55 protein-coding genes and 3 pseudogenes (1 of these 58 cut by a window edge) are annotated in these 54,053 nt (G+C 64.1%); 30 read left to right on the top strand and 28 right to left on the bottom strand.

The window, feature by feature from the left end:
* The first annotated feature begins 2 nt into the window (after nucleotides 1-2).
* The 6 genes and pseudogenes from ACP7AD_RS03865 (at nucleotide 3) to ACP7AD_RS03840 (ending at nucleotide 8,142) form a co-directional block, all read left to right on the top strand.
* Complete coding sequence (locus ACP7AD_RS03865) at nucleotides 3-2,210, top strand: PepSY domain-containing protein (RefSeq protein ID WP_426144434.1); 2,208 nt, start codon at nucleotides 3-5, stop codon at nucleotides 2,208-2,210.
* Nucleotides 2,191-3,192, top strand: a complete 1,002-nt coding sequence (locus ACP7AD_RS03860; RefSeq protein ID WP_426144435.1) for an FAD:protein FMN transferase — start codon at nucleotides 2,191-2,193, stop codon at nucleotides 3,190-3,192. Before ACP7AD_RS03865 ends, ACP7AD_RS03860 begins: the two co-directional genes overlap by 20 nt.
* Nucleotides 3,193-3,675: 483 nt before the next feature.
* Nucleotides 3,676-3,812 (top strand): annotated as a pseudogene (locus tag ACP7AD_RS03855) (integrase); the annotation flags it as partial.
* Between the two features lie 735 nt (nucleotides 3,813-4,547).
* Nucleotides 4,548-5,717, top strand: a complete 1,170-nt coding sequence (locus tag ACP7AD_RS03850) for an AAA family ATPase (protein WP_426144436.1) — start codon at nucleotides 4,548-4,550, stop codon at nucleotides 5,715-5,717.
* A gap of 33 nt (nucleotides 5,718-5,750) precedes the next feature.
* Nucleotides 5,751-7,439 (top strand): AAA family ATPase, encoded by a 1,689-nt coding sequence (locus ACP7AD_RS03845; protein ID WP_426144437.1) that lies wholly within the window; start codon nucleotides 5,751-5,753, stop codon nucleotides 7,437-7,439.
* A gap of 4 nt (nucleotides 7,440-7,443) precedes the next feature.
* On the top strand, nucleotides 7,444-8,142 hold the full coding sequence (locus ACP7AD_RS03840) for a general secretion pathway protein GspB (protein WP_426144438.1): 699 nt from the start codon (nucleotides 7,444-7,446) through the stop codon (nucleotides 8,140-8,142).
* A 194-nt stretch (nucleotides 8,143-8,336) separates the two neighbouring features.
* Here the strand turns inward: ACP7AD_RS03840 and ACP7AD_RS03835 are convergent, their stop codons facing one another.
* On the bottom strand, nucleotides 8,337-8,885 hold the full coding sequence (locus tag ACP7AD_RS03835; RefSeq protein WP_426144439.1) for a PaaI family thioesterase: 549 nt from the start codon (nucleotides 8,883-8,885) through the stop codon (nucleotides 8,337-8,339).
* Between the two features lie 22 nt (nucleotides 8,886-8,907).
* A complete protein-coding gene (locus ACP7AD_RS03830) occupies nucleotides 8,908-9,507 on the bottom strand; it encodes a hypothetical protein (RefSeq protein ID WP_426144440.1) in 600 nt (199 codons plus the stop codon).
* 323 nt (nucleotides 9,508-9,830) lie between these two features.
* Between ACP7AD_RS03830 and ACP7AD_RS03825 the strand changes: the two genes are divergently transcribed.
* The gene (locus tag ACP7AD_RS03825) at nucleotides 9,831-10,544 is read left to right on the top strand and encodes an HAD family hydrolase (RefSeq protein ID WP_426144441.1); all 714 of its coding nucleotides are present in this window, start codon (nucleotides 9,831-9,833) and stop codon (nucleotides 10,542-10,544) included.
* Here ACP7AD_RS03825 and ACP7AD_RS03820 read toward each other — a convergent pair.
* Nucleotides 10,541-11,323 carry an SDR family NAD(P)-dependent oxidoreductase gene (locus tag ACP7AD_RS03820; RefSeq protein WP_426144442.1) on the bottom strand — a complete coding sequence of 261 codons (783 nt, stop codon included), beginning with the start codon at nucleotides 11,321-11,323 and terminating at the stop codon, nucleotides 10,541-10,543. The two genes, ACP7AD_RS03825 and ACP7AD_RS03820, sit on opposite strands and share 4 nt — an antisense overlap.
* A gap of 340 nt (nucleotides 11,324-11,663) precedes the next feature.
* Between ACP7AD_RS03820 and ACP7AD_RS03815 the strand changes: the two genes are divergently transcribed.
* Entirely contained in the window at nucleotides 11,664-13,154 is a 1,491-nt protein-coding gene (locus ACP7AD_RS03815; RefSeq protein WP_426144443.1) for a methyl-accepting chemotaxis protein, read from the top strand.
* A 42-nt stretch (nucleotides 13,155-13,196) separates the two neighbouring features.
* Here ACP7AD_RS03815 and ACP7AD_RS03810 read toward each other — a convergent pair whose 3' ends face one another.
* Together ACP7AD_RS03810 and ACP7AD_RS03805 are read right to left on the bottom strand one after the other, a co-directional pair.
* On the bottom strand, nucleotides 13,197-13,817 hold the full coding sequence (locus ACP7AD_RS03810) for a YitT family protein (protein WP_426144866.1): 621 nt from the start codon (nucleotides 13,815-13,817) through the stop codon (nucleotides 13,197-13,199).
* A 307-nt stretch (nucleotides 13,818-14,124) separates the two neighbouring features.
* Nucleotides 14,125-15,852, bottom strand: coding sequence for a DEAD/DEAH box helicase (locus ACP7AD_RS03805; RefSeq protein ID WP_426144444.1), 1,728 nt, complete (start codon nucleotides 15,850-15,852; stop codon nucleotides 14,125-14,127).
* A gap of 342 nt (nucleotides 15,853-16,194) precedes the next feature.
* Here ACP7AD_RS03805 and ettA point away from each other — a divergent pair, with 342 nt between their 5' ends.
* The 3 genes from ettA (at nucleotide 16,195) to ACP7AD_RS03790 (ending at nucleotide 20,967) form a co-directional block, all read left to right on the top strand.
* The gene (gene ettA / locus ACP7AD_RS03800; RefSeq protein WP_426144445.1) at nucleotides 16,195-17,856 is read left to right on the top strand and encodes an energy-dependent translational throttle protein EttA; all 1,662 of its coding nucleotides are present in this window, start codon (nucleotides 16,195-16,197) and stop codon (nucleotides 17,854-17,856) included.
* A gap of 148 nt (nucleotides 17,857-18,004) precedes the next feature.
* Nucleotides 18,005-18,550, top strand: a complete 546-nt coding sequence (locus tag ACP7AD_RS03795) for a DUF1415 domain-containing protein (protein ID WP_426144446.1) — start codon at nucleotides 18,005-18,007, stop codon at nucleotides 18,548-18,550.
* Between the two features lie 47 nt (nucleotides 18,551-18,597).
* The gene (locus ACP7AD_RS03790; protein ID WP_426165989.1) at nucleotides 18,598-20,967 is read left to right on the top strand and encodes a DUF1631 family protein; all 2,370 of its coding nucleotides are present in this window, start codon (nucleotides 18,598-18,600) and stop codon (nucleotides 20,965-20,967) included.
* Nucleotides 20,968-21,119: 152 nt separating this feature from the next.
* On the opposite strand, the gene ACP7AD_RS03785 is transcribed toward ACP7AD_RS03790, so the two are convergent.
* Both ACP7AD_RS03785 and ACP7AD_RS03780 read right to left on the bottom strand, forming a co-directional pair.
* A complete protein-coding gene (locus ACP7AD_RS03785) occupies nucleotides 21,120-22,328 on the bottom strand; it encodes a M20 aminoacylase family protein (RefSeq protein WP_426144448.1) in 1,209 nt (402 codons plus the stop codon).
* A gap of 127 nt (nucleotides 22,329-22,455) precedes the next feature.
* Complete coding sequence (locus tag ACP7AD_RS03780; protein WP_426144449.1) at nucleotides 22,456-22,824, bottom strand: hypothetical protein; 369 nt, start codon at nucleotides 22,822-22,824, stop codon at nucleotides 22,456-22,458.
* 118 nt (nucleotides 22,825-22,942) lie between these two features.
* Here ACP7AD_RS03780 and ACP7AD_RS03775 point away from each other — a divergent pair, with 118 nt between their 5' ends.
* On the top strand, nucleotides 22,943-23,296 hold the full coding sequence (locus tag ACP7AD_RS03775; RefSeq protein WP_426144450.1) for a hypothetical protein: 354 nt from the start codon (nucleotides 22,943-22,945) through the stop codon (nucleotides 23,294-23,296).
* On the opposite strand, the gene ACP7AD_RS03770 is transcribed toward ACP7AD_RS03775, so the two are convergent.
* Both ACP7AD_RS03770 and ACP7AD_RS03765 read right to left on the bottom strand, forming a co-directional pair.
* Nucleotides 23,293-23,415 (bottom strand): hypothetical protein, encoded by a 123-nt coding sequence (locus tag ACP7AD_RS03770; protein ID WP_426144451.1) that lies wholly within the window; start codon nucleotides 23,413-23,415, stop codon nucleotides 23,293-23,295. The genes ACP7AD_RS03775 and ACP7AD_RS03770 overlap by 4 nt on opposite strands.
* Complete coding sequence (locus ACP7AD_RS03765) at nucleotides 23,412-26,120, bottom strand: cation-translocating P-type ATPase (RefSeq protein WP_426144452.1); 2,709 nt, start codon at nucleotides 26,118-26,120, stop codon at nucleotides 23,412-23,414. Before ACP7AD_RS03765 ends, ACP7AD_RS03770 begins: the two co-directional genes overlap by 4 nt.
* Between ACP7AD_RS03765 and ACP7AD_RS03760 the strand changes: the two genes are divergently transcribed.
* A complete protein-coding gene (locus ACP7AD_RS03760) occupies nucleotides 26,119-26,337 on the top strand; it encodes a hypothetical protein (protein WP_426144453.1) in 219 nt (72 codons plus the stop codon). The two genes, ACP7AD_RS03765 and ACP7AD_RS03760, sit on opposite strands and share 2 nt — an antisense overlap.
* On the opposite strand, the gene ACP7AD_RS03755 is transcribed toward ACP7AD_RS03760, so the two are convergent.
* On the bottom strand, nucleotides 26,322-27,662 hold the full coding sequence (locus tag ACP7AD_RS03755) for a TAXI family TRAP transporter solute-binding subunit (protein ID WP_426144454.1): 1,341 nt from the start codon (nucleotides 27,660-27,662) through the stop codon (nucleotides 26,322-26,324). The two genes, ACP7AD_RS03760 and ACP7AD_RS03755, sit on opposite strands and share 16 nt — an antisense overlap.
* A gap of 191 nt (nucleotides 27,663-27,853) precedes the next feature.
* Here ACP7AD_RS03755 and ACP7AD_RS03750 point away from each other — a divergent pair, with 191 nt between their 5' ends.
* From ACP7AD_RS03750 to ACP7AD_RS03740, 3 genes are all read left to right on the top strand, one after another.
* A complete protein-coding gene (locus tag ACP7AD_RS03750) occupies nucleotides 27,854-28,306 on the top strand; it encodes a c-type cytochrome (RefSeq protein WP_426144455.1) in 453 nt (150 codons plus the stop codon).
* Nucleotides 28,307-28,511: 205 nt separating this feature from the next.
* Nucleotides 28,512-28,952, top strand: coding sequence for a hypothetical protein (locus tag ACP7AD_RS03745; protein ID WP_426144456.1), 441 nt, complete (start codon nucleotides 28,512-28,514; stop codon nucleotides 28,950-28,952).
* A gap of 183 nt (nucleotides 28,953-29,135) precedes the next feature.
* Nucleotides 29,136-29,588 (top strand): DUF302 domain-containing protein, encoded by a 453-nt coding sequence (locus tag ACP7AD_RS03740; RefSeq protein WP_426144457.1) that lies wholly within the window; start codon nucleotides 29,136-29,138, stop codon nucleotides 29,586-29,588.
* 218 nt (nucleotides 29,589-29,806) lie between these two features.
* Here ACP7AD_RS03740 and ACP7AD_RS03735 read toward each other — a convergent pair whose 3' ends face one another.
* From ACP7AD_RS03735 to ACP7AD_RS03705, 7 genes and pseudogenes are all read right to left on the bottom strand, one after another.
* Nucleotides 29,807-30,268 carry a DUF411 domain-containing protein gene (locus tag ACP7AD_RS03735; RefSeq protein ID WP_426144458.1) on the bottom strand — a complete coding sequence of 154 codons (462 nt, stop codon included), beginning with the start codon at nucleotides 30,266-30,268 and terminating at the stop codon, nucleotides 29,807-29,809.
* A 24-nt stretch (nucleotides 30,269-30,292) separates the two neighbouring features.
* Entirely contained in the window at nucleotides 30,293-30,511 is a 219-nt protein-coding gene (locus tag ACP7AD_RS03730) for a copper-binding protein (protein ID WP_426165993.1), read from the bottom strand.
* 96 nt (nucleotides 30,512-30,607) lie between these two features.
* Nucleotides 30,608-31,093: pseudogene (locus ACP7AD_RS03725) on the bottom strand (cupredoxin domain-containing protein); the annotation flags it as partial.
* Between the two features lie 37 nt (nucleotides 31,094-31,130).
* Nucleotides 31,131-32,522: a multicopper oxidase family protein gene (locus ACP7AD_RS03720; RefSeq protein ID WP_426144459.1), complete on the bottom strand. Its 1,392-nt coding sequence runs from the start codon at nucleotides 32,520-32,522 to the stop codon at nucleotides 31,131-31,133.
* 41 nt (nucleotides 32,523-32,563) lie between these two features.
* Nucleotides 32,564-33,760 carry a hypothetical protein gene (locus ACP7AD_RS03715; RefSeq protein WP_426144460.1) on the bottom strand — a complete coding sequence of 399 codons (1,197 nt, stop codon included), beginning with the start codon at nucleotides 33,758-33,760 and terminating at the stop codon, nucleotides 32,564-32,566.
* An 8-nt stretch (nucleotides 33,761-33,768) separates the two neighbouring features.
* Nucleotides 33,769-34,101: a hypothetical protein gene (locus tag ACP7AD_RS03710; RefSeq protein WP_426144461.1), complete on the bottom strand. Its 333-nt coding sequence runs from the start codon at nucleotides 34,099-34,101 to the stop codon at nucleotides 33,769-33,771.
* Nucleotides 34,102-34,215: 114 nt separating this feature from the next.
* Nucleotides 34,216-34,641 carry a hypothetical protein gene (locus ACP7AD_RS03705; protein WP_426144462.1) on the bottom strand — a complete coding sequence of 142 codons (426 nt, stop codon included), beginning with the start codon at nucleotides 34,639-34,641 and terminating at the stop codon, nucleotides 34,216-34,218.
* Nucleotides 34,642-34,863: 222 nt separating this feature from the next.
* On the opposite strand from ACP7AD_RS03705, the gene ACP7AD_RS03700 reads away from it, so the two are divergent.
* Nucleotides 34,864-36,624: a long-chain fatty acid--CoA ligase gene (locus tag ACP7AD_RS03700; RefSeq protein WP_426144463.1), complete on the top strand. Its 1,761-nt coding sequence runs from the start codon at nucleotides 34,864-34,866 to the stop codon at nucleotides 36,622-36,624.
* 182 nt (nucleotides 36,625-36,806) lie between these two features.
* On the top strand, nucleotides 36,807-37,724 hold the full coding sequence (locus ACP7AD_RS03695; protein ID WP_426144464.1) for an ion transporter: 918 nt from the start codon (nucleotides 36,807-36,809) through the stop codon (nucleotides 37,722-37,724).
* 14 nt (nucleotides 37,725-37,738) lie between these two features.
* Here ACP7AD_RS03695 and ACP7AD_RS03690 read toward each other — a convergent pair whose 3' ends face one another.
* Together ACP7AD_RS03690 and hemN are read right to left on the bottom strand one after the other, a co-directional pair.
* On the bottom strand, nucleotides 37,739-38,296 hold the full coding sequence (locus ACP7AD_RS03690; RefSeq protein WP_426144465.1) for a YaeQ family protein: 558 nt from the start codon (nucleotides 38,294-38,296) through the stop codon (nucleotides 37,739-37,741).
* Nucleotides 38,297-38,409: 113 nt separating this feature from the next.
* On the bottom strand, nucleotides 38,410-39,801 hold the full coding sequence (hemN, locus tag ACP7AD_RS03685) for an oxygen-independent coproporphyrinogen III oxidase (RefSeq protein WP_426144466.1): 1,392 nt from the start codon (nucleotides 39,799-39,801) through the stop codon (nucleotides 38,410-38,412).
* On the opposite strand from hemN, the gene ACP7AD_RS03680 reads away from it, so the two are divergent.
* From ACP7AD_RS03680 to ppk2, 5 genes are all read left to right on the top strand, one after another.
* Nucleotides 39,800-40,108 carry a hypothetical protein gene (locus ACP7AD_RS03680; protein ID WP_426144467.1) on the top strand — a complete coding sequence of 103 codons (309 nt, stop codon included), beginning with the start codon at nucleotides 39,800-39,802 and terminating at the stop codon, nucleotides 40,106-40,108. The genes hemN and ACP7AD_RS03680 overlap by 2 nt on opposite strands.
* Entirely contained in the window at nucleotides 40,089-40,370 is a 282-nt protein-coding gene (locus ACP7AD_RS03675; RefSeq protein ID WP_426144468.1) for a DUF427 domain-containing protein, read from the top strand. The genes ACP7AD_RS03680 and ACP7AD_RS03675 overlap by 20 nt, the downstream gene beginning before the upstream one ends.
* An 18-nt stretch (nucleotides 40,371-40,388) precedes the next feature.
* Entirely contained in the window at nucleotides 40,389-40,835 is a 447-nt protein-coding gene (locus tag ACP7AD_RS03670) for a universal stress protein (protein ID WP_426144469.1), read from the top strand.
* A 24-nt stretch (nucleotides 40,836-40,859) separates the two neighbouring features.
* Nucleotides 40,860-41,099, top strand: coding sequence for a YdcH family protein (locus ACP7AD_RS03665; protein WP_426144470.1), 240 nt, complete (start codon nucleotides 40,860-40,862; stop codon nucleotides 41,097-41,099).
* 200 nt (nucleotides 41,100-41,299) lie between these two features.
* On the top strand, nucleotides 41,300-42,217 hold the full coding sequence (gene ppk2, locus ACP7AD_RS03660; protein WP_426144471.1) for a polyphosphate kinase 2: 918 nt from the start codon (nucleotides 41,300-41,302) through the stop codon (nucleotides 42,215-42,217).
* A 7-nt stretch (nucleotides 42,218-42,224) separates the two neighbouring features.
* On the opposite strand, the gene ACP7AD_RS03655 is transcribed toward ppk2, so the two are convergent.
* The 4 genes from ACP7AD_RS03655 to ACP7AD_RS03640 form a co-directional block, all read right to left on the bottom strand.
* On the bottom strand, nucleotides 42,225-42,983 hold the full coding sequence (locus ACP7AD_RS03655; protein ID WP_426144472.1) for an SDR family NAD(P)-dependent oxidoreductase: 759 nt from the start codon (nucleotides 42,981-42,983) through the stop codon (nucleotides 42,225-42,227).
* A gap of 54 nt (nucleotides 42,984-43,037) precedes the next feature.
* Nucleotides 43,038-43,646: a pseudouridine synthase gene (locus ACP7AD_RS03650; protein ID WP_426144870.1), complete on the bottom strand. Its 609-nt coding sequence runs from the start codon at nucleotides 43,644-43,646 to the stop codon at nucleotides 43,038-43,040.
* Between the two features lie 77 nt (nucleotides 43,647-43,723).
* Nucleotides 43,724-44,041, bottom strand: coding sequence for a VF530 family DNA-binding protein (locus tag ACP7AD_RS03645; protein WP_426144473.1), 318 nt, complete (start codon nucleotides 44,039-44,041; stop codon nucleotides 43,724-43,726).
* 7 nt (nucleotides 44,042-44,048) lie between these two features.
* A complete protein-coding gene (locus tag ACP7AD_RS03640; RefSeq protein WP_196862713.1) occupies nucleotides 44,049-44,192 on the bottom strand; it encodes a hypothetical protein in 144 nt (47 codons plus the stop codon).
* Nucleotides 44,193-44,466: 274 nt separating this feature from the next.
* Between ACP7AD_RS03640 and ACP7AD_RS03635 the strand changes: the two are divergent.
* Nucleotides 44,467-45,215, top strand: a pseudogene (locus tag ACP7AD_RS03635) (MFS transporter).
* Between the two features lie 18 nt (nucleotides 45,216-45,233).
* On the opposite strand, the gene ACP7AD_RS03630 reads toward ACP7AD_RS03635, so the two are convergent.
* The 3 genes from ACP7AD_RS03630 to ACP7AD_RS03620 are packed head-to-tail and all read right to left on the bottom strand — an operon-like array spanning nucleotide 45,234 to nucleotide 47,662.
* Nucleotides 45,234-46,523: a c-type cytochrome gene (locus tag ACP7AD_RS03630; protein ID WP_426144474.1), complete on the bottom strand. Its 1,290-nt coding sequence runs from the start codon at nucleotides 46,521-46,523 to the stop codon at nucleotides 45,234-45,236.
* A complete protein-coding gene (locus ACP7AD_RS03625; RefSeq protein ID WP_426144872.1) occupies nucleotides 46,520-47,293 on the bottom strand; it encodes a c-type cytochrome in 774 nt (257 codons plus the stop codon). Before ACP7AD_RS03625 ends, ACP7AD_RS03630 begins: the two co-directional genes overlap by 4 nt.
* 45 nt (nucleotides 47,294-47,338) lie before the next feature.
* The gene (locus tag ACP7AD_RS03620; RefSeq protein WP_426144475.1) at nucleotides 47,339-47,662 is read right to left on the bottom strand and encodes a 2Fe-2S iron-sulfur cluster-binding protein; all 324 of its coding nucleotides are present in this window, start codon (nucleotides 47,660-47,662) and stop codon (nucleotides 47,339-47,341) included.
* Between the two features lie 137 nt (nucleotides 47,663-47,799).
* Here ACP7AD_RS03620 and ACP7AD_RS03615 point away from each other — a divergent pair, with 137 nt between their 5' ends.
* Nucleotides 47,800-48,321: a GNAT family N-acetyltransferase gene (locus ACP7AD_RS03615; RefSeq protein ID WP_426144476.1), complete on the top strand. Its 522-nt coding sequence runs from the start codon at nucleotides 47,800-47,802 to the stop codon at nucleotides 48,319-48,321.
* Here the strand turns inward: ACP7AD_RS03615 and ACP7AD_RS03610 are convergent.
* Both ACP7AD_RS03610 and ACP7AD_RS03605 read right to left on the bottom strand, forming a co-directional pair.
* The gene (locus ACP7AD_RS03610) at nucleotides 48,302-48,787 is read right to left on the bottom strand and encodes a SagB/ThcOx family dehydrogenase (RefSeq protein ID WP_426144477.1); all 486 of its coding nucleotides are present in this window, start codon (nucleotides 48,785-48,787) and stop codon (nucleotides 48,302-48,304) included. The genes ACP7AD_RS03615 and ACP7AD_RS03610 overlap by 20 nt on opposite strands.
* Before the next feature lie 276 nt (nucleotides 48,788-49,063).
* Nucleotides 49,064-49,249, bottom strand: a complete 186-nt coding sequence (locus ACP7AD_RS03605; RefSeq protein ID WP_426144478.1) for a hypothetical protein — start codon at nucleotides 49,247-49,249, stop codon at nucleotides 49,064-49,066.
* Between the two features lie 249 nt (nucleotides 49,250-49,498).
* Here ACP7AD_RS03605 and ACP7AD_RS03600 point away from each other — a divergent pair, with 249 nt between their 5' ends.
* The 5 genes from ACP7AD_RS03600 to ACP7AD_RS03580 form a co-directional block, all read left to right on the top strand.
* Nucleotides 49,499-49,864, top strand: a complete 366-nt coding sequence (locus ACP7AD_RS03600; RefSeq protein ID WP_426144479.1) for a DUF883 family protein — start codon at nucleotides 49,499-49,501, stop codon at nucleotides 49,862-49,864.
* A 144-nt stretch (nucleotides 49,865-50,008) separates the two neighbouring features.
* Entirely contained in the window at nucleotides 50,009-50,953 is a 945-nt protein-coding gene (locus ACP7AD_RS03595; protein WP_426144480.1) for a DUF808 domain-containing protein, read from the top strand.
* A gap of 222 nt (nucleotides 50,954-51,175) precedes the next feature.
* Entirely contained in the window at nucleotides 51,176-51,787 is a 612-nt protein-coding gene (locus ACP7AD_RS03590; RefSeq protein WP_426144481.1) for a DNA-3-methyladenine glycosylase, read from the top strand.
* Between the two features lie 148 nt (nucleotides 51,788-51,935).
* Nucleotides 51,936-53,189: a methyltransferase gene (locus ACP7AD_RS03585; protein WP_426144482.1), complete on the top strand. Its 1,254-nt coding sequence runs from the start codon at nucleotides 51,936-51,938 to the stop codon at nucleotides 53,187-53,189.
* Between the two features lie 38 nt (nucleotides 53,190-53,227).
* Nucleotides 53,228-54,053: the 5' portion of a tRNA-dihydrouridine synthase gene (locus ACP7AD_RS03580; protein WP_426144483.1), read on the top strand. The gene runs 230 nt beyond the window's last position; only the first 826 of its 1,056 coding nucleotides appear in the window; its start codon is at nucleotides 53,228-53,230; its stop codon lies off the right edge, out of view.

The raw sequence follows: 54,053 nt of genomic DNA, 5'->3' as shown, positions 1-54,053 counted from the left end.
CCATGGGCTGGAAAGCAATCCACCGCTGGCTGGGCCTGACCGTTGGCACTTTGGCCGTGGTACTGGGCGTCACCGGTGCCATCTTGGCGATCGACCCGGTGCAGCAGGCGTGGCAGGCACCCGCCGCACCGGGCGATTTGCCCGTAGCCACGCTGGTGGAGCGCGTGACGCGAACTGTCCCGGGCGCGGGAGAGATTCGCCACCAGCCCTCGGGTGCCATCGTGGTGTTCAGCTTTGCCGGCGACCAGCCGCAGGCGTCTTACGTGGACCCGGCCGATGGCCGGGTGCTGGGTGCGTGGCAACCCTCGGCGCTGCCGCGCTGGGTCAAGAATCTGCACCGCTCGCTGCTGTTGGGCGACGCCGGGCGCTGGGGTGCAGCGGGCATTGCGTTGGCCATGGGCTTGTTGTGTGTCTCTGCCCTGGTGCTTTTGCTGCGGCGCATGGGCGGCTGGCGGCGGCTGGCGGCGCGGGTGCGTGGCTCGCTGGCGCAGCGCATCCACGTGGTCGCAGGCCGTGTGGTACTCGCAGTCCTGTGCCTGACATCGCTTACGGCGCTGACCATGAGCGCCTCGACCCTGGGACTGGTGAAACTGGACACCAGGATCGAGCCTGAAGTGCTCTCGGTGGTCACCGGCAAGCCTGATTTGCCCGGCGCGCAGTTTGCCACGCTGCAAGGCCTTGCTGTGCAGGATTTGCGCAAGCTGAATCTTCCCGACGCCACGGACCCAGAAGACACCTGGAAGGTCGCCACCGCCCAGGGTCAAGGTTGGATCGACCGGTACTCGGGCCAGATGCTGGCCTGGCAGGATGCAACCCTTGCGCAGCGCGTTTACGACCTGGCCGTGGTGCTGCACACGGGCGAAGCGGCCTGGCCCTGGGCAGTGGTGCTCGGGCTCGTGGGCGCCAGCGTGCTGCTGTTCTGGCTGTCGGGCGTTGTCATTTGGTGGCAAGCACGCCGCCAGGCGCCACACATCACAGGCAACACCCCGCTGGCACAGGCCGACGTGCTCATCTTCGTTGCCAGCGAAGGCGGCAGCACCTGGGGTTTTGCCCAAACGCTGCAAGACGCACTGAGCCAAGGCGGCCACCGCGTTCACACCAGCGCGCTGGAGAACTTTCGAACCACGGCCGCCACGCGGCAGGTGTTTGTACTTGCAGCAACCTATGGCGAAGGCCAGGCCCCGACCCACGCCAGCCACGCCCTGGAGCACATCGCCAAGCTCAACGCCAGTGCTGTGCCGGTGACGGTGCTGGGCTTTGGCGACCGGCAGTTCCCGGCCTTCTGCGCCTTTGCCGAGGCGCTAGACCAGACGCTGCGCGCACAGGGCTGGTCCGCGCTGCTGCCGCTCGAGTGCATCCACCAGCAATCGGGCCAGCAGTTCGCGCGCTGGGGCGTTGCCCTGGCACAAGCGCTGAACGAACCCTTGGCGCTGGAGCATGTACCGCGCGTGCCACCCACCGCCGCGCTCACGCTCATCGCGCGCCAGGACTATCCCGGTGTTACCGGGCAGTCCACGGCGATCCTGCGCTTCGCGTGGCCAGCACAGGACCTGGGCACACGCCTGCGCGGGCACGGCCTGGCGCGGTTTGCAGCTGGCGATCTCGTAGGCATCGTGCCGCCGGGTTCGGCTGTGCCGCGCTACTACTCGCTGGCGTCGGGCTGGGAAGACGGGTTTCTGGAAATCTGCGTGCGCCAGATGCCCGGTGGCCTGTGCTCTACGCACTTGCTGGGCCTGCAGAAGGGGGACTGCATCAACGCCTTTATCCGGTCCAACCCCGGCTTTGCACTGCCGCGAACGCGGCGGCCTGTGCTGCTGATTGGGGCGGGCACAGGCGTGGCGCCGTTGGCCGGCTTCATCCGCCGCAACGACAGACGGACCCCGATGCACCTGTACTTTGGTGGGCGCGATCCGGCGCGGGACTTTTACTTCGGCCCCGAAATTCAGCGCTGGCTCGGCGAAGGGCGCCTGGCGACATTGCAGACAGTTTTCTCCCGCGTGCCCGACGGCGGCGGCTATGTGCAGGACGCCCTGCGCCGAGATGCCGAGAGCCTGCGCGGTCTGTTGGCACAGGACGCCATCGTGCGCGTTTGTGGAAGCCGCGCCATGGCGCGCGACGTGGCCGAGACGCTGGACGTGGTGCTGGCGCCGCTGCAGTTGAGCGTATCGAAGCTGAAAGCAAAGGAGCGTTATGCCGAAGATGTCTTCTGAGTCCGCTGCGGCCTGCAAGCGCACCACCCTGCACGGCCCGACCATGGGCACACGCTGGTCTGCCAGTGTCGACGCCGACAACACCATGGACCTGGCGGCCTTGCGCCAAGACCTTGCCGCTGCGGTGGAGCAGGTAGACGAGCAGATGTCGCCCTGGAAGCCGGACAGCGACCTCATGCGCCTGAACCGCGCGCCTGTGGACGCCTGGGTAGACCTGCCCGCTGAAATGCTGGAGGTACTGGACTGTGCGCTTGATGTCCGCCGCCTGAGCGTTGGTGCATTCGATCCGTGCGTTGGGGCGCTGGTCGATGCCTGGGGGTTTGGCGCGGTGCGCGATGCACCCGACGCGCAAGCGATCCGCGCCGCACGCCAGTCCACGCCTCTCACTGCGCACGGATGCCTGGAGCTGGATAGGCCCTCAGGCCGCGCCCGCAAGCGTGCGACCTTGCAACTCGACCTGTGCGGCATTGCGAAGGGATATGCGGTGGACCGCATGGCCAATGTGCTGCAACAGCACGGCGTGCGGCATGCGCTGGCAGCGCTTGATGGCGAGCTCCGCGCCGTGGGCGGTCAGGCCAGCGGCGTGCCCTGGGCTGTGGCGCTCGAACGCCCCGAGGCTGGGCGCCGCGCGGTGCACGGGGTCATCGAGTTGGAGGATCTGGCTGTGGCTACCTCGGGCGACTACCGACGCTATCTGGAGGTGGGCGATGCGCGCCTCGCGCACACCATGGACGCGCGCCGCTGTGCGCCTGTGAACAACGCCGTAGCATCGGTCACCGTGCTGGCGCGTACCTGCATGCACGCGGACGCCTGGGCCACGGCCTTACTGGTGGCAGGCCCCGACGAAGGTCTGGCCATGGCACAGCGCATGGGGATGGATGTGCTGTTCCTGCTTCGCCGTCCCGAAGGTTTGGTGGAGGTGGGGCTAGGTCGGTTTGGCAGATCCGCAGATCGGTCAAACCTTGTATGCCACACAAATTGAAGCAGCCAGGTTGCGCACCGCCGACAACACCGGCTTTCTGATGGTGCCGGTGATCGCGCTGCCCAACGGTGGCTATAGGTCCAGCAACTGAACAGGTGTACCAGAGGTCTGCAACTCGTCGAATGTCCATACATGGACGCACCCGGTTTGCCAAGCTTTCAATCTATGACGGATCAAAGGTAAAGATTGCACACGTACATTCGGACTTTTGATGTGACTCCTGGTCACTGTCCCTGATGGGATTCGCTGTCGATGCCTCAATCGCTTTGTCGCACTCGAATGTGCTCGGACATTCACGTGCTTTGCCAACCACGGCCCAACTTATCTTGCCATCACTTCATGCTCGCCTGCGCAATCGGTGGTTCCTCGCACTGTCTTTGTCTTTGTCTTTGTCTTTGTCTTTATATTTGTCTTCTATCGGCCGGCCATGGCTACGCCAGCACCTCGGCGCTTGTATTGGCAGGTCGGAATTCTCGGTCGTACACCCTGATTTACCGCCGCACCAAAAATCTGCGCGCAGTGCAGTTGTTAATAGGGAACACCACAAACGAGAGCACCGTGGGGTATCCGGGAATCGAAGTTGCAGACGCGTTGAAATCGCCGAGCAGGCCGATATTTGACGAAATGTTTTTCTGTGAATTGGCGCCGAAGATTTGACCGCCGGACAGCGGTCTTTTCTGTCGGACCGCAACTGGTCGTATCCGACCAGCCGACGCAAGCCCGCCAACGACTGCTGACGAGAAAACCATCGCCACCAGATCGAAAATTCCTAAATCGCCGGTGGTTGACCGCTTTGTAGATTTTGGGGTGGTCGGATGATGGAATTGGATCTGCGACGCGAACGACCGGTCACGAGATCTCGATAGAAATTCTTGGCTTGCATCGAAGGGCCGCTTCCGCTGCAAAGGAGCCATTGGCAAAACCATTTCAAAATGCCCCATAGGCTCTCCTCAAATTAGCTGTTCACGCTGTCCGGCGTCAAATCAAGCGGTCGCTGCCTCGTGAATCAAGCGTGTCCATGCAACATGGACCAAACCTCCAGCCCAATTGCATACAGAACTTCATCATGGGCGATTCGGACGGCTGGTTAGGCGGCGCCCGTTGGCCCGATCATGACTTTGCGGCACGCAGCAAAGCCGGATGGCGTTCCTCAGCCATACAAAAAAGATAGCTGCTCACGCCCATCCGTATTGCGCAAAAGCCCGATTTAATCCCAAAATCTAGGTTGAAAAGCAGCTGTGGCACGCCGATGAGCGCCAGGCGGAAGGCGACTCGTAGGCAGAAATCACCTCCCCACTTTATTTAAAATTATGCAAACGTCATAATTACCAAACTACTCCAGAAATCCATAAACCATGACCTTCCGCCGCACCGCCCTCGCGCAGGAAATGGCCAAGCAGTTGCTGCGGCCCACATTTCTCGACACCTCATTGCGCTCCGGACTTTTTCTTTCCGGGCAGCGGCGGGTCGGCAAAACCACGTTTCTTGCCACCGACCTGATCCCGGCGCTGCAGGATTTGGGGGCCATCGTCATCTATGTGGACCTGTGGAGCCAGCCGCAGGCCAACCCGGCGGACCTGGTGCACGGCGCCATCCGCCAGTCTTTGAACGCGTTGCAAACCCCCGGTTCAGCGATGCTCCAGCAACTCAAACGGGTTGCCAGCGTCGAAGCGGGGGCGGCGGGCTTCAAGTTTGGCTTCAAGCTCGCCGATGTGGGCAAGGAAGGCGGCGTTAGCTTGGCGCAGGCGTTCACGGAACTGATCGCCCAGTCGAAAACCGACCTGGTGCTCATCGTTGACGAGGTGCAGCATGCGCTGGGCAGCGCCGATGGCGACAACATGCTGCACGCACTGAAAGCCGCGCGCGACGCCATCAACACGCGGCCGGCAACGCCGGGCTACTTTTTGTTCGTCGGGACCGGCTCACACCGCGCGCGCGTTCAGGAACTCTCGCTGAAGGGCAACCAGGCGTTCAACGGCGCGGTGACGCATGAGTTTCCGGTGCTGGGGCTTGAATTTGTCGAATACGTTCTGGAGCAGGTCAAGCCGCAACTGGGCGTCATGGCGCCCTCGGCCGGCGTCACCGAAGCGGCGTTCAAAAGAATGGGGAGCCGGCCCGAGGAACTGATGAAAGCCCTCAATGTCTTGCGCGCCTTGCCGCAGGGCGCTAACCCCGACGAGCATTTGCCGACCATTGCCCAGTCGTTTGGCGCTGCGGCGGCGGACATCGAGCTGCAAAAAATTGAAGCCTTCGGCCCGCTGGCGCAAGCCGTCTTTTCACGCATCTGCGGCATCGGCGGCAACGTCAAGGGCGTGTTCACCGCCGACGCGCTGAAGGAATATTCAGCCCGGATCGGCCGGGAAGTCACTACCCAGGAAGTTCAGGGCGTTTTGGGCTTGATGACTTCCGCCAACTTGCTGATGCGCGTCAAGCACGGGCACTATGGGGTGACGGACAGCTTTGTCGAAAAAGCCTGGGGGACACGGTTGCAGGCCGACACGCTGTTGAAGCCTGGGCGGGCTTAACGGCCCGGCCGGTGCCGGCTATGCTTGCAACTTATGTACGCGCACCATTTTGGCTTGAGCCAGGACCCGTTTTCCATCGCGCCTGACCCGCGTTATCTGTTCATGAGCGAGCGCCATCGCGAGGCGCTGGCGCATCTGCTTTATGGCGTGGCCGGTCCGCACGGCGCTGCAGGCGGATCGGGTGGGGGCTTTGTGCTGCTCACGGGCGACATCGGCACCGGCAAGACAACGATTTGCCGCTGCTTCATGGAACAGATTCCCGCCGGCTGCCATGTGGCCTATATCTTCAACCCCAAGCTCACCGTGACCGAGCTGCTGCAGTCCGTGTGCCAGGAATTCCACATCACGACTGCAGCAGCGGCGGCTTCAGGCCCGCCCACGCTCAAGGACTACATCGACGCGCTCAATGCCTTTTTGCTGCAGAGCCATGCGGCCGGGCAAAGCAGTGTGCTGATCATCGACGAGGCGCAGAACCTCACGCTTGACGTGCTGGAGCAGTTGCGCCTGCTGACCAACCTGGAAACCAGCGAGCGCAAGCTGCTGCAGATCGTGCTGATCGGCCAGCCTGAACTGCGCGCCTTGCTGGCCCGGCCCGAGATGGAGCAGCTGGCGCAGCGCGTGATTGCCCGCTTTCACCTTGACGCACTGACCGAGGTTGAGAGCGCGCAGTACATCGCCCACCGCCTGGCCGTGGCCGGGTTCACTGGCCCGCTGCCGTTTGATGCGCAAGCGCTCAGGCGCATCCACCGCCTCGCGCGCGGCGTGCCGCGCCGCATCAACCTGCTGTGCGGGCGCGCGCTGCTGGGGGCCTGGGCCAACGGGCTGTTTCGCGTGAACCGACAGGTGATTGACAAGGCGGCGGCCGAGGTGTTCGGGCTGCATGCCGGGCATGCGCCGGGCGCCGGCACGCGGCCATTCGCCTACGCTCTGGGCGTGGCCTTGCTGGCCGGCGCTGGGCTGGCGGGTTTCCTGCTACTCAGTCCGGTGAAAAAAACAATAGCGCCGTCCCTGCCTCTGGCGTCAAGCTTGCCAGCGCCCCGGGATGCCGCTTCATCGCCTGTCCCGGCCAAGCCGCCAGTTCCGCGTCCTGCCGAGGAGATCGATGCCCTGCTGACGCAACTGCCGACCGACATCAACGTGGCCTGGCGCGAATTGGCGCCCGCCTGGAAAATATCCGCCACCGATGGCGACCCCTGCCTGGCCGCCAGCGCGCAGCAGCTGCAGTGCTACCGCACCGACAGCTTGACCGTGCCGCTGCTGCGCCAGCTTGGCCGCCCCGGCATCCTGACGCTGCACACCGGCAATGGCCCGCCGGTGTATGCCGTCATCACGGGGCTGGACGACCAGACCGCCACGCTGCAGATGGCCGCTGGCCTGCACACTGCCAGGCTGGTATTGCTGGGCCGGCTGTGGCGCGGTGAGTTCGCCACCTTCTGGCGCCCGCCGCCGGGTTACACCGCCGGGCTGCAGGGTGACGGCGCCGGTCCGGCGATCCGCCAGCTGGCCAGTCAACTGGCCCAGCTGGAAGGGGCGCCCTCGCCGCTGGCTTCCACGGCCCCGCCGGTTCTGGACGCGGCCCTCAGGGCGCGCGTGCGGGCCTTTCAGCGCGCCCAGGGGCTGGACGCCGACGGCCAACCCGGCCCCCTGACCTTCATGCAGATCGACAGCGCCACGAATGCGCAAGCGCCGCGCTTGCCATCCCATCCGCCATCAGCCAAATAAGCCTATGTCCTACATCCTCGACGCCCTCAAGCGGGCCGATGCCGAACGCGAGCGCGGCGCCGTGCCCGGCCTGCAGTCGCGCCACGCGACGTTGCCCGCCGCCGAAACCGACCGCCGCGCGCGAAATTACCTCTGGCTGGCAGCAGCAGTCCTGGCGCTCGGCGGCATGGCCGCAGGCGTGTGGCTCTGGCAAACACCTTCCGGCACCGAGCGGCTGGCGGCGGTCGCGCCCGCCGTGGTCACGCCGCCGCCACTGGTGCCGCCCGTGCCATCGCCAATAGTGTCCATGCCGGCATCGCCGCCTGCGGTGGTGGCGCCACGGGTTGTCGCCTCTTCCCCACCTGTCGTGAATCGCGTTGCGCCAAAACCTGCGCCCAAGCCGGCACCTGCGGCCTCTGCGGCTGCCGTGCAACCGCAGCCCAAGCCCAAAACAGAGCCTGTCGCCAAGGCAGCGGCAAGCCAGGCTGCGCCGCCTGCCGTGCGGCTGCTTGGCGATCTGCCCGAAGACCTGCGTCGTCAGATTCCGCCGCTGCTCATCACCGGCTCGGTTTATTCGAACAACCCGGACAAGCGGCTGCTGCTGGTGAACAACCAGGTTCTCCCGCAGGGCAGCCTGGCCGCGCCCGGGGTGACACTGGAACAAATCCAGGCCAAGAGTTCGGTGTTCAGTTATCAAGGCACACGGTTTCGGGTGGCGCATTGATGGTTTCGCCTGCCTGCGCTGAACAGCCGCCTCGTGGTCACCTGGCGCGCAGGCGTTGAGCCAGGCAACAACTTTTCAGCATTCAATAGGACTCTTGCGCAAGTACAGCATGCGCAAGCAGCTATTGATTTAATAGCAAAAATTTGTCAGGCAGCCTGAGTGTCGTGATGCACGGGCAGGGTGGTTTCGCGCTGTTACCGAGCCGGCAGGTCAAACACCAGGCAAGTGGTCGTGGCATGCGCATACAGCTTGCCGTCCGGCCCGACGATGCGGCCCTCGGCCGTGGCCAGCTGCTTGCCGCAGTGGATCACCGTGCTAATGGCGCGCAGCGGTCCGGTTTCGTGCGAGGCCGTCCGAACGATGTTGATGCCCAGCTCGGCCGTGGTGTAGCCCCGGCCCGCCGGCATCAACGAATGCACCGCGCAGCCCACCGCCGAATCGAGCAGCGTGGCATACCAGCCGCCATGCACCGTGCCCAGCGGGTTGTAGTGCTTGAGCTGCGGCGTGCCCTGGAAAGTCGCCTTGCCGGGCTCGACGGCGATCAGCGCGAAGTCCAGCGTCTCGGCTATGTGCGGGTAAGGCAGTTCGCCTGCCAGCATCGCCTGCATGATTTCCATGCCGGTCTTGTCGGCCACCCATTCGGGGTTGGCCAGGCCGGGCTTGCCGCCGCCGGCCAGCAGCTTGACGCGCACCGCCGCGCTTTCTTCCATCCACTCGGTCAGTGTGTCCTTTTTGCGGGTCATGTTGTTCCTTTACGGCAGGGTTTCAACGGGTGTTTTTCAGGAAGCTGCTGCGGTTGTCGGCTTCGGCGTACCGGGCGCGGCCAGCTCTTACATGGCGAACAATGCGCGGCGCGGGATCTTCGGGCTCCTCGTCGTCCCGCTGTTCATCGTCCCGGTACTGGTCGCGCAGGGCCAGCGCGCCGGCGGCCAGGCCGATGGCAAGCGCGGCATGAACCGCCAGCAACGCTCCATTCGACAGGCGGTGCTCGTAGCCAGGCGTGAAACGGTGCGGCGTGAGCTTGAAATCGACCAGACAGGCGGTAGCGCTGGTGGCCGCCGCACCCAGCACCACGCCGGGCGTGGTGCGCAAAGCCGGCCGGTCGCTGGCAAGGGCCGCATACAGCGCGGCCCAGAACGTGGCCGCGACATGGTGCGTCAGGTAGCCTGCCGCCGTGTGGGCCAGGTCCGCTTTGTCCAGGCGCAGCGCTTGGTCGCCCCAATACCAGTGGCTGACGGCATTCAGGGGCGCCGCCGCGCTGCCTGACTCGCGGCGGCCGGCAAGCGCCAGCACTGCTGTGGAAATCAGGCTGGCAAGACTGCCTGCAAGCAGGCCTTGGCTGAGGACCAGTTTCCATTTTTTCACGCTCAAGCTCCTTGTAAAACGCCTACTTTGCCGCAGTCCCGGCCCAGTGACTGTAGGCCCTGGCCGAACGTCAAGATAAGGCGCTTTCCTGCAATCAGCCGGGATGAAAGCATGATTAATTTCTGGAGCAGGGTATGGACTGGTCGGGTTCAGCGGTTCTCGCCCAGATGCTGGGCACGTGAACGGCCGTTTCGTGCCCATCCTACGCGCCCCGGCAAAATGATCGCGTTCGCTGTGCACAATCAACATCGCCGGCGGGCGCCTTGACCGCCGCACCGATGCAAGCGCAGCGAGCCCCGAACATCGCATTGGAGAAGCCCCCCTTGAGTCCCCTGCTGAACTGGAATGACATTGACCTGGTCGTGTTTGACGTTGACGGAACGCTGTACGACCAGCGGCGCCTGCGCCTTGCCATGCTGCGCCGCCTGCTGGCCGCCACCTGGCGAACGCGCAGCCTGGACACGCTCCTGACCTTGCGCACGTTTCGCCAAGTGCGTGAAGCGCTCGGCGACCGGCCGCAAGCAGACTTCATGCGCCTGCAATATGCCCGGACGGCCGCACGGCACCACAAGACCGAGGGCGAGGTGCGCGCCCTGACGAGCGAATGGATGGAGCGCCAGCCGCTGCCCTTGCTGGCCGGCTGCCGCTATCCGCACCTGGACGCGCTGTTTGCCGGCTTGCGCGGCGCAGGCAAGCAGGTTGCCGTGTTTTCCGATTACCCGGCCCTTGACAAGCTGGCGGCCCTCGGCCTGCAGGCCGCGCCGGTCGTTTGCGCCACCGACGCAGCAGTGGCCAGGCTCAAGCCCGACCCGGCCGGCCTGCTGGACATCCTTCGCCAAACCGGGGTTGATGCGCGGCGCGCGCTGATGATTGGCGACCGCTTCGACCGTGACGCCGTGGCCGCCAGCCGGGCCGGCATGCGCGCGCTGATTCGCTCTGGCAGGCAGCATCCGGACTACGGCACCTTCCGCGCTTATGACGATCCGGTATTCCAGCCCCTGCTGGCCGGGCGGGCGCCCGCCGGCGAAGTGGGCTAAGGCGTCACGGTGTAGTTCAGCGTCATGCGTCCGCCATCGACGACGACGATCTCGCCGGTGATGTAGCTTGCGGCGTCGCTGGCCAGGTAAGCCACCGTGTCGGCAATCTCCGACGGCTCGCCCAGGCGGCGCATGGGCGTGCGGCTCATGATCCGGGCCCTGGCCTCTTCGCTGGTCAGCACGGCCTGGGCGGCCAGTTCGGTGGCGATGGTGCCCGGCGCCACGGCATTCACGCGAATGCCCTTGTCGGCCAGCGACAGCGCCATCACCCGCGTCAGCTGGTTGATGCCGCCCTTGCTGACGTTGTAGCTGGCTATCGTCGGAATCGCCAGCACGCCATTGACCGAACTCATGTTGACGATGCTGCCCCGGCCCGCCTTGGCCATCTCGCGCGCCACCGCCTGGCCCATCAGAAATGAGCCCTTGAGGTTGACGCGCAGCACGTCATCGAAATCGGCCTCGCTCATGTCGAGGAAATCGGCGGCCCTGAAAATTCCGGCATTGTTCACCAGCACGTCAATGCGGCCATACGCGGCCAGGGTTTGCGCCACCAGCGCATCGACCTGCGCCTTGTCGCCGACATCGCAATGCGCATACACGCCGCCCAGTTCGGCCGCCAGCGCGGTGCCGCGCGTGTCGTCGATGTCGGCAATCACGACCTGTGCGCCCTCGCGGGCAAAGCGGCGGATGCAGGCTTCGCCGATGCCCTGCGCGCCGCCGGTGACGATGCAGACGCGGCGCTCTAAGCCAAAGTTGATTTGTGATGATTTGGTGTTCATGCGCTTATCGTATATGAGCTTTGTGCTATTTAATTTGTAGCATATGCGCATGCGTTTCAGGCGCTGGGCGGCGCTGCCAGCCGTTGTAGCAGACGATCCCGCGCGATTCCTGTCGCCTGCGTGAAGATTTTTCCTGGTTTTTTCTAAAGTTTTCTTTATTTCTGGCTGATAGAACGACTGGACAGGCGTTTGATCCGTGGACTGATATCGAGACCAACCGGATGCAGCACGCCTGATCCCGATCTCCAACAAAAAGCCGATATGAACGAAACTGAAAAATACCTCAATAGTCACTATCGAAGGGCAGACCGGATCATGCTGCCGGTGTTGTGGGGGCTGTTTGTCGTTTCCCTGGCGTTATCTGGCCTGGTACGACACCCTTTGGTGGGTGCTGCTGATTGGTTTGCCCACGGCCATCATTCCCACGGCCCTGGTCTTTGGCTCGCCCGGCTCGTTGATGACGCGGTCATCCATCGCGGCCGCATGCATGGTGTTTGCCGGGCTGCATGTGCATCAGGCCGCAGGAATGACCGAGTTTCACTTCGGCATCTTTGTGCTGCTGGCTTTTTTGCTGGTCTACCGGGACTGGCGCGTCATCGTGGTGGCGGCAGCCGTCATCGCCGTGCATCACCTGAGCTTTAACTTCCTGCAGGAACTCGGGTATGGCGTGATCTGTTTCACCAAGCCGGGGCTTGGCCTTGTCATCGGTCATGCGGCCTATGTGGTGGTCGAGGCGGGCGTGCTGACCTATCTGGCCATTTTGATGCAGCGCGAACTGGTGCAATCGGCCGAGCTCGATGTGCGCGTGATGTCACTTTGCGCCGACGAGGCGGGAACCATTGACCTGTCGGCCACCATGGAGCCGTATAGCCAAAGCGCCAGGGATCTGGAACGCGTCCTGAACGCGCTGCGCAAGGCCATGACCGACATCAATCAGGGCGCGCAGACCATCGCCACGGCCTCCAGCCAGATCGCTGCAGGCAACCAGGACCTGTCCAGCCGCACTGAGGAACAGGCGAGTTCGCTGGGACAAACCGCCGCCTCGATGGACGAGCTGACCTCGACCGTCAGCCAAAACGCCGACAACGCCCGCCAAGCCAATGAACTGGCCTTGACGGCTTCCGGCGTGGCCGTCAAGGGAGGAAACGTGGTCGCGCAGGTCGTCGGCACGATGGGTGCAATCAACACCTCGTCGCGCAAGATCGTGGACATCATCGGCGTGATCGACGGCATCGCCTTTCAGACCAACATCCTGGCCTTGAACGCCGCAGTCGAAGCCGCCAGGGCCGGCGAACAGGGCAGGGGCTTTGCAGTGGTGGCCGCCGAAGTGCGCAACCTGGCCCAGCGCAGCGCGGCAGCAGCCAAGGAGATCAAGGTGCTGATCGACGACTCGGTGCAAAAGGTCGGCCAGGGCAGCCACCAGGTAGCCGAGGCTGGCCGAACGATGGAGGAGATTGTCGAGAGCGTCAGGCGCGTGACCGACATCATGGCCGAGATCCAGACGGCGAGCCAGGAGCAGACGCAGAGCATCGGCCAGATCAACCAGGCGATCACGCAGATGGACCAGGTGACGCAGCAAAACGCCGCGCTGGTCGAAGAAGCCGCCGCCGCAGCGCAGTCGCTGCAGGAGCAGGCCGGAAATCTGGCCCAGGTGGTCAGCGTGTTCCGGCTGGACGATCAGTCCGTGCAGGGCCCGGCTGCGGCCCGGCCGGTGCAGGCAACCAGCGCGTACGCCGTCAAGCGCCAGCCGCCGCAGGCCAGGCGCGGTATCAAAGCGCCTCGCCCCGAGCCGCGACCACGACTGGCTGCCGCGACCGGAACGGGGGATTGAAAAGCGTTTTAAGTTTGAGCTGGCGCGAGACCAGGCCGGCCTTCAAATGGCCATGTAGCGGCCGGGCCGGTGGTTGATGGTGAGCGTCATGTTCAGCACCACCGCGCCCAGCACCGACAGCGCGACCCGCTCGCCGTCGGCCACCATCAGCGCGCCCAGCACGATCAGCGCGTCCATGGCCATCTGCACCTTGCCGGCGCGCCAGCCAAAGCGTTCCTGCAGATAGAGCACCAGCACATTGAGTCCGCCCAGACTGGCGCGGTGGCGAAACAGCATCAGCATGCCGGTGCCGCACAGCAGCCCGCCCAGCACCGCCGCCAGGGGCGGCGACAAAAAGTCAAAATGCAGGCCCAGCGGCAGGAAATGCACGAACAGCGACAGCAGGCCGACGGCCGCGAAGGTCTTGGCGGTAAAGGCCTTGCCCATGCGTTTCCAGGCAAACACATAAAAAGGCAGGTTGATGACGAAAAACGCCAGGCTGAAACTCACGCCCGTGGCGTAGTGGATCAAAAAGGCAATGCCCGCCGTGCCGCCCGTGAGCAGCCCGGCGGTGCCAAACATCACCACGCCCAGTGCCACGAACAGCGTGCCGATGACCAGCGCCTGAATGTCCTCGTACCAGCGGTGGCGTGTTAGCGCCGCCGTGTCCGCAGCGGCGCTCATGGTGTCGGCCGGGTCATGGGCATGGGAAAACTCCTGTTCTTGCAAAGCTGCGAGCCTGAGGAATTGCACGCCGCCGGGGGGCTGGCCCAGGTCATGAAGCGGCCTTGCCGCCAAGCCTGCGCTGGCGCTGGCATGCATGATGCTCTTTTTTTAATAGCTGGCAGCGCTTGCTGGTAGTGCGCAAAAGGCATATTTCTTATGAATTTTGTGCTGAAAATGAAAATCGCCCGGCAACCGTGAAGGATTGCAGGGCGATGCATGCTTGGCGGCGCTTGACTCCCTGAATCAGCTCGCCGCCAAAGGCCGTTTAACGACCGGTGAACGAGCCGGGGCCGCCTGGACGGCGCGGTCCGCCGCTGCGGCCACCCGCACCGCCGCCGCCGGTGCGCGGACCGCCCCGGAAGTTGTTGCGGCTAGGCTGGCCCGACGACGGAAAGCCTGACGAGGCGTGGCTGGCCGGTTGCTGGCTGTCAAAGTCGTTGCGCGGCTCATGGTCACGCTGCTGGCGCGGTGCCGGGGCATGGGCGTTTCTTGGCTGGTTGAAAGACGGCTGGCCGCCGCCTTGCGGATAACCGGCGTTCTGGCGCGGCTGGGCCGGGCTGCGGCGGTCGGCATTGCCGCCACCGTTGCCGCCGAAGCCGCCACCGCCATTGCCGCCACGGCCAGCGCCCGCGCTGTTGCCAGCAGGGGCACGGGGACCGCGTCCACCGGCGCCTGCACCGGCATTGCCGCCACGCGCGGGCTGTGCGCCCTTGGTGTCGCGGATGCGCGTCATCATTTCGCTGCGAGCAGCCTTGGCGGCGGCCTGCATCACGTCGCGGCTAGGTGGCTTGCCGAGGCCGCCCCAGATGGTCTGGCGGCCCATGGCCAGCGGCTCGGCGCGTTCGCCGGGCTCGGCTTCGAAGCCGGGAACGATGACGTTTTCGATGTTCTGCTTGGTGAAGCGCTCGATGTCCTGCATGAAACCTTCTTCGTCCAGGCACACCAGGCTGACGGCTTCGCCGCTGTTGCCGGCGCGGCCGGTGCGGCCGATGCGGTGGACGTAGTCTTCGCTGACGTTCGGGATTTCATAGTTCACGACATGCGGCAACTCGTCGATGTCGATGCCGCGTGCGGCAATGTCGGTGGCCACCAGCGCACGGATGTCGCCGTTCTTGAAGCCTTGCAGCGCCTGCGTGCGCGCCGTCTGGCTCTTGTTGCCGTGCAGCGCCATGGCCGGGATGCCGGCCTTGGTCAGGTGCTCGGCGACATTGTTGGCGCCGAACTTGGTGCGCGTGAACACCAGCACCTGGCTCCAGTTGTGCTCGTTGATGATGTGCGTCAGCAGCGCTTTCTTCTTGCTGCGGCCAACCGGGTGGATGGTCTGCGTGATGCGCTGCACCGTGGTGTTGCGCGGCGTGACCTGGATCGACAGCGGATTGCGCAGCAGGCCATTGGCCAGTTCGCGGATTTCATCGCTGAAGGTGGCGGAAAACAGCAGCGTCTGCTTCTGCTTGGGCACCAGCGCCAGCACCTTCTTGATGTCATGGATGAAGCCCATGTCCAGCATGCGGTCGGCTTCGTCCAAAATCAGCACCTGCACCTGGCTCAGGTCCAGCGTGCCCTGGCTCGCATGGTCGAGCAGGCGGCCGGGGGTGGCGACCAGAATGTCGACGCCACGGCGCAGCTTGTCGATCTGCGCGCCCATGCCGACACCGCCGAACATCACCATCGAGGTGAGGTCCAGGTATTTGCCGTAGGTGCGAACGCTTTCCTCGACCTGTGCCGCGAGTTCGCGGGTTGGCGTCATGATCAAAGCGCGAACGGCATTGACGCCGCGCCGGTTGGTCAGGCGCGGCTCGGACGAGAGGCGCTGCAGCAGCGGCAGGGTAAATGCTGCGGTTTTGCCGGTACCGGTCTGGGCGCCGCCCAGCAGGTCGCTGCCCGCAAGCACGGCCGGAATGGCCTGTGCCTGGATCGGCGTGGGCGTGTCGTAGCCCTGCTCAAGCACGGCCTTCAAAATGGCCGGGGCCAGGTTCAATTCTTCAAATTTCATGGAATGTTGCGCCGCTGGGGCGCTTGTCTTGATCGGCCTGTTGGGCGCCTTGGTTTGAAGGCAACCCGCCAGTCATAGGCAGATGGGGTCAAGGAGCCGGGCTGAAAAACATCGCAGCTGGGTTGCTAAACCTGTCCCTGGATGTGCCCGAATGTTGAAGGCAACTGGAGCCCTGCAACCTCGCTATTGTTGCACGGAACGATAATCAACGGATTAAAGCCTGTATTTCGCCTCTAATGGCGCACTCAGGCATGCCGCCCAGCCCGCACAATGCGGCATTCATTTGCCAACTGGCGGGCCTGCAATTTATCCTTAGCTGTTTTTATTTAACAAAGTGATCTGATGGCCCAGTACGTATTCACCATGAACAAGGTCGGCAAAATCGTGCCGCCCAAACGACAGATTCTCAAAGACGTCTCCCTGAGCTTTTTTCCGGGCGCCAAGATCGGCGTGCTGGGCGTGAACGGCTCGGGCAAGTCGACCCTGCTCAAGATCATGGCCGGGCTGGACAAGGAAATCGAAGGCGAAGCCACGCCGATGCCGGGCCTGAACATCGGCTACCTGCCGCAGGAACCCAAGCTCGACCCGGAGCACACGGTGCGCGAAAGCGTCGAAGCCAGCATGGGCGCGGTGTTTGCCGCCAAGGCGCAGTTAGAGGCGGTGTATGTCGCCTATGGCGAGCCCGATGCCGATTTCGATGCGCTGGCGACCGAACAGGCTAGGTTGGAGGCCATCATTGCCACGGCTGGCACTGATTCCGAGCACCAGCTTGAAATTGCCGCCGACGCGCTGCGCCTGCCGCCCTGGGATGCCAAGATCGGCCTGCTTTCGGGTGGTGAAAAGCGCCGCGTAGCGCTGTGCAGCATGCTGCTGTCCAAGCCCGACATGCTGCTGCTTGACGAGCCCACCAACCACCTGGATGCCGAATCGGTGGACTGGCTGGAGCAGTTTTTGCAACGTTACCCCGGCACCGTCGTCGCCATCACCCATGACCGCTACTTCCTCGACAACGCGGCCGAATGGATTCTGGAACTGGACCGGGGCCATGGCATTCCGTGGAAGGGCAACTACAGTTCTTGGCTGAGCCAGAAGGGTGACCGCCTGGCGCTGGAGCAAAAGGGCGAGGAAGCCCGCGCCAAGGCGCTGAAGAAGGAGCTCGAATGGTCGCGCCAGAACCCGAAGGCGCGCCAGGCCAAGAGCAAGTCGCGCCTGGCACGTTTCGAGGAACTGTCCGATTTCGAATACCAGAAGCGCGTCGAAACCAACGAGATTTTCATCCCGGTGGCAGAGCGCCTGGGCAGCCAGGTGATCGAGTTCCACAACGTCACCAAATCGTTTGGCGACCGGGTGCTGATCGACAACCTGAGCTTCACCGTTCCGGCGGGCGCCATCGTCGGCATCATCGGCCCGAACGGCGCCGGCAAATCGACGCTGTTCAAGCTGATCGCCGGCAAGGAAAAGCCGGACAGCGGCGAGGTGGTGATCGGCTCGACCGTCCGCATGGCCTTCGTGGACCAGAACCGCGACGACCTGGCAAATGAAAAAACCGTCTGGGAAGACATCTCGGGCGGCCTGGACATTCTCAATGTCGGCAAGTTCCAGATGCCCAGCCGTGCCTACGCCGGCCGCTTCAACTTCAACGGCGGCGACCAGCAAAAGCGTGTCGGCACGCTGTCGGGCGGCGAACGCGGGCGCCTGCACCTGGCCAAGACCCTGATTGCCGGTGGCAACGTGCTGATGCTCGACGAGCCGTCGAACGACCTGGACGTCGAAACCCTGCGCGCGCTCGAAGACGCGCTGCTCGAATTCGCCGGCTCCATCATGGTCATCAGCCATGACCGCTGGTTCCTCGACCGCATCGCCACCCACATCCTGGCGGCAGAGGGCGACAGCCAGTGGACTTTCTTTGACGGCAACTACCAGGAATACGAAGCCGACAAGAAGAAGCGACTCGGCGAGGAGGGCGCCAAGCCCAAGCGCATGCGTTTCAAGGACTTGAAGTAATGCCCCCACGGTCGCTCACTGCGTGTAGCTTCCGGCCCCCCGAGGGGGCCACTGCGCCTGCGGCCCGGCAAAGCCGGTTCCGCGGCCCTGGCTGGTGGGGAAGTGGCCGTCCTGCGCTGCGACCGTTGGCTACTGAGAAGGGTGGATCATGACCGACGACGAAGTCCTGAACCAGACCCGCCACTGGCTTGAAAAAGCCGTGATCGGTCTGAACCTTTGCCCGTTTGCCAAGGCGGTGTATGTCAAGAACCAGGTTCGCCTGGTCGTGAGCCAGGCGCGCCATGCCGACGACCTGCTCGAAGAACTCGACCGCGAGCTGGACCTGCTGGTCAATACGCCCGCCGAGCAACTCGATACGACGCTGCTGATCCATCCAACGCTGTTTGATGATTTTCTGGATTTCAACGATTTCATGGAGGTTGCCGAGGGCGTGCTGGACGAGCACGGGCTCGAAGGCGTGGTGCAGCTGGCCAGCTTTCATCCAAAGTTCCAGTTTGACGGCACCGAACTTGAGGACATTGGCAACTACACCAACCGGGCGCCGTTTGCGATGATTCACTTGCTGCGCGAGGAAAGCATTGCGCGGGCGGTGGAGGCGTTTCCACATGCCGAAGCCATATTTGAAGAAAATATCCGGACGCTTGAAAAGCTGGGTCACTCGGGCTGGCAGGCCCTGGGCTTGAATTCCGACTGATCCATGCTAGGTAAGCAAATGCCAAGGCTTGGCACCCCGAATTTCTTATGCGAAATTTTGCCAGAAGTGAGGTAGCAGACGCCATGACAAACCCAACACACGCGCCAGGTGCGGCCTTTCAGTCATGCCTTGAAGCAGCCCTCAAGCAGTGCCCTTTCTTGATTGACCGCTGGACTTCAAGGCTTGCGGACGCCATGTATGAGCGTTCGCTAGGTGTTGCCGATTCCTGGGAACGGCATCAGCTTCAGGATGCCATCTCGGTTCTCAAGAAAAACCGCTTAAGCATTGAGCAAGGCTTTTCCGAAAGATTGAAAAAGGCCATGGCTGCTGACGGCGCCACCAAGAGCGCCAGCAAAAAGCCGGTCCAATCCGGGCGCCCGCTGTCGTCGGTCAGCTTTGATGACCTCGAACTGATGGGAGACAGCCAGGTTCAGCAAGCCGTGGAGACCGCGCGCTTGCAGCAGCTCGTGAAACTGGGCTGCGAAGCCGGGCTGTCCAGTTTCTCCGCGCGGCTGAGCACGGCGCAGGGCTTGCTAATGGTCAAGGTCGACAGCAACCCCCTGCGCCCGGAAATCATGGCCCTGGCCTTGCTCGAATTGCTTCAGTCACTTCCCGCGTCAGCCCAGACACGGGCCTACTGGCTGCTCGATGGCGCCCGGATCATGGGCGAGGAGCTCCAGTCGCTGTATGTGTTCCTGAATGATTTCCTCGCCGGCCAGGGAATTGCTCCGGCGGCCTATGGTGTCATTGGCGCGGCTCAGGGCAGGGCGTCAGGCGCGTGGTTGTCTGAAAAAACAGAACATGTACCGCCAGCCCCGTCGTTTTCCGGGCAGGCCGATATCCCCAAAGGCCTGACTGCGCAAGAAAATGCCTCAACGCATGCCGGGCGCAGGCCCTTGCTCACGCTGGACCTTCTGCATCACCTGTTGATCGGTGACTATGAAGATGCCGGCCATGAAGTGACTTCCTTTTCCGAGTTCGGCACTGAAGAGCTTGTGCACCAGGATTTTTCGCACACGGTGCCAGTCGCGCTCGATGCGCTGACCGAGCTTGAAGAGAAGGGCCTGGTTTCCGCCAGTGCGAAATTGACTCGGCCCCCGCCCTCGGCGCCGGTGGCCTACCTGCGGGCCCGGCTCAAAACCGATGCCAAGACGCTGGGCCAGTCATTGGCCATTGAAGTGGTCGGACTGATGATCGAGCAGGTGGCCAGCGATGAGCGGCTCCTGGCGCCGGTCCAGCAGATGATTGCGAGTGCGGAACCGGCTTTTTTGCGGCTGGCGGTGACAGATCCCCGGTTTTTTAGTGACAAAAGCCATCCGGCAAGAAGGCTGCTGGACGCCATCACCCGCGCCAGCCTGGGATATGCCAATGAAAACGCGGCTGGCTTTCCGGAATTTTTGCAGCACCTGCGCGAAGTTGCCGTCCTGCTCGGAAACGAGCGGGTCAGCGATTCCGATGATTTCGCCAGTTTGCTGCGTGACTTCGAACGCAGGCAAAGCCGCAATACCCCTGAAAACCGCAAGATGCAGCGCCTCGCGGTCCAGGCCCTGCTTCAGGCAGAACAACGAAACCTGATGGCCGTCAAGATTGCCGCCGAAATCAGGGCCCGACCCGATTTCATCGACGATAACCGCATCATCACGGCTTTTCTCACCGGTCCCTGGGCGCAGGTCATGGCCCGGGAGCGGCTGGCCGTGCTGGGCAAAACTTCCGGCGGCAGCCCGTCGGCATTCAGCCTGGCGCTGGACGATGTCCTCTGGAGCTTGAACGTCGAGCAGGCGACGAGGCACCGCAGACGACTCCTCAAGCTGATCCCGGACCTGATCGAGTCGCTCAGGCAGGGACTGCTGTCGATCGATTTTCCGGCCGAGCAATCGCGGCCGTTTTTTGATGAACTCATGCTGGTCCACCAAGCCGCTCTCAAGGCGGTCTCCGGCCTGCCAGCGCAGCCTGTAAAAGACAGCCATTCGCTGGGCAAGATGTTTGTCGAAAATTCCGCTTCGATGCCGCTGTGGCTGGCGCCGTCCGAGGTTCAGGACTCCGGCTTCATGAATGACCCGGACGATCCAACCCAGCCGTGGTCGGCCGCCAGCCTGCTGGAGCCTGAAGGCAGCGGGCATTCCGCCAGTGCTGAACTGAACGGGAAAATAGAGCTTGACCTGGGCGACTGGGTTGACTTGCTTGTGGACATGCAGTGGCTGCGGGCGGAACTGACATGGGTCAGCCCCCTGGGCACCTTGTTCATGTTCACCAGCCAGGGGGGGCGCAAGCATTCGATGACCTCCCGCGTGCTGCGCAACCTGCTCACGCTGGACCTGGTCAAGGTCGTCAGCCAGCAGGGTGTGGTCGATGATGCGCTGGACAGCGTTGCCCGCACGGCCATGCAAAACAGCGTGCACGACAAGGGCCGGTCCTAGTGCTTTCGTTTGAGCTTGAAAATAACATTTTCAGTATCAAATAGGCCTCTTGCGCAGGTGTGGCCTGCGCTAGCAGCTATGAATTAAGTAGCAAAAATTTGTTAGATGCCTTGAGTGCCGTGGTCAACGACAAAGGCGATCTCGCGCCAGCATCAAGCCGTTCTGGCCGTGTTCAGCCAGCGGCTGGCCAGTTGCACCCAGTAGGCGGCGCCCAGCGGAATCAGCTCGTCGTTGAAGTCATAGCTCGGGTTGTGCAGCGTGCAGGGGCCGCCGCCATGGCCAATGTCGCGGTGAGCGCCTTCGCCGTTCGATATGAAGCAATAGGCCCCAGGCCTGGCCTGCAGCATGTAGGAAAAATCCTCGGCGCCCATGGTGGGTTCCTGTTGCATGACCTTGTCCGCGCCGACGATGCCCGACATGACCTGGCGCGCGAAATCCGCCTCGGCCGCCGAGTTGATGGTGGGCGGGTAGTTGCGCGAGAACTCGAACTCGCAATGCGCCTCAAACGCCGCGCAGATGTGCTGCGCAATCGCCCGCATGCGCTGCTCGATCAGGTCCAGCACCTCGATGCTGAAGGTGCGCACGGTTCCCTGGAGTTCGCAAAAGTCGGGCACCACGTTGGTGGCTTCGCCGGCGTGGATCATCGTGACCGAAATGACGCCCGCATCGACCGGCTTCTTGTTGCGGCTGATGATGGTCTGAAAGGCCAGCACCATCTGGCAGGCCACCGGCACCGGGTCGATGCCGGTGTGCGGCATGGCGGCATGGCCGCCCTTGCCGCGAATGACGATCCTGAATTCGTTGCTCGACGCCATGACCGGCCCGGCGCTGACGGCAAACGTGCCGACCTCGCCGCCCGGCCAGTTGTGCATGCCGAAGACCGCTTCCATCGGAAACTTTTCGAACAGGCCATCCTGGATCATTTCCCGCGCACCGCCGCCGCCTTCTTCGGCCGGCTGGAAGATCAGGTACACCGTGCCGTCAAAGTCGCGGTTTTTTGAAAAATGTTGCGCGGCTGCCAGCAGCATGGCGGTGTGGCCGTCATGGCCGCAGGCGTGCATCTTGCCCGCGTGTTGACTGGTGTGGGCGAACTGGTTGAACTCCTGCATCGGCAGGGCGTCCATGTCGGCCCGCAGGCCCACACCACGCCCGCAAGCGCCGCCGTCACGCCCGTGCACGATACCGACGACGCCGGTCGTGCCCATTCCCCGGTGGATCGCAATGCCCCAGTCCGTCAGTTTGCGGGCCACCAGATCAGCCGTTCTAAGCTCCTGAAAGCACAGTTCCGGATGGGCATGGATATCGCGTCGAACCGCGGCGATTTCTGCAGCCTCCGACGCGAGGGAGTCAATAATTTCCACGTTGAGAACCTTTTAAAAATAGGATGGACGCCAGGCTTGCTCAGTGCGAAAGCGAACAGTGAGCGTGAATCCTGGCAAATCCAGGCGCCGTGACCAGCGCCACAGGCCTTGTTTTTATCACGCCCGCTCAGCCGCCGCCATGTAAAAAGACCAGCGCTGCGTTGAAAATATAGGTTGCCAGCAGCCCCGCACTGACCCAGCTCAGCACTCGCAACTCGCGCCCCTGCGGCCGCATCACCAGGCCGCTCATCACCACCGCCGAAATGGCCGCGCCGCCATGCACCGGCGAGGCGTCGATCAGCAGCGGGCCATGCGTGTAAAAAATGTCATCAATGGCCAGAATCGCCACGTTGAACAGCTTGCTTCCAAGCAGGTTGCCAATCGCCATGTCCAGCGCGCGCAGGCGCAAGGCCAACAGCGTGACCGCGATTTCGGGCTGCGTGGTGACGAAGGCCATGAAGAGCGTGCCGACAAAGCTCCGGCTCCAGCCCATCATCTAGCGCCGCCAAGCCAAAGCGGGTCCATTCGGGCCTCAATCCAGGCGTGGGCTGCGCCATGGCTTCGGCGCTGGCGGGCGCAGTCGCCGCTGGCTGCACGCAGCGCAGCGACTGCTCGTGCGCAAAAATGCTGCGCAGCGCCAGCAGGTAGAGCGCCAGCAGCACCGGGCTGTACAGCCCCAGGTGCAGCATTGCCGGCGTGGTGCCGGGCAGCAGCAGGCTCATCGCCACAAAGCCGAGCATCACCACGCCGAAGGCCGCCGACAGCAGGTGCGCCGCGCTGGCATGGCGGTAGATCGGCTGGCGGCGCTGCAGCGCATCAATCACCACCAGAAACACCAGGTTGAACACGCAGGCGCCCAGCGCATTGCCGACGGCCAGGTTGGCGCGTCCATCACCGTCACCGCGCTGATGCCCGAGGCGAGTTCGGGCAGCGAGGTCACGGTGGCCAGCAGCGCCAGGCCGATCTAGCCGCCTGTCAAGCCGGTCGCCCGGGCCATGCGGTCAGCGCTCTGACAAATCCAGTATCCGGCCACGCCGATCAGTGCCGCGCACGGCAGGAATTGCAGCGCCAGCAGCCCGGGCGTCATCGCGCCAGCCTGCGGCCGATCCGCACGACGAGCTTGCGCAGCTCTTCTGCCCACAGCACGCCGCTGGCCAACGCGGCCAGCGGCAGCAGGGAAGCGGGTGCCAGCGGCACGGTATGGAACAGCGCGTTCATCGGCGGCGCATACAGCACCAGCGCCTGTAGTCCCATGCTCAGTGCCAGGCCGCCGAGCAGCCAGGGGCTTTTGAACACCCCCAGCGCCAGCGCCGAGCGGGTGGCCGACTGGCAGTTCAGCACATTGAACCACGCGCACATCGCCAGCATCGTGAAGGTTTCGGTGCGCACCAGTTCGATCGGTACTTCCTGCCCGAGTCGCCACCAGAACCAGCCGAAGGTCACGCCAGCGATCAGCGGCGTCATCAGCAGCACCCGCGCCAGCATGTCGCGGTCCAGCAGCGGGTCGTCTCGCGGCACTGGCGCGCGCCTCATCTCCTCGCCATCGGGCGGGTCCATCACCAGGTTCACTGTCACAGTGCCTTCGGTGACGATGTTGATCCACAGGATCTGCACCGCTACCAGCGGCAGGGGAAACCCCCCCAGAAGGGCCAGTAGCAGCACCAGCACCGCAGCCATCGACGTGGCGAACAGGTACAGGATGACCTTTTTCAGGTTGCCATAGACCACGCGACCCTGCTCGACGGCGCCGACGATGGTCGAGAAGTTGTCGTCGGTGATGATGATCTTGGCCGCGCTCTTGGCCACCTCGGTGCCGGTGATGCCCATGGCCACGCCGACATCGGCGCGCGCCAGTGCCGGTGCGTCGTTGACGCCGTCGCCGGTCATGGCGACTACCTCGCCGCGCGCCTGCAGGGCTTCGACGATGCGCAGCTTTTGCGCCGGGTGCACGCGCGCAAACACGGCAATGCTGTCCAGGTCGTAGCGCAGGTCGGTTTCGCCCATCAGCTCCAGTTCGGCGCCATCGACGGCCCGGTCGCCATCGCGGGCAATGCCGAGTTCTCTAGCAATCGCCAGTCCGGTGAGCTTGTGGTCGCCGGTCACCATCACCGGCCGGATGCCGGCCGCGCGGCATTCGGCGACGGCGGCCTTGACTTCTTCGCGCGGCGGGTCGGTCTGGCCGACCAGGCCGAGCAGGCGGGCGCGTCCGGCCAGCGCGCAAAAGCCCGCGCCGGCGTCCAGCGGGTCGTCGTCCACCACGGCAAAGGCCAGCACGCGCAGCGCCTGCCCGGCCATGGCTTCGGCGGCGGTGCGCGCCGCCTGGGTCAATGCGCCATCGCCGGCGCCGCACAGTCCCAGTACGGCTTCAGGTGCGCCCTTGATGTACACCCGGCGCGGCGCCTCGGCAAAGCGGTGGCGCGTGGCCATCATCTTGGTGTCGGCGTCAAAAGGCAGCTCGGCTTCGCGCGGTGCGTCGTGTTTCAGCTGTTCCAGGTCGATGCCGGCCTTGGCCGCCAGCACGATCAGCGCGCCTTCGGTCGGGTCGCCCAGCACCGTCCACTGGGTTCGGGTTTCTTCGGGCGGCAACAATTGGGCATCGTTGCACAGCGCCGCCGCTTGCAGCAGCGGCAAGGTGGCCGCGTCGTCGGCGCTGAGCCGGCCTTCGGGCGCGTAGCCGATGCCGCTGACGGTGACGTCAATGCCGCCGGGTAGCCAGAGCCGGCTGACGGTCATCTCGTTGCGCGTCAGGGTGCCGGTCTTGTCGGTGCAGATCACCGTGGTCGAGCCCAGCGTTTCCACCGCCGACAGCCGGCGGATGATGGCGCCGCGTCCGGCCATGCTCTGCATGCCCACGGCCAGCGCGATGGTCATGGCCACCGGCAGGCCCTCGGGCACCATCGAGACCATCTGGCTGATCGCCACCATCAGCACATCGGCCAGCGGCAGTTCGCGGTACAGGCCAAGCGCGACGACCGCGACAAACAGCAACAGCGCCGCCGCCACCAGCCAGCGGCCGAACTGCTCGATGCGCTGCTCCAGCGGCGTCTTGGGCTCGGTCGCGTTTTCGGTCATGCCGGCGATGCGGCCGACTTCCGTCTGGGTGCCAATCGCCACAACCACCGCGCGCCCGCGCCCGGCGGTGGCATGGGTGCCGGAAAACACCATGTTGCGGCGGTCGGCCAGGCCGGTGGCTTCAGAAAGGGCCTCGGTCGCCTTGCTGACCGGCATCGACTCGCCGGTCAGCGCGGCTTCGGCGGCCTGCAGCTGCGCGGCCTCGATCAGCCGTGCATCGGCCCCCACCGCATCGCCCGCCGCCAGCAGCAGCACATCGCCGGCCACCAGCTCGCGCGCCTCGATCGAGGTTTCCTGGCCGCCGCGCAGCACCCGCACATGCAGCGCCGAGAGTTGCCGCAGCGAAGCCATCGAGCGTTCAGCGCGGCCCTCCTGGAACGCGCCGATCAGGGCGTTGGCCAGCACCACCAGCAAGATGACCACCGCGTCGCCATGGTGCGACAGCGCGATCGCCAGCACCGCTGCCGCAAACAGGATGTAGATCAGCGGGCTCTTGAACTGGCGCGCAACGATCGCCAGCATGGAGCGGCGCTGCGGCTCGGGCAGCATGTTGGCGCCGTGCTGCGCGCGCCGCCGGTCAGCCTCCGCGGCGCTCAGGCCCGCCGCCGGGTCGCACGCCAGCCGGGCCAGCACCTGCCGGGCCGGCAGGGCGTGCCATGGCGGCGCCGGCGGGTTCTTCGATGGCGCCTCGCTGGCGGGTGCGGGGGGCGTTGACGTCATGGGCGAGCCATTTAAATCTGCCAGCGTAGCGCACAACGCGGCCAAATCAAACGGCGGCGCGAAGCTGGCCGCGCGCAATCCCCTATGCCTTGCGTTAAATCAAGTGATTCTTCATCGGGGCGGTTGTTGGCCTGACTGGCGCTGGCGTTGCAGGATTAAACCCATCCTGGCGCTGGTGGCGGTGGTGCTGCTGGGCAGCGCCTACGGTTCCTTCTGAACGCCGGGCCGGTGTTCCAGTTTGCGGCGCACCAGCCCGATATTGTTGCGCAGCGCATACAGCTCGTTGGCATAGGACAGCGGCACGCTGATCTTTTCGGCGCGGCGCTCCAGGCTGCTAAGTTCTTCCAGCAGCCCGCCTGCGGCGTCCGCGCCGTCGATACGGTTTTCAATGTCGCGCAGCTGGCCGTACCAGCGAAAGATGCGCGAACGCACCCGGAACTCGTACAGCGGCGGCACGATGCGCGACAGCGGCAGCATGATGGCGATGATCAAGCCCATCACCAGCCACATGCGTTCGACCAGGTTGGCCACCCAGAACGGCAGGTAGCGCTGCAAGAACGGCTTGTCGTTGCGGATGCTGCGCTCGGCCTCGGCTGAAATCGGCACCTCGTTCTGCGCCAGCTTGGGGTATTCGCGGGCCTGCTTGAACCAGCCCGCGCTGCCGTGGATGTCGTTGCCCGCCAGTGCGAACAGCTGCAGCAGCGCCGGGTGCGTGCCGGTGCGCGTGAGCAGGGTGGTGGTCGGCGCCAGCAGGCGAACGTCCTGCGGCGGAATGTCGGCAGCCAGATCGACCACGCCGCGCGGCAGCACCGCCGGGCTTAAAAATGGAAAGCGCCGCGAATAGGCTTCGCTCTGCGCAAAATCCATCAGCTTGACACCGGGCGTCTGCAGCAGCATCTGCACCATCAGCGACTCGGGCGCCGAGGCGAACACGATGGCGTCGAGCTCGCCGCCCAGAAAGGCCACGGTGGCCGGCGTCTGCTCCAGCTCGGACAGGGCCAGTGCGCCGCTGTCGATGCGGTTGCTCTCGAGCAATTTGGCCATCAGGCTGGGCAGGCCGCTGCCCGCCGTGCCGACGTTGACGCGCAGCTCCTTGAGTTCCGTCAGGGCCGTCAGCGTGGCTTGCGGGTTGACCCGGCGCGCCGCATCTTCGCGGTAGAACAGCCAGACCGGCTCCAGAAACAGGCTGCCCAGCGATTCGAGTTCCTCGTCCGGCGGGTTGCCCGCCTGGTTGCTTCCGCCCTGCACAAAGCCCAAGTCGGCCTTGCCGCCCCGCAGCAACTGCAGGTTGGCGGCCGACCCTTCGGAGGGCAGCAGCACGACATCGATGCCTTCGGTTTTCAGCGCCTCCGCATAGCGCTTGCCAAAGGCCTCGTACGCGCTTTGCGCCGGGCCGGTGGCCAGCGTGACGCGCTTGGGCGGGTTCGGGTCCAGCCAGCTGTAGGCCAACACCAGCAGCGCCACGGCCAGCACCAGAAACGGACCGGCAGAAATCGCCAGGTCGCGCAGTGACAGCAGGGTAAAGCGCAGGGTCTTGGGCATGGGCCGAACCATAGCATGCAGCGCCGAGCCGATGTTTTGGACTCAATTTGTGAGTCAAATAGGCCTTTTGCGCAGTATCCACCAGCGGTGACAGCTATGCTTAAAATAGCAATCCCATGGTTGGGTTTCATGCGTTCGGTGCTTATTGCCAGAGCGCAGGAACTTCACCGGCGCCAGCCACCCCAAAGAACATGAACAAAATGAAAACCCTGATCCTGGCCGTCTTGGCCGCCGTACTGGCCTTTCCTGCAGCTGCCCAGTTTGCCAAACCTGAGGACGCCATCAAGTACCGGCGGTCGTCCTTCAGCGTGATGCAGACGCACTTTTTCCGCCTGGGCAACATGGTCAATGGCCGCGTGCCTTACGACGCCAAGGCGGCGGCAGAAAATGCCGACATCGTTCAAGCGCTGGCCCGGCTGCCCTGGCCGGCTTTTGCCGCCGGCACCGGCGAAGGCGAAACCCGCGCCCATCCGGCTATCTGGACGCAGCAGGCCAAGTTTGCCGACCTGTCGAACAAAATGGTGGACGAAACCGTCAAACTCAGCGCAGCCGCCAGGGCCGGCGATCTGGACAAGCTCAAGGTCGCCTTCAGGGCCACCGCCGGGACTTGCCAGTCGTGTCACGACGCGTTTCGTACGCGCTGAGGGGGACCGCTTTCCTTTGATAAAAGTCAACGCTTGCTAGCGCTGACTGCGTAGCATGAGTCCACCGTGACGCATGCCCCCATGAAGCTCCTTTCACACGCCCGCGCCAAGTTGCGCATGCGCCCGCCTCATGGCCCGCTCATGCGGGCGCCGTTGCCAGCCACGGCGATCGTTTCCGTTTTTGCTACTCAACCAGGAGTTTTTCATGACCCGTTTTCGATTCGTTCCCCTCGCCCTGGCCCTCGCCGCCACCAGCGCCTTGGTGGCCTGCAACACTGCTCCGGGCATGCCCATGGGCGCTGCGCCTGCCGGCAGCATGGCCACACCCGACCACATGGCCAAGATGGATGCCCACATGAAAACCATGCAGGCCATGCATGAAAAGATGATGAACGCCAAGGCCCCGGAAGAGCGCAGCCAACTGATGGCCGAGCACATGAAAACCATGCAGGACGGCATGGCCATGATGGACAGCATGCCCGGCGCTGGCATGGGCGGCATGAAAGGAATGGGCGACATGAAAGGCATGCACGGCACGGCTGGCGACATGGGCGCGCGTCATCAGATGATGGAAAAGCGCATGGAAATGATGCAGGCCATGATGAAAATGATGATGGACCGGATGCCAGCGGCACCCGTCAAGTAAAGGCGCCCAAGCTTGCCTTTTCCGTCGATGTTGGACGTTGATGGGAATCTCGCGGGCAAGTCGCCAAAAACCATGGGGGGCTTGCTTTTTGTCCCGCAACGCCAGCACGGGCGACAGCGGTTGCTGCTGACTGCACTGGAATCTGATGCCCGGACAGTTAACCATCCTTGAAAGGAAAAGACCATGCCCTCTAACGACCGAACCCTACAGTCCGAGGTCAATGCGAAGCCCCAATCCCCGTCGTACGGGTTTCACGCCCATCTTGGAAAGACCGACTTCGCGGCCGCTGCCGAACGGGTGAGCGCTGCGCTGAAGAATGAGGGTTTCGGCATCTTGACCGAGATCGACGTGCAGGCAACGATGAAAAACAAACTCGGCATCGATGTTCCGGCACATCGCATTCTCGGCGCCTGCAATCCCGCGCTGGCTCACCGCGCCCTGATGGCTGAACCTGATATCGGCCTGTTGCTGCCGTGCAATGTAGTCGTGCGTCAGGATGCCGACGGCAAGGTGACGGTCGGCCTCATTGACCCGATAGCGATGCTTCAAGTGACTGACAACCCGGAAGTAGCAACGGTCGCCCGCGAGGCCGGCGAGCGACTGCAACGCGTGTGCGCCGCGCTGGCCACGGGCTGAATTTAAGCGCAAAAGCTTTTTTTCTACAGCAGGTTGCTGCATGGTTTGAGCAAGAGCATGCAGGATGGGTCGGCGCTGGTGGTTTGCTGTCGTGCTGGATACGCACAGCGCGGCCTGAGCGACAAGCTGATCCAAAGCGCGACCTTGACATAGGCAACGCCCTGCGGCTGCGCAACAGACGCATCTGAGCGCGCCGCCGCAAGCGGGCCAGGTCAAGTTCAGTCGCGGTAGCTCTGGTACACCCGGCTGCCGCCGTCCGCCTGGATCAGCAGCACGTCATACGGGTCCTTGCGGCCCTGGTAGGCAGGCCCGTCCATACCCGGCGAGCCGACCGGCATGCCCGGCACGGCCAGGCCCACGGCCTTGGGGCGCTCCTTCAGCAGCCGCCGGATGTCGCGGGCCGGCACATGGCCTTCAATCGCATAGCCGCCGACCTGCGCGGTGTGGCAGGAACCCATCTTTTCAGGCACGCCCAGCCGGGCGCGGGCGGCCGCGTTGCCGCTGTCGTGGACCTTGACCTGAAAGCCGTTGGCCTCCAGGTGGCTGATCCAGTCCTTGCAGCAGCCGCAGTCCGGGTCTTTCCAGACTTCGACCCGGGGCCGGGTTTGCGCCATCAGGCCGGGCGCAAGGGCAGTGCCCGCCAGGCTGGCGAGGGTTTGAAGCAGAAATCGTCTTTTCATCGGGTGTTCCTTGCAGGCGTACCGTTATTTGGCGGTTTCAATCGCCGTGACGACCATGGCGCTGCCCTGGTGTTCGGCGGTGAATTTCACCTGGTCGCCGGCCTTGACCTTGTCCAGCAAAGACGGGTCCACGACCTTGAACACCATCGTCATGCCCGGCATGTCGAGGTTTTTGATGGGGCCGTGCTTGAGGGTGATTTTTTGCGCTTCCTTGTCAATTTTCTTCACCTCGCCGCTGCTCATGTCCATGCCCATCATGTCCATTTTCGGGGCCGGACTGGCCACGTCACTCACCTTGGCCATGCCGCCCATGCCCATGGCGGGCTTGGCGGACTGGCCGCTGGCGGCGACGGCAACCTTGCCTTTCATGCCGGCATCATAGTGGCCCGGATGCAGGCAGGCAAAATCCACCGTTCCCGCCTGGGTGAAACGCCACAGCAACTCGGCGCTCTGGCCGGGCGCCACGCTGAGCATGTTGTCGTCGGCATGCTCCATGTGCGGGTTCTTTTTCATCACTTCGTAGTGCGCCTTGAGGTCTTTTTCCGTGCCCAGGACGAACTCGTGGCGGAGCTTGCCGCTGTTTTTCACCACGAAGCGGATCGTCTCGCCTTGCTTGGCTTGAATGGCGGCGGGGGTAAAGCGCATCGCGTCGCTCATGTCCACCTCCACGGTGCGCGTGACGTTGGCGGCCACGCCGGCTTCGCCAATGGCTGGCGCGCTGGCCGGGCCGTGTGCATGCCCGCCCGCGTGGTTTCCTGCGGCAAAAGTGGCTGTTGCGCAGGCCAGCAGGGCGCAAGAAGCTATAGTTTTGATAGTCGTCTTCATGGTGTTTCCTTGGGTTGAAGGTAAGTGGCTGGGAAAATCAATGGCCCGCGTGGCCCGTGGGCTTGCGGATTTGCACTTCGGTCTGCGGGCCTGCCGGGGCGGGCGTGGCCGCGCTGGCCTGCCTGCGCGCCGGATCGGGCAGGGCGCCGGTCCATTCAAAGGCGCGGGTTCCGGTGGGCTGCTTATACCAGCCGGAGTTTTTGTAGTCGCCGGGCTTTTGGCCCTTGCGCACCTTGAGCACGCTGAACATGCCGCCCATTTCCACGCTGCCGTAGGGGCCGGTGCCGGTCATCATCGGCGCGGTGTTCTCGGGAATAGACATTTCCATGGCACCCATGTCGGCCATGCCGCGCTCGCCCATCACCATGTAGTCGGGCATGGCTTTTTGCAGCTTGCCGACCAGCCCGCGATGGTCCACGCCAATCGTTGTCGGAATGGCGTGGCCCATGGCGTTCATCGTGTGGTGGCTCTTGTGGCAGTGAAAAGCCCAGTCGCCTTCCTCGTCGGCCAGAAATTCAAGCTGCCGCATCTGTCCGACAGCGACATCGGTGGTGACTTCGGGCCAGCGCGCGGCCAGCGGCCACGGTCCGCCGTCGCTACCAGTGACCTTGAACTCGTGGCCGTGCAAGTGCATGGGGTGGTTGGTCATGGTCAGGTTGCCGATGCGGATGCGCACCTTGTCGCCCAGGCGCACGTTGAGCGTGTCAATGCCCGGAAAGATGCGGCTGTTCCAGGTCCACAGGTTGAAGTCCAGCATGGTCATGATTTTCGGCGTCATGGTACCGGGGTCGATGTCGTAGGCACTGAGTAAAAACACGAAATCGCGGTCCACCTCGTCGATCAGCGGATGTTTCGCCTTCGGATGCGTGACCCAGAAACCCATCATGCCCATGGCCATCTGCGTCATTTCGTCGGCATGCGGGTGATACATGAAGGTGCCGGGGCGCCGGGCCACAAACTCATAGACAAAGGTCTTGCCGACCGGAATGGCCGGTTGCGTCAGGCCGGACACGCCGTCCATGCCGTTGGGCAGGCGCTGGCCGTGCCAGTGGACGCTGGTGTGCTCGGGCAGCCGGTTGGTGACGAACACGCGCACCCGGTCGCCTTCGACGACTTCAATCGTCGGGCCGGGGCTCTGGCCGTTGTAGCCCCACATGTGGGCCTTGAAGCCGGGCGCCATCTCGCGCACCACCGGCTCGGCCACCAAGTGAAACTCCTTCACGCCGTTGTTCATGCGCCAGGGCAGGGTCCAGCCGTTCAGGGTGACGACCGGGTTGTAAGGCCGGCCGCTCGGCGGCACCAGCGGCGGCGCAGTGTCCGCCCCGCTCATCAGGACCGGCTCGGGCAGGGCGGCCAGTGCCACCCGGATGACCGAGGCGGCGACCACGGCCGTGAGCGCCGCGCCGTTGAAAAAATTGCGTCGATTCATGGAGAAATCCTTGAGATTTTGATGGTTGTGGCGGTGCGGGTTCAGTGCGCGCCAGCGCCAGCGGCTGCGGTGCCCGAAGGGCTGGACGCCTGAGCGCCGGACGGCAACGCCACCGGCGCGCCCGCCAGCAGGGTCTGCAGGTCGGCCTCGGCCAGCCAGAAATCGCGCTGGGCATCCATCGCGCTGCTGGCGCTGAGCGCCTGCGCGCGGGTGTCGGCCAGCAGGTCGAACACGCTGAGCAGCATGCCGTTGTAGCGCAGCACCGTCTCGTCGTTGATGAACTTGCGCAGCGGCAGCACTTCGCTCTGGTAGTGGCGCGCCACGTCGTAAGCCGTGCGGTAGTTGTTGTAAACCTGCCGCGCTTCGCTGCGCGTGCTGACCGCCAGCGCGCGCACCCCGGCGGCGTCGCCCATCGCGTCCCACAGCGCATCGGCGCTGGCCGGACGCGGCTTGCTGGCCCGCTGGCGCTGCCACTGGTCCTGGGCCGTGCGCAGCTCCATGCGCTCGCGCACCGCCCGGCTTTCCACGTCGGGCATGTCCTGCGCCTGCGGCGGCAGCGCGGGCAGCTCGGCGGGCAGCGTGAAGCCGGTCTGCCCGCCCCACAGGCCGAGCAGGGTGATGAGCTGTTCACGCGCATTGAACGCGACCTGCTGCGCTTTGGCCAGTTGCAGCGTGGCTTCGGACAGCATCAGCTGGTCCTTGGCCTGCTGCAGTTTGCTCAGGTTGCCGACCTGCGTCATGCGCCGGCTCAGCTCGCCTGCGGCTTGCGCCGTTTCCTGCGCCTGCAGCATGGTGGCCGCGCCCTGGGCGGCGGCCACCGCCGTGATCCACGCCTTGCGCGCCTGGGCGGACAGCAGCGTCAGGTCTTGCCGCGCCTTGAGTTTGGCCGGGTGGTTGTCGCGCACCGTGTCTGAAATACTGACGCCTGCACCGGCCAGCGACGCCTGCCAGCCAGGGTTGTTCAGCAGGGCGATGCGCACGGCCGCTTCGGCGCTCAAGGGCGCCTTGAGCAGTTCGTTGACCTCTGCCGTGGCGTCCACGCCGGGGCGGGCAATCGGCACGGTGGCGCTGCCCAGTCCGACAGCCCTGCCAGCGGCGAGTTGCTGCAGAGCGGTCACGCCGCCGTCAAGCTCGGGCGTGGCCGCCAGCGCCGCGTGTCCGGTTAGGGCCAGTATCAAACTGGCAACGGCGCCCAGGCGTTGCGCCGGGGTGGCGCGTGGGTTCAAGAATAGGTTCATGGCACGCCTTAACGGGTGGGGGCAGGGGCTGGGCTGGATGGGGGATTGGCGGCTTTGGCCTGCTCCTGCTCCCATTTCAAAAGATCGGCATGGCCGCGTTGGAACTGGCCGACATCGGCATTGGCTTTTTTCCAGTCCACACGGGTTTGTTCCACCCCCGTGGGAACGCCGGCAAACGCCGAGCGGAACAGCGCGGCCTGAACCGGCGTGTCGGCGCTGGCAGCCAGCGTGGTTGGCTGCGGGTCGAGTTGGGGATAAGGGGCGGCCTGCGCCGGGGCGACACAGGCCACGGCCATCAGCGCCAGCCGGGCGGGTACGTTCGACAAGAAAGGGATGTTCACAAAAGTCTCCTGAAATACGAGCGGGGCGATGCGGGGCATCGCCGGTGGGCGGCATGCCGGTCTTTGAAAAAGACCGTGCCGCTGGCAAGTACAGGCCCAATACGGGCCTGGGCGTCAGGAAATGGGTGGTTTGTGGCCGGGCGCGGCTTCGGCGCTGGCGAAGCGTGCAGCTTTGGCGTGGGGCTGGATGCGTGAACCGAAAACCGGCGCTGCGCCCCCGGCCGCCGGGGTGAGCGCGACGCTGTGGCACGCCTGGCAGACGTCGCAGGATGGGCAATGCCCGTCCGCGCCATCCGCCGCGTGCCCTGCGCACTCATGTGCCGCCGGCATTGCCGATTCATGGTCAAAATGGGCTTCTGCGCTTTTCCTGTGGGCGTAAGTAGCTATTATTTTGGTAGTGGATTGCTGGGGCTGGTGCGGGTGTTGCAGCGAAGCCAGCGCCATGTCATTGGCCATCACGTCGCCCGTCCAGTCGCGCACAAGCAGCAGGGCGATCATGAGGACGAAGAGCAGGGCGCGCAGGGGTAAATGATAGGCCATGGCGGAAAAGGTTCCGGCCAGGCGGGGTTTTATCGAATTTCCAGCCATTCCAGCCGTGAGCCGCGCTGGCTTGCGTGGCGGCTGGATTGAACGCCTGACCGGCCGCCTGGGCGCGGCGTCACGCATGCGACAAAAAGCGCGCTGCCATCAGCAGCGACCCGAATGCGCCGCGCCCGGACTCGGGTTAGCCTGAGCGGACCTTATTCAGCCTGGAGTACTGCCTTGACCCGTTCTTCAACCGCCGACCAACCGGTAGCCGGCGCGCCGCCGCGCCACGACCTGCATTACCCGTTCTGGCCCAAACGCCTGCCGCGCAGCATCACGCCGCCGCAAACTTCCCTGTGGCACAACCTGGCGGTCAGCGCGCTGCGCTTCCCTGACAAGCCGGCGCTGGTGTTTTTTGACCAGGCACTGAGTTATGCCGAAGTGCTGCGACAGGCCGAGCGCCTGGCCGCTACGCTGCATCGGCTCGGCGTGCGAAAGGGCGACCGGGTGCTGCTCAACCTGCAAAACTGCCCGCAATGGGTGATTGCGCATTTCGCCATCCTGCGGATCGATGCGGTGGTGGTGCCGGTCAACCCGATGAACCGTGCCGAGGAACTCAAGCACTACATCACCGACCCCGATGTCAAGGTCGTCATCACCGCCGCCGACCTGGCGCCCGAACTGGCCAAGGCCAGCGGCGAACTGCCACCGGCCGAACGGCTGGCGCACCTGATCGTGACGCATTACAGCGACGCCTTCGAGGGCGAAACGGCTGCGGCCGACGGCGACGACGCGATGCCGCAATCCTGGCGCGACTGGCTGGGCACCCGGCACGACCTGCCCGCGCTGCCAGGCGGGTCGGTGCTGGCCTGGACCGATGCGCTGGCCGCCAGCGACATCAGCCACTTGCCCGACCACGCGGCCACGCCGCAGGACCTGGCCGTGCTGCCCTACACCAGCGGCACCACCGGCCTGCCCAAGGGCTGCATGCACACCCATGCCAGCCTGATGCACAACGCCGTCGCCAGCGGCCTGTGGGGCAACAGCACATCCGAGAACGTCGTGCTGTCGGTGATTCCGATGTTCCACATCACCGGCATGGTGTCGGTGATGCATGCGTCGATCTACGGCGGCGCCACGCTGGTCATCATGCCGCGCTGGGACCGCGAACTGGCCGGCCGGCTGATCTCGCGCTGGCGCGTGACGCACTGGACCAACATCCCGACCATGGTGATCGACCTGCTGGCCAGCCCGAACTTCGCCAGTTTTGATTTGAGCAGCCTGGTGTACATCGGCGGCGGCGGCGCGGCCATGCCGCAGGCCGTGGCGCAGCGGCTGTGGGAGCAATACGGCCTGCGTTTCGCCGAAGGCTACGGCCTGACCGAAACCGCCGCGCCGTCGCACAGCAACCCGCCCGACGCCACCAAGCAGCAATGCCTCGGCATTCCCTTCATGAGCACCGAGGCGCGCGTCATCGACCCTTTGACCCTTGAGGAAATGCCGCAGGGCGAGCAGGGCGAGATCATCATGAGCGGGCCGCAGAACTTCTCGGGCTACTGGAAGCAGCCCGGGGCCACTGCAGCCGCCTTCATCGAAATCGACGACAAGCAATTCTTTCGCTCGGGCGACCTGGGGCATGTGGACGAGGAAGGCTACTTCTTCATCACCGACCGGCTCAAGCGCATGATCAACGCATCGGGCTTCAAGGTCTGGCCGGCCGAGGTGGAAGCGCTGATGTTCAGGCATCCGGCGGTTCAGGAGGCCTGCATCATTTCCACCCGCGACGCCTACCGGGGCGAGTCGGTCAAGGCCGTCGTGGTGCTGCGTGAACAGTTCAAGGGCCAGGTCAGCGAGCGCGAGATCATCGACTGGTGCAAGGAGCACATGGCTGCCTATAAATACCCTCGCGTTGTCCAGTTCGTCGATGCGCTGCCCAAGAGCGGCTCGGGCAAGGTGATGTGGCGCGCGCTGCAGGAGGCTGAAGGCCGGCCGGGCTGATTCCAGTAAATTCAGAATGAAAAATGGCTTTTGCGCCATATCCACCTGTGAAAGCAGCTATTAAAAAAATAGCAGCATGGAAAATTGAAGGTATCCCTTTGGATTGGCAGCTTCAGCGACTGGTCTGCTTTGGTTTATTCTGAAAGCTGGAACCCGTACAAACCTGAAACTTGCCTTCAACCATGGCCCTTACCTCTCAAAAAAGACCCCCGTTCGTGCCTTTGAAGCCTTTGGGCGGCTGGCGGCTACGCTGGTACACGATCATTTTCGAAGCCGATACACCGGCCGGCCGCTTGTTCGACCAGGTCCTTATCGGCATTATCTTGCTCAGCGTTGCCGTGGTGATGGCCGACAGTGTCGAGGCGGTCAATCGAATGCACGCCAGGACGTTTGCAATAGCCGAATGGTTTTTTACACTGCTTTTTACCTTTGAATACATTGCCAGGCTGGTATGCATTCGCAATCCCTGGCGCTATGCCACCAGCTTTTTCGGCATTATTGACCTGCTGGCCGTGCTGCCCACCTATCTGGCGCTGTTTTTTCCGGAACTCTACGCGTTGATCGACGTGCGTGTGCTGCGGCTGCTGCGCGTGTTTCGCGTGTTCAAGCTCACCGAATATGTGGCTGAATACCAGTCCCTGGGAAGCGCACTGGCAGCCAGCAGGCGAAAAATCCTGGTGTTTTTGTCCACAGTCGTGATGCTGGTGCTTGTCCTGGGCACGGTGATGTACGTGGTGGAAGGCCGGGCCAACGGATTTACCAGCATACCGACGTCGGTCTACTGGGCCATCAGCACGGTGACGACGGTGGGCTTTGGTGACATCACGCCCAAGACCGACCTGGGACGGTTGATTGCATCTTTCATGATGCTGCTGGGCTGGGGCACGCTGGCCGTGCCGACGGGCATTGTCACCGCCGAAATGGCGGCGCAGCGACGAACGAAGATGTCTCCTGAATCGGCGGCGCGCACCTGTAGCGCATGCCTGGCCGAGGGCCATGCGCCGCATGCCAATTTCTGCTTCAATTGCGCGGCGAGACTATCGACTGATCAGCGCCAGGCACAAGCTCCAACAGCGGCCGCACCTGTGCGCGAAAGCTGACGACTTTTGACAGCTCAGCCGCCAGCCGTCAGCCGGCGCGGCGTGATTTCCACCGACTCGCTGCCGGTGCTCATCCACACCGTGCCGTCCTGAATCGTGATCTGCAGCTGCATGCCGCGCTGGGCGAGTTTGGCCAGCGCCTGGCTTTGGGCCGCTTCGATCTGCCAGACCACCAGGTTGGCGGCGCGGGTCAGCTTGCTTTCAATGCCTTTCCACCAGACCGGCGTGCTGCTGGAAAAGCTGATGACCGTGACCCGCTCGGCCCGGCCGGCGGCGCGCATCAGGCGCTTGTCGTCGGGCTGGCCGACGTCGATCCAGTGCAGCACCGCGTCGGTGTAGTCCTTGTGCCAGAGCGCGGGCTCGTCCACATCCCACAGGTCCTTGGCGAATTCGAGGTTGCCGCGCTTGTCGTCGCCCTGCACGTTCAGCGCGAACGCCAGCAGGCGGATCATCATGCGTTCGTCGGTTTCGGATGGGTGGCGGGCAATGATGACGTTGTGGTCGCCATAAATGCCGCGGTCCATGTCGGCAATTTGCAGTTGGGCTTTGTGAATGGTGGCTTTGATGGCCATGGGAATCGTTCTCGGGTGGCAATGCCCGGCTGCCTGACAGGCAGCCGGGAGTTTTTGCGTTAAACCGCCTATTGGAACAGCCTTTTTGCCGTCCGTTGTTGCCTAGAGAGCGATCAGATCAGCTTGGAATAGGCCGCTGTGGTCGGCTGGGTCAGGTACTTGTCGAACACCATGCCGCTGGCGCGAACAAACATGCGTCCCTTGGGCGTGACCCGGATCGCCTGCGCATCGATGGTGATCAGGCCCGCTTCTTGATACGGCTGGAGCAGCGCCAGCTCGTGCGCAAAATAGGTGCTGAAGTCGATGCCGTGGTCGCGGTTGACAGCGTCAAACTCAACCGGCGCGCTGCACATCAGCGTCATGATGATCTCGCGCCTGAGCACGTCGTCCGCGCTCAACTCAAAACCTTTTTCAAGCGGCAGGCGGTCCTGGTCGAGCCGCTCGTAGTAGGCGTTGACGGTGCGCACCGACTGGCTGTAGGAGTTGCCAACCTTGCTGATGGCCGACACGCCAAAGCCGATCAGGTCGCATTCGGAGCGCGTGGTGTAGCCCTGGAAATTGCGGTGCAGGGTTTTGCCCAGTCTTGCCTTGTTCAATTCGTCGTCGGGCTTTGAAAAATGGTCGAGCCCGATGTACACATAACCGGCGTCCAGCAGGCGCCGCATCGACATCATGAAAATCTGCAGCCGCTCCTCGGCCGACGGCAGGTCGCTGTCGTTGATCAGCCGCTGGGCCTTGAAGCGCTGGGGCAGGTGCGCGTAGTTGTACAGCGCGATGCGGTCGGGCGCGATGCGGATCAGGCTGTCGAGCGTGTGGCCGAAGCTGGTCAGCGTCTGCTTGGGCAGGCCGTAGATCAGGTCGGCATTGATCGACTCGAAGCCGGCCTTGCGGCTTTCCTCGACGGCTTTTTCGACCATTTCCAGCGGCTGGATGCGGTTGACGGCCTGCTGCACCGCCGGGTCAAAGTCCTGCACGCCAAAGCTGTTGCGGTTGAAACCCAGCCCGGCGAGCATGGCCAGCGTGCCGTCGCCGACGGTGCGCGGGTCGATTTCAACGCCCAGTTCGGCATCTGGCGTGAAGTCGAAATGCCGGCGCAGCATGTCCATCAGCTGGCCGAGTTCTTCGGCGCTGAAAAAAGTCGGCGTTCCGCCACCCAGGTGCAACTGCACCGCCTTGCGGTCGGGGCCGATCTGCGCGGCGACCAGCGCCATTTCCTTGTCGAGGTAGCGCAGGTATTCGGCGACCCGGCCGTGCTCTTTCGTGATGATCTTGTTGCAGGCGCAAAAGTAGCACAGCGATTCGCAAAACGGCAGGTGTACGTAGATCGACAGCGGCGGGTTGCCGGGCTGGCCGGCGCGCTGCGCGAGGTGGCCCTGGTACGACTGCTCGTTGAAGCCGGCGTGGAACCGGTCGGCGGTCGGGTAGGAGGTATAGCGGGGGCCGAGCTTGTCGAACCTGCGGATCAGTTCCTCGGACAATTCAATATCGGGCAGGGGAGAAGTCATGGAAGGTCCAGGCAAAAAGGGTGGGATGATTTTGTCGCAAATTAAAACGCCTTTTGCCGTCGGCGCCGTCTGCGGCAAGATCGGGGATGCCGTCAGGGGTTTGTCAGGGCGGCGGTATTTTTACAAGCAGGAAATGATTGTTTGCAAATTTCACCTTATCCTACGCCGCGCCGGCCGCCTAGCTGTTACAAGAAGGCCATGCGGCTGGCAAAGTCCGTGCAGGCATCAAGCGAAACGAATTCCGCCAGCCCTGGGCGACCATTCATCGAACATCAGGAAGGAAAAACATGAAGGCTATCTGGAATGACGCTGTCATTGCCCAAAGCGACAACACCGTGGTGCTTGAAGGCAACCATTATTTCCCCGAAACCTCGCTCAACCGCGACCACGTGACGTTCAGCAACCACCACACCATGTGTTCGTGGAAAGGCCAGGCCAGCTATTACTCGCTGCTCGTCAACGGCGAAATGAACACCGACGCCGCTTGGTATTACCCCGATCCCAAGCCCGCAGCCGACAATATCAAGGGGCATGTCGCGTTCTGGAAAGGCGTTCGGATTGAGCCCTGAAGTCAAGGAATTGGGCCTATGTTCAAGCACATTCTTGTTCCTGTCGACGGCTCGCCCGTCGCCCGTCACGCTGTCGACAAAGCGCGGGCCATTGCGTGCGCGTTCAGGAGTTCGGTGACGCTGATCTATGTCATTGACCCTTATGTCTTCACCAACAGGGGCGCTGATTTTTCTTATGGCCAGTCCGACTACCTGCGTGCCGCCACGGTGGAGGCGAATGAAGCCATCAGCGCGGCCAGGCAGGTTTTCGAAGCCCGGGGAATGTTTGTCAAGGGTTCGGTCGTGGAAGGCCATTCGGTTTATCAGGCCATCCTGGAAGCTGCCGAAACCCTCAATGCCGACCTGGTGGTGATGGGCTCGCACGGCCGCCGGGGGCTGGAGAAACTGGCCCTTGGCAGTGTCACGGCCCAGGTGTTGTCGCACGCCCACCTGCCCGTGCTGGTGGTGCGCGATCAAGGCGCCTGAATTTTTGTTCTCAAAGGAGTTGTCATGGAATTGTTGAATCACGATCTGGCGCATGAGTTTCCCCAATACCTTGAAAAAATGAAGCAGCTCAAGGCATCAGACGCACATTTCGCAAGCCTTTGTGAACATTACGATGCCGACAATCACACGATTACCCAACATGAGCAGGGCAAGACCGCCATGGCCGTAGACGCGCTGGAAGTGCTGAAGAAAAAGCGGCTCGAACGCAAGGACGAGATCTTCCAGATACTGAAAGCCGACTGACCGGTCCATGGTTACTCTTGAGGCATCAAACAAGTGCTTTGCGCATGCCACGTATGCGTTGTATGTTATAAAAAAAGCAAAATACTTCTGAAATACCCCGCATTCGTTTTCCCTGCAGGCGGCTTTAATTTTTCATCAAACTGAAACAACGCATTGTTATGCTGGCCTGTTAAATTAACCAGCAGTGCCCGGAGCGCGCCATGAATTCAATTGACGAAGAGGTGATGCGGCGAATCCGCAATGACCTGATCGACAGCTACGACGAAGAGCTGGAGATGGAGCTTGAAGACCAGACGCTGGCCCAGCTCACAGGGGAAGAACCCATCACCTCAAGCGCGCAGGACAAGGAACGCCGCCGCCAGTATTTTCGCGAGCTGTTTCGCCTGCAGGGCGAACTGGTCAAGCTGCAGGACTGGGTGATTGCCAGCGGCCACAAGGTGGTCATCTTGTTTGAAGGGCGCGATGCCGCCGGCAAGGGCGGCGTGATCAAGCGCATCACCCAGCGCCTGAATCCGCGCGTGTGCCGCGTGGCGGCGCTGCCCGCGCCCAACGAACGCGAACGCACCCAGTGGTACTTTCAGCGCTACGTCGCGCATTTGCCCGCCGCCGGCGAGATGGTGCTGTTTGACCGCAGTTGGTACAACCGCGCCGGCGTCGAGCGGGTGATGGGTTTTTGCACTGACGCGCAGTATGAGGAGTTTTTCCGCACCGTGCCGGAGTTTGAAAAGATGCTGGTCAGTTCGGGCGTGCAGATCATCAAGTACTGGTTTTCAATCTCCGACGACGAGCAGAACCTGCGCTTTCTGGGCCGCATCCATGACCCGCTCAAGCAGTGGAAACTCAGCCCGATGGATCTGGAGTCGCGCCGCCGCTGGGAGGAGTACACCCGCGCCAAGGAAGTCATGCTGGAGCGCACGCACATTGCCGAGGCACCGTGGTGGGTGGTGCAGGCCGATGACAAGAAAAAAGCCCGGCTGAACTGCATTCACCACTTGCTGGCGCAAATGCCCTACCAGGAAACCCAGCATCCGTCCGTGGTGCTGCCCGCGCGAATCCGCCATGAAGACTACGTGCGCCAGCCGGTGCCGCAGGACATCGTCGTGCCCGAGGTGTATTGAGCGGTTTTCAGTCCCGGACGTCAGCGACCGGCTGCGCGCCAAAGTCGGGCCGCGCCAGCCAGGCGAGCACGCGCCGGGCGGCTTCGCCAGGCTCGGTCAGCTGGCCGCCGGTCTTGAGCCGCGCAAAGCTGTCGCGGTCGGGAAAAGCGTCTCGAGGGGCGCTGCGCAGCTGAAGCTGCATGGAGGTGTCGATGACGCCGGGCGCGAGGGAGCAAATTTTTGCGCCACCGGTCTTGAGCGCTTCTTCCAGCGCCACGCAGCGGCTGAAATGGTCCATGCCGGCCTTGGCTGCGCAATAGGCAGCCTGCGACGCCATTGGCCTGCGGCCCAGGCCCGACGAGATGTTGAGCACCCTGCGTTCGGCCTTCCAGCCTTCGGTGGCGCGCAGGAAGGCTGACGTCAGCAGCATCGGTGCTTCCAGCCCGACCCGCAGGGCATGCGCCAGATCGGCTGGGTCGGCCTGGCTCAGTGGACCAATGTGGGCAATGACGCCGGCGTTGTTGATCAGCGTGGCGCTGTGCCAGTCCGTGCCGCCCTGTTCGCGCAGCCAGCCTTCAAGCCGTGTGCCCGGCGCGCTGCTGTCGGCCAGGTCGTGGCACCACTGGAGCAGACAGGCATCGGCCTGCCGGGCATGCTGCGCAAGCGCAGGCGATTCAGTGCGCGAGATGCACAGCAGCGTGTGGCCCGGCGCGAGCAACTGGCGCGCCATCGACAGGCCCATGCCGCGCGATCCGCCGGTCAGGATGAAAAGGTGTGGAGTCGTCATGCAGCGCATGGTAGCGCCAGGCGTTCCGGCATGCAGGCGCGAACGCCGGAACGGTTAAAAATCAGGCGGGCTTTCAAACGACAGCAGGGCGCCGGTTGCCGGATGGACCAGGCGCAGGGCGCAGGCATGCAGCAGCAGGCGCGGCGACCGGGCCTGCACCGCCCCGGGCGCATACAGCGCATCGCCCAGGATCGGATGGCCCAGCGCCAGCAGGTGCACCCGCAACTGGTGCGAGCGGCCGGTGATCGGCTCCAGCTCAACGCGCGTGCGGTTTTCCGCATCATCAAAGGCCAGGCTGCGCCAGCGCGTCTGGCTGGGCTTGCCGCTGGCGGCGTCGATGATGCGCAGCGGGCGGCGCGGCCAGTCCACCGCGATTGGCAGGTCGATCAGGCCCCAGCCGTCAGCGCTCGATGCGGGCGCCAGCCGGCCATCGACCAGCGCCACATAACGCTTGTGGACCGCGCGGCGCTCGAACAGCTGGCTCAGTGCGCGCTGCATTGCGGCGCCGCGCGCCATCAGCATCAAGCCCGATGTGGCCATGTCCAGCCGGTGGACGACCAGTGCATCAGAGTAGATGGATTGCACCCGGCGGCTCAGGCAGTCTTGCTTGTCCATACCGCGCCCGGGTACGGAAAGCAGGCCCGAGGGCTTGCCAAGCACCATCAGGCTGTCGTCGGCATGGAGGATCTGCAAAGGCGGGTCCGCAGGCGCGCCGGGGCCAGTGATTTCCTGGGCAGGGGTCAAGGCTTGGGCGGAGGGAAGTTGTGAACGGTCGGGCTGGTGCGCCGGACCTCGCGCAGCATGAAAAGGTAGAGGCTTTCAACCTTCTCGCGCGCCCAGGGCGTCTTGCGCAGGAATTTCAGGCTCGACGCCACGCTGGGCTCGCTGGTGAAGCAGCGGATGTTGATGCGCTGGCCCAGGCCCTCCCAGCCGTAGTGGGCGGCCAGCGCGGTGACGATGGTTTCGAGCTTGACGCCGTGCAGCGGGTTGCCCGGCTGGCCGCCTGCCGGGGCAGGCTCTGGCGCAAGTGCGGTGGAAGGACCTGCGGGAAGCACCATGAGGCGCTTATTTATTCTTCAGCTTGCCGCGAATCGGAACCTGCGTCACCACGGTCGGGCGAACCGCGTCGGGCGACACCAGCTTGGGCGGCGAGCTGTCTTTCTTGGGTTTTTTGACCATCTTGTCGTTGTTCTGTTGACCTTTTGCCATGTCGTTTCTCCATTAAGTTGATGCTTGAATTATCAGTGCAACTTTATACGTGGCCGGTGCGTCCGGTCAATCATTTCGGACAGGGTGATGCGTGCGGTTTTGGTGGGTCCGCCGCGAGCCAGAATGAGAGCGAATGGGTTTGGTTTTATGTAAAAAAGGTCGTTTACGCATACACAGAATACGTTAGCAGCTATTTAATATATAGCAACAGGTGGCTGTGAATGCTGGCCTTCACGGGTTTGGAGAAGCGGCCCGCTGGTAAGCTCCCGGCCCCATGCCCATGCACAGCTTTGCCGAACTCACCCGCCAGCGCGCCTTCATGCGCATGTGGTTTTCCCGACTGTTCGGCACCACCGGCAACCAGATGCTGATGGTTGCCGTCGGCTGGCAGATGTACGAGCTGACCGGCAGCGCCTGGGACCTGGGGCTGGTCGGCCTGTACCAGTTCGCGCCTGCGCTGCTCTTGACACTGGTGGCCGGGCATGTGGCCGACCGGCTGAACCGGGCGCATATCGTGGCGGCCTGCCTGCTGACGCAAGGCGGCGTGGCGCTGCTCCTGGTGGCCGCGACGCAGGGCTGGGGCGCATCAAGCGGCTGGGTGTCGCGCGAGTTGCTGCTTGGTGTGTCGGTCATGCTGGGCGTGGCACGCACCTTCCAGATGCCGGCGCAGCAGGCCCTGACGCCGATGCTGGTGCCGGCGGTGATGCTGCCGCGCGCCACAGCCTTGCTGCCGATGTTTGCCAAAGGCATCGTGCATGTCGGGCCCTGGGGTCTGGGCTTGCTGCGCGGGGCGCCGGCGGCGGGCGCCCTGCTGCTGTCGGTGGCGCTGACAATTCGGTGTTCATCGGCGCGTCGAACCAGCTCGGCGAATTCGAATCTGGCGCCACGGCGGCGCTGCTCGGGCCGGTCGGGTCGGTGGTCGCGGGCGGCATCGGGACGCTGCTGGTGGCCGTGCTCTGGCTCAAGGGCTTTCCGGCGCTCGCCAACCGCGACCGCATGACCGACCCGCCAGCGCCAAGATAAAAACCTGGCGGTGGGCGCTCAATGCGCCTGGTTGGCCCGAACGCGGTTGACTTCCAGCGGCGTGACGGCGCCGGCCTGGTTGCCCCACGAAGTGCGGATATGGCTGATCAGGCCGGCCACCTCGCTGTCGCCAAGCACCAGCACGAAAGGCGGCATGCCAAAGGGCCGGGGATTGCCCACTGTTGCCGGCGCAAAGCCGCCGTTGAGCACCATCTGCACCAGGTTGTCGGCGGCGGCCATCGTCACCGCCCGGTTGCCGGCCAGCGGCGGATAGGCATTGGCAATGCCTTCGCCCTGCGCACCGTGGCACTGCGCGCAATGCTGCTCGTACAGTTTCGCGGTTTTGTCAGTGCTCGATGACGGCGGGGCGGGGCGGGGCAGGGCGGTTTTTTCAGGCGCCGGGCTTGCGCCGGGAAGCGCCTTGAGAAAGTTCGCCATGGCGCTCAGGTCCTGGTCCGTCAGGTGCTGGGTGCTGCGCAGCACCACCTCGGCCATCGGTCCGCTGACCGAGGTGCCCGGCGCCACGCCGGTCTGGAGCAGTTGCACGATGCGCTCACGGTCCCAGTCGCTCACGCCGGCCTCGTGCGGCGAGGTCAGCGACGGCGCGTACCAGTTCTGCATCGGGATCAGCCCGCCGGCCAGCGCCAGGCTCTGGCGGCTGCCGCCCAGCGCATCGCGCGGCGAATGGCAGGCGCTGCAATGGCCCAGTCCTCTGGCCAGGTAGGCGCCCCGGTTCCATTCGGCATCGCGGCGGGTGTCTGGCTGGTACACGCCGGGCTTGAAGTACAGCGCGCGCCAGACGGCGAGCGCGGCCTGCGAGCTGAAGGGAAAACCGAGCGCGTGCGACCGGTTCGGCTGGTTCACCGCAGGCTGGCTGCGCAGGAAGGCAAAGATCGCGTCCGAATCCTCGCGCGTCACCTGGGTGTAGCTGGTGTAGGGAAAGGCTGGATACAGCAGGCGGCCGCTTTTGGAGCGTCCGTTGTGCAGGGCGCGCCAGAAATGCGCCGACGACCAGCTGCCGATACCGGTATTGGCATCAGGCGTGAGGTTGGAGGTGAACACCGTGCCGAAGGGCGTCGCAATGCCCAGCCCGCCGGCATAGCTGGCGCCGCCGCGCGCGGTGTGGCAGCCCATGCAGTTGCCGGCCGTGGCCAGGTAAGCGCCGCGCGCGATCAGGCTGTCGGAGGGGGCAAAAGCTGCCGTGGCCTTGAGATCGACCTCGTCGCGCACATTGAGCGCCCAGATGGCGGCCGCGGCGCCAAGCACCAGCACGGCGATGCCCAGTGCAAATCGGGCCCTTGTCTTCATGGTTGCGCTTTCATCTCAGGCATGCCGGACGCCGGCAGTGCCGCGCTGCCGCAGCGCAGGGGGTCGCTGCCCGGCGCTTTGGCGGGTGGCGAACTGGCCGCGCGGGTATCGGCCGGTAGCGGCTGGGCGGCAATCCAGCTGGCCACCGCGTTGATGTCTTCCAGGCTCAGGCGGGCCACGACGTCCTGCATGCAGTCAGGAGCATGGGCGCGGCGCTGGCCGGCCTTCCAGGCGCCAAGCTGCGCATTGAGGTAGTCGCGCGGCAGCCCAAGCAGGCCCGGCACCGCAGGCGCCACGCCGGTCATGGCCTGGCCGTGGCACTGGATGCAGGCGGGCAGCTTGCGGCCGCGGTCGCCATGCATGACGACTTGCTCGCCCCGGCGCAGCACCGCAGCGGGCGCCTGGGGCGGCAGCGGCGCCGGGTAGGGCACGTCCAGGCTGGCGAAATACTGCGCCATCTCCAGCAGGTAGGCGTCGCTCAGCGGATCGATCAGCCGGGTCATCAGGCCGTAGTGGCGCCGGCCTTCGCGGAAATTGAGCAGCTGGTTGTACAGGTAGCCGGCCGGCTTGCCGGCCAGGCGCGGGTAGTAGCCGTCGGGCGCGGCGCGGCCTTGCGGACCATGGCAGGCGGTGCAGGCCAGTGTGCGCTGGGCCATGGTGTCCTCGAACGGCGGGGCGGCGGCGGCTGCACTGGCGCCCGTGGCCAGCAAGCCGCAGCCTATCAGGGCGGGCGTAGCGAGTCGGCGCGCCAGGGTTTGCAGTCGGGTCATCTTCATGTGGGAATCATGCCTCAGCCTGCAGGCGTTTGTTCGGGGTCAGAAAAGCGCTTCAATCACCACGTCGGATGCGGGATGCGCCACGCAGGGCAGGATGAAACCCTCGCGTTTTTCATCCAGGCTCAGCCCCGGCCAGTCGATGCGGTACACCACCTGGCCGCTGACCAGCCGGCACACGCAGGCGCGGCAGGTGCCGTTGCGGCATGAACTGCCCCGCAGCCACACGCCGGCCTGCTCGGCGGCGAGCAGCAGCGGCAGCGCCGCAGGCGCTTCAAACACCGAGTCGCCGCCGGCGATGCGCGCGCTGAAGACAAGGCCGGCGGGGTCTGCCGGGGCTATGGCTGTCGGTTTGCGTTCTGGCATGGCGTGATGGGTGGGGGTAGCGTGTCGGCGCAAGGCAAAAGGTTGAATTTAACCCAAGCCCTTTGGGCGCCGTATTCGAATTGCGCGACAATCCGGCCTTTTGAGCATTCCCCTGACTTTCACAAGCGATTTCTCCTATGTCCAGCTATTCAGTCCGTCCCGCCTTTGCCCGTGATGCCAAAGCCATTGCCGAAATCCATGTTGCCACCTGGCAAGCCGCCTACAAGGATTTGATGCCCGAGGACTACCTGGCCAAGATGACGGTGGACAAGCGCCAGGCTTACTGGCGCGAAGCCATCGAGTACAGCGAGCCGCAGGTGCTGGTGGCCACGCAAGGCGACGAGATCGTCGGCTTCGTCGGCTTCGACCGTTCGCGCGATGCCAAGACCCGCTCGACCGTCGGCGAAATCTGGGCCCTCTACGTGGCGCCCGAGCACTGGAGAAAGGGCGTGGGCCTGCAGCTGTGGGACGGCGCGCGCGACGGCCTGAAGGATGAAGGCTGCACGCAGGTCACTTTGTGGGTGCTGCTGGGCAACGAGCGCGCACTGGAGTTTTGCGAACATGCCGCCGGCTTCAAGCGTGAAATGCCGTCGCTCAAGACGGTCGATTTTGGCAGCGTAAAACTCGAAGAGTTGCGCCTCAAGCGGGCGGTGGACTGACGCCAGCTGCCGCCGTCGGCCAGCCGACGGTTTGCGACAGCAGTATCTGGTGGTCGGCTTGCAGTCCCATGGCTTCGGACAGCGCCTGGCGGTCCATCCAGGCACGAATCACCGTTCCCAGCCCGGCCGATGCACAGAACAGATAGACGGATTGCGCCATGGCGCCTGCCGCCACGGATGCATACGATTCGCGGTTTGCCGCAGGCACCGCCGTCATGCGCGAATGGTCGGCGACAAAAATCAGGTCAAGTGGCGCCTGGTCGACAAAGTCCTGATAGCCCGTCACGCGCCGCACATCGGTCGCGCTGATCAGGTACAGCACATGGCTGGAAGACTCGTAGCGGTACAGGCCCTCGGGCAAGGCCACATAGACCTCGATTTCCTGCGAATTCATCGCGCTGGGCGTTGTGCGTCCCTCGTCATCGGGCCGGTTGACGCCCGCTGCCGCCCAAAGCAGATCGGACAAGACCTGATGGTCCAGCGGTGAAGGCGAAAACTCGCGCTCCGAATGGCGCTGGCTGCGGCTTGAGCTGGCCGATCATCCCCATTGCCAGTTTGGTCAGTGTGTTCATGGCTTCCTTTTTTGCGACAGCAACATGTCCATGCTATGGCAACAAGCTCGTCGGGACTTGCTTTTGATCAAGCACTTTCATGAAAAGCAGTTGAGGGAAACCCTGAAGCACACCGGCGTCGCGCGATTTCGTGCAAAACGCGACGCCAAGGTCCGGCGTTCGCGCCGGCGTCAGGTCGGTGCCGTGACCTCGCCTTCCTCGTCCGGAATCAGCGGCGTTCCCTGGTCGGGATTCACCGGCAGTTCCAGGCCTTCTTCGTCTTCATCTGCCTCCTCGCCCGGTCCCTTGCGGGGCAGGGTGTGGCCGGCAGCGCCTGCGTGGTGGTTCTGAAGGGCGGAATTTGAAAAATGATGCATGGGGTTCCTCCGGGTTTTGGCGCGGCCGGTTGGCGCCATGTGTCGGCAGTGGATTATTGGCCCAAATCTGTCTCGGTTTCAGCTGGGCAGAGTTTGTCTTTTCTGTCCTACAAGGGCTCTCTGCGGCGCCGCACAGGCGGTGAAGTGCAGCCCCGCTTAAACTGGACTTTCAAGCCCATGTGGCGTGGTTTCTGCACGGCACCGCCTGTCGGCAAGATTCGAAACTGCTGAATTTTTAAAGGAAACAAGATGGAACACACGACTTCATACCCCGGCGATCCCAGCGCTGGCAACACCAACACCACCGACGGCGGCGCGCTAAAGCGCGGCGTGGAATCGGCGGGCTCGGCGCTGCACAGTTCCATCGACAAGATGGTCGATCCTGCGATTGACACCGTTGCACGTGTCACCAGCGTGGCGCATGAGGCAGTCAACCGGCTCTCCAGCGGCGCGACCCACGTCGCCGACCGTGTTTCCGAGCAGGCCACACGGGCGTCCGAAGCGTCCGGACGTGCCGTGGAGTGTTCAAAATCCTGGATTCAGGACAAGCCGCTGGAAGCCGTTGGCATGGCGCTGGCGCTGGGCTTTATTATCGGCCGCCTGACAGCGCACTGATCAATACCGGGCCCATGCGCCGATGCCCGGAACTGAAAACCGCCTGAGGGCGGTTTTTTGCTGTGCCAGCATTCGGAACGATTGCGTTTTTCTGTTTCCTTTTTTTCCTTAACCCCGTCGTGTCGCCGCACGCCCTGAAAACCCATGGCCACCAGCCTTCTAGCCCTGATCGATGACATTGCCAGCGTGCTGGACGATGTGGCCCTGCTGTCCAAGGTGGCTGCCAAGAAAACCGCCGGCGTCCTCGGCGACGACCTGGCCCTGAATGCGCAGCAGGTTTCAGGCGTCAAGGCGGAGCGCGAATTGCCGGTGGTCTGGGCGGTTGCCAGGGGTTCCTTCATCAACAAGGCCATTCTGGTGCCGGCGGCGCTGGCGATCAGCGCGTTTGCCCCGTGGCTGGTCACGCCGCTGCTGATGGTCGGCGGCGCTTTCCTGTGCTTTGAAGGCTTTGAAAAGCTGGCGCACAAATTCATGCACAGTTCTGCCGAGCAGGCGGCTGAGCATGAAAGGCTGGTCAGCGCACTGGCCGATCCGGCGGTGGACCTGCGACAGGTGGAAAAAGACAAGATCAAGGGCGCGATCCGCACGGATTTCATCTTGTCGGCGGAAATCATCGCCATCACGCTCGGCACGGTGCAGGACAGCCCTTTCACGACCCAGTTGATGGTGTTAAGCGGCATTGCCCTGGTCATGACGGCCGGGGTCTATGGCCTGGTGGCCGGCATTGTCAAGCTTGACGACGGCGGGCTCTACCTGAGCCAGCGTCCGGGCGCCGGGGCGTGGAGCCGTTTTCAGCAAAGCCTGGGGCGCGGCATCCTGCTTTCAGCCCCGTGGCTGATGAAGTTCCTGTCGATTGCCGGCACCGCTGCGATGTTTCTGGTCGGCGGCGGTATTTTGACGCATGGTTTCCCGTTCCTGCACCATGCTGTTGACGTCGCCACGCAATGGGCCAGCGACGTCAACGGCATTGGCGGTGTGCTGGGCGCCCTGGCGCCGCTGGCCATCGACGCCGTCGTGGGAATCGTGGCCGGCGCCATCGTCTTGCTGGCGGTCACGGCCTTCAAGCGCATGAAGCCAGGCGCGCATTGAACGCCGCGCAGCCTCTCCCAACCTTCAGGCGGTCCCTGGAAAGCTGATGGTTGACAAGTCTGGCGCTGCCGGTCTTGCTGACATCAACCCGAGCTGTTCTCTTTGTCCGACAGCCTGGAAGACAAATCCTATGGCGCGGTTTTTTTGTTCTGCTGGCACGCAATCCGTGCTGACCGCCGCACGGGCTTTTTGCCATGGCGGGTTTTTTTATCAGGGGCTGCATTGCAACATTCACCCATTGCCATCAAGCCAATTTCTCTCATTGCCGGAATAGATTTTTCGGCCGTCAGCGACACCGTGGCGCGCCAGTTGATCGGTATGCGGCTGCTGGTCGATGGCGTGGGCGGTGTCATCGTCGAGACCGAGGCCTACGACGGCGCAGATCCGGCCTCGCACAGCTTTGGCGGCCCCAGCGAATGCAACGCGGCCATGTTTGGCCCGCCGGGCTGCATTTATGTGTACCGCTCCTACGGCATTCACTGGTGCATGAACCTTGTCTGCCGCGAAGCCGGGCACGGCGCCGGGGTGCTGCTGCGCGCCATCGAGCCCACCGACGGACTGGAGCGCATGCGCGAGCGGCGCGGGCTGGACGATGTTCGCCTGCTCTGTGCCGGCCCGGGCCGGCTGGGGCAGGCGCTGGGCATTGACCGCAGTTTCAACGGCCTGCTGCTGGCCGAGCCGCCGTTCGCGCTGTTCCCCGCCGGGCCGGGGCTGGCGCCAAGCGTGGTGGCCGGGCCGCGCATTGGCATTTCAAAAGCCGTTGACCGGCCCTGGCGCTTCGGGCTGGCGGGTTCGCGTTTCCTGAGCCGGCCGTTTCGCCAGAATGCTATTTAATTGATAGCTGGTTGCGCACGTCCCGTGTGCGCAAAAGCCCTGTTTTGCTTAAGAAATGCGGGCGGCAGGGGTTTTTTTGTCGGGAAAGCGCCGGCCATCTGTTAAAACACGTGCTCTTTTCTTTCTGATATTTCTGACTGCGTTGCCCATGCCTACCTTCTTTTCCGTCACTTCCACCGCGCTGCCTGACACCGCCGCCCCGGCTTCAACCCTGATCGAGTGGAAAGAAGCCGGCGTGGCGCATTCGGCGCTCTGGCGTTCCGAACGCGGCGCCGCGCCGCCCCGGCGCATCGTCGAGGCCGACGACACCATGGCCGCCGACACCGCCTACCGGCTGGCCTGCGAAGGCACCGGCCTGCTCTGGCGCGGCGATTTCCAGAACGCCCGGCAGATGGTGCAGGCGCTGGCCCGGCGCATCGACAAGCCGCCCAAGGCGTCCAAGCTGGCCCGGGTCGCGACCAAGAAAGCCGCCGACAACGCCATCTCCGGCGTGCCGGCTGGCCAGGATTTTCACCTGCACCGCCAAGCGCAGTCGCAGCGCGCTCGTGTGCTGGGCATGGTGCTGATCGAGTTTGGCGCTGACTACGGCGTTGAGCTGCGCCGTGCGCCCGATGCGAAACAAGCCTGCGCCGAAGCTTGGGGGCCGCCCGGCGAAGATGCCCAGCCCAGCGTGGCGTCGCTGCGCGAGTTGATGGGCGTGATCAGCGCGCACGAGTGGCGCAAGAAAGGTGTGGAAATCCCGGCCCTGGGCAAAGCGCCGAACAACCGCATCCACCCGCACTACGGCGTGTTTTCCCCGGTGCGCGGCGAGTACGTCGATCTGGTGGCCAACGCCCCCTTGCCCGTCAGCCCCGGCTCGAAGTTTGTCGCCTTTGACATCGGCACCGGCACCGGCGTGCTGTCGGCCGTGCTGGCGCTGCGTCCGGAAGTGGACCAGGTCGTCGCCACCGACCTAGACCCGCGCGCGCTGGCCTGCGCCCGTGAAAACATCTACCGGCTGCGCCTGCCGAACCCGGTCAAGGTCATGGAAGCCGACCTGTATCCCGAAGGGCTGGCGTCGGTCATCGTCTGCAACCCGCCGTGGCTGCCGGCGCGTCCCGGCTCACCGCTCGAAGGCGCGGTGTACGACGAAGACAGCCGCATGCTGCTCGGTTTCCTTAAGGGCTTGCCCGCGCACCTGGCGCCCGGTGGCGAAGGCTGGCTGATCCTGTCCAATTTTGCCGAGCAGCTGGGCTTGCGCACGCGCGCCGAGCTGCTCACCGCCATCAAGGCCAGCGGACTGAAGGTAGCGGGCCGTATCGACGCCAAGCCCGAACACCCGAAGGCGGCCGACACCAGCAACCCGCTGCACAAGGCGCGCGCCGCCGAAGTCACGTCGCTGTGGCGCCTGGTCGCGGCCTGAAGCGGCTTGAAGCTCCCCCTTTGCACGCTGGCGAGCCCGTGACCATCCTGCTCGCGCCCATGGAAGGGCTGCTCGACTTTGTGCTGCGCGACATCCTGACGCGGGTCGGCGGCATTGACCGCTGCGTGTCCGAATTCATCCGCATCACCGACCAGCTGCTGCCCGAGCGCGTCTTCACCCGCATCGTTCCCGAGCTGCACAACGGCAGCCGCACCCTGGCCGGCGTGCCGGTGCGCGCCCAGCTGCTTGGCTCCGACCCTGCCTGCCTGGCTGAAAACGCCGCGCGGCTGGCCGGACTGGGACCGGCCGGTATCGACCTGAACTTTGGTTGCCCGGCAAACATAGTGAACCGCCATGGCGGCGGCGCCTTGCTGCTGGAAACGCCCGAGATCATTTTCGACATCGTCGCCGCCGTGCGCCGTGCCGTGCCGGCCGACATGCCGGTGTCGGCCAAAATGCGGCTGGGTTTCAACGACGACTCGCGCGCGGTGGAGTGCGCGCTGGCGATTGCCGGCGGCGGCGCCGACGAGCTGGTGGTGCATGCCCGCACCAAGGCGCAGGCCTACCGCCCGCCAGCGTACTGGGAACGCATCGCCGACATCCGCGCCGCCGTGCGCATTCCGGTGGTCGCCAACGGTGAAATCTGGACGGTCCATGATGCGCGCCGCTGCCGCGAAGCCTCGGGCTGCGACATGCTAATGCTGGGGCGCGGCGTGGTCACTGATCCGGGGTTGGGGCTGGCGATCAAGGCGTCAATGAATGGCTCGGCAACGGATGCGCTGTCGGCAGGAATCGCCTGGCCCGAACTGCTGCCCTTGCTGGCCGAGTTCTGGCACGTCGTTTGCACCCGGCTGGACGCCCGCT

The organism is Polaromonas sp. DSP2-3-2b2, assembly GCF_049895905.1.
GTDB lineage: Bacteria > Pseudomonadota > Gammaproteobacteria > Burkholderiales > Burkholderiaceae_C > Polaromonas.
Note: the sequence above shows the minus strand (reverse complement) of the source record. Positions and strands in the feature narration are given on the sequence as shown.

What these genes read in the sequence shown, in the direction of transcription:
- ACP7AD_RS03865 (WP_426144434.1), top strand. Translation starts at nt 3, where the DNA reads ATGGGCTGGAAAGCAATCCACCGCTGGCTGGGCCTGACCGTTGGCACT.
- ACP7AD_RS03860 (WP_426144435.1), top strand. Translation starts at nt 2,191, where the DNA reads ATGCCGAAGATGTCTTCTGAGTCCGCTGCGGCCTGCAAGCGCACCACC.
- ACP7AD_RS03850 (WP_426144436.1), top strand. Translation starts at nt 4,548, where the DNA reads ATGACCTTCCGCCGCACCGCCCTCGCGCAGGAAATGGCCAAGCAGTTG.
- ACP7AD_RS03845 (WP_426144437.1), top strand. Translation starts at nt 5,751, where the DNA reads ATGTACGCGCACCATTTTGGCTTGAGCCAGGACCCGTTTTCCATCGCG.
- ACP7AD_RS03840 (WP_426144438.1), top strand. Translation starts at nt 7,444, where the DNA reads ATGTCCTACATCCTCGACGCCCTCAAGCGGGCCGATGCCGAACGCGAG.
- ACP7AD_RS03835 (WP_426144439.1), bottom strand. Translation starts at nt 8,885, where the DNA reads ATGACCCGCAAAAAGGACACACTGACCGAGTGGATGGAAGAAAGCGCG.
- ACP7AD_RS03820 (WP_426144442.1), bottom strand. Translation starts at nt 11,323, where the DNA reads ATGAACACCAAATCATCACAAATCAACTTTGGCTTAGAGCGCCGCGTC.
- ACP7AD_RS03810 (WP_426144866.1), bottom strand. Translation starts at nt 13,817, where the DNA reads ATGAGCGCCGCTGCGGACACGGCGGCGCTAACACGCCACCGCTGGTAC.
- ACP7AD_RS03805 (WP_426144444.1), bottom strand. Translation starts at nt 15,852, where the DNA reads ATGAAATTTGAAGAATTGAACCTGGCCCCGGCCATTTTGAAGGCCGTG.
- ettA (WP_426144445.1), top strand. Translation starts at nt 16,195, where the DNA reads ATGGCCCAGTACGTATTCACCATGAACAAGGTCGGCAAAATCGTGCCG.
- ACP7AD_RS03795 (WP_426144446.1), top strand. Translation starts at nt 18,005, where the DNA reads ATGACCGACGACGAAGTCCTGAACCAGACCCGCCACTGGCTTGAAAAA.
- ACP7AD_RS03790 (WP_426165989.1), top strand. Translation starts at nt 18,598, where the DNA reads ATGCGAAATTTTGCCAGAAGTGAGGTAGCAGACGCCATGACAAACCCA.
- ACP7AD_RS03780 (WP_426144449.1), bottom strand. Translation starts at nt 22,824, where the DNA reads ATGATGGGCTGGAGCCGGAGCTTTGTCGGCACGCTCTTCATGGCCTTC.
- ACP7AD_RS03770 (WP_426144451.1), bottom strand. Translation starts at nt 23,415, where the DNA reads ATGACGCCCGGGCTGCTGGCGCTGCAATTCCTGCCGTGCGCGGCACTG.
- ACP7AD_RS03760 (WP_426144453.1), top strand. Translation starts at nt 26,119, where the DNA reads ATGGGCGAGCCATTTAAATCTGCCAGCGTAGCGCACAACGCGGCCAAA.
- ACP7AD_RS03765 (WP_426144452.1), bottom strand. Translation starts at nt 26,120, where the DNA reads ATGACGTCAACGCCCCCCGCACCCGCCAGCGAGGCGCCATCGAAGAAC.
- ACP7AD_RS03755 (WP_426144454.1), bottom strand. Translation starts at nt 27,662, where the DNA reads ATGCCCAAGACCCTGCGCTTTACCCTGCTGTCACTGCGCGACCTGGCG.
- ACP7AD_RS03750 (WP_426144455.1), top strand. Translation starts at nt 27,854, where the DNA reads ATGAACAAAATGAAAACCCTGATCCTGGCCGTCTTGGCCGCCGTACTG.
- ACP7AD_RS03745 (WP_426144456.1), top strand. Translation starts at nt 28,512, where the DNA reads ATGACCCGTTTTCGATTCGTTCCCCTCGCCCTGGCCCTCGCCGCCACC.
- ACP7AD_RS03740 (WP_426144457.1), top strand. Translation starts at nt 29,136, where the DNA reads ATGCCCTCTAACGACCGAACCCTACAGTCCGAGGTCAATGCGAAGCCC.
- ACP7AD_RS03735 (WP_426144458.1), bottom strand. Translation starts at nt 30,268, where the DNA reads ATGAAAAGACGATTTCTGCTTCAAACCCTCGCCAGCCTGGCGGGCACT.
- ACP7AD_RS03730 (WP_426165993.1), bottom strand. Translation starts at nt 30,511, where the DNA reads ATGAGCAGCGGCGAGGTGAAGAAAATTGACAAGGAAGCGCAAAAAATC.
- ACP7AD_RS03720 (WP_426144459.1), bottom strand. Translation starts at nt 32,522, where the DNA reads ATGAATCGACGCAATTTTTTCAACGGCGCGGCGCTCACGGCCGTGGTC.
- ACP7AD_RS03715 (WP_426144460.1), bottom strand. Translation starts at nt 33,760, where the DNA reads ATGAACCTATTCTTGAACCCACGCGCCACCCCGGCGCAACGCCTGGGC.
- ACP7AD_RS03705 (WP_426144462.1), bottom strand. Translation starts at nt 34,641, where the DNA reads ATGGCCTATCATTTACCCCTGCGCGCCCTGCTCTTCGTCCTCATGATC.
- ACP7AD_RS03695 (WP_426144464.1), top strand. Translation starts at nt 36,807, where the DNA reads ATGGCCCTTACCTCTCAAAAAAGACCCCCGTTCGTGCCTTTGAAGCCT.
- ACP7AD_RS03690 (WP_426144465.1), bottom strand. Translation starts at nt 38,296, where the DNA reads ATGGCCATCAAAGCCACCATTCACAAAGCCCAACTGCAAATTGCCGAC.
- ACP7AD_RS03680 (WP_426144467.1), top strand. Translation starts at nt 39,800, where the DNA reads ATGGAAGGTCCAGGCAAAAAGGGTGGGATGATTTTGTCGCAAATTAAA.
- hemN (WP_426144466.1), bottom strand. Translation starts at nt 39,801, where the DNA reads ATGACTTCTCCCCTGCCCGATATTGAATTGTCCGAGGAACTGATCCGC.
- ACP7AD_RS03675 (WP_426144468.1), top strand. Translation starts at nt 40,089, where the DNA reads ATGAAGGCTATCTGGAATGACGCTGTCATTGCCCAAAGCGACAACACC.
- ACP7AD_RS03670 (WP_426144469.1), top strand. Translation starts at nt 40,389, where the DNA reads ATGTTCAAGCACATTCTTGTTCCTGTCGACGGCTCGCCCGTCGCCCGT.
- ACP7AD_RS03665 (WP_426144470.1), top strand. Translation starts at nt 40,860, where the DNA reads ATGGAATTGTTGAATCACGATCTGGCGCATGAGTTTCCCCAATACCTT.
- ppk2 (WP_426144471.1), top strand. Translation starts at nt 41,300, where the DNA reads ATGAATTCAATTGACGAAGAGGTGATGCGGCGAATCCGCAATGACCTG.
- ACP7AD_RS03655 (WP_426144472.1), bottom strand. Translation starts at nt 42,983, where the DNA reads ATGACGACTCCACACCTTTTCATCCTGACCGGCGGATCGCGCGGCATG.
- ACP7AD_RS03650 (WP_426144870.1), bottom strand. Translation starts at nt 43,646, where the DNA reads ATGGTGCTTGGCAAGCCCTCGGGCCTGCTTTCCGTACCCGGGCGCGGT.
- ACP7AD_RS03645 (WP_426144473.1), bottom strand. Translation starts at nt 44,041, where the DNA reads ATGGTGCTTCCCGCAGGTCCTTCCACCGCACTTGCGCCAGAGCCTGCC.
- ACP7AD_RS03640 (WP_196862713.1), bottom strand. Translation starts at nt 44,192, where the DNA reads ATGGCAAAAGGTCAACAGAACAACGACAAGATGGTCAAAAAACCCAAG.
- ACP7AD_RS03630 (WP_426144474.1), bottom strand. Translation starts at nt 46,523, where the DNA reads ATGAAGACAAGGGCCCGATTTGCACTGGGCATCGCCGTGCTGGTGCTT.
- ACP7AD_RS03625 (WP_426144872.1), bottom strand. Translation starts at nt 47,293, where the DNA reads ATGACCCGACTGCAAACCCTGGCGCGCCGACTCGCTACGCCCGCCCTG.
- ACP7AD_RS03620 (WP_426144475.1), bottom strand. Translation starts at nt 47,662, where the DNA reads ATGCCAGAACGCAAACCGACAGCCATAGCCCCGGCAGACCCCGCCGGC.
- ACP7AD_RS03615 (WP_426144476.1), top strand. Translation starts at nt 47,800, where the DNA reads ATGTCCAGCTATTCAGTCCGTCCCGCCTTTGCCCGTGATGCCAAAGCC.
- ACP7AD_RS03605 (WP_426144478.1), bottom strand. Translation starts at nt 49,249, where the DNA reads ATGCATCATTTTTCAAATTCCGCCCTTCAGAACCACCACGCAGGCGCT.
- ACP7AD_RS03600 (WP_426144479.1), top strand. Translation starts at nt 49,499, where the DNA reads ATGGAACACACGACTTCATACCCCGGCGATCCCAGCGCTGGCAACACC.
- ACP7AD_RS03595 (WP_426144480.1), top strand. Translation starts at nt 50,009, where the DNA reads ATGGCCACCAGCCTTCTAGCCCTGATCGATGACATTGCCAGCGTGCTG.
- ACP7AD_RS03585 (WP_426144482.1), top strand. Translation starts at nt 51,936, where the DNA reads ATGCCTACCTTCTTTTCCGTCACTTCCACCGCGCTGCCTGACACCGCC.